We start from the raw sequence: 57,301 nt of genomic DNA on the forward strand, positions 1-57,301 counted from the left end.
TCCGCTGTTGGTGAGGGAGGCGCTGCCGCTGTCAGCCACAAAGCGTGCGGCGGTGGTGGCGGTGCTGCTGCCGAGGGTGGCGGTGACGGTGCTGGTCCCGGCCGTGGTGCTGGTCAGGGTCACCGTCACGCTGCCGTCCGCCCCGGTGGTGCCGGTGGCGGCGATGGTGGCGCCGTTGTCCGCGCTGAAGCCGACACTGACGCCGGCCACCGGGTTGCCGTGGGCGTCGGTCACGACGGCCTTCACGCTGTCGGTGGCGGTGCCATTGGCCACGGCGTCATCGGTCAGTGTGCTCAGCCCGGCTCCGCTGTTGGTGAGGGAGGCGCTGCCGCTGTCAGCCGTCAGTGTCAGATCGGCATTCAACCCCGCCATGGCACTGCCGTCAAGGGTTACCCCCAGGGTTACTGTCCCCGGTTGAGTACCATTAACCTGCGCAGTATAGTCCCCGGATCCCACAGGCGATTCTGTTGCTGCGCTGACAGCGACCCTAACCCCAATCCCTGGGAAGTTCAGTTGCGCCGCCTTTCCTGTCACTGGGTTACCTGCCGCGTCCCTGGCCTGCAGGTACAGCGTTGCCACGGCACTGCCGTTCGCCAGAATGGATGGTGGAGTGATAGTTAGCACAGAGTGGGATGCATCAATGTCCGTTGCTATAAAATGTACCTGCGTGCTCTTCGAGGCTGTTCCTGCCGTCACCACCACCGTTGCCGTGCCGGCAACACGTGAGGTTATGTCCACGCTAGCCCGACCCTCCGCATTAGTTACGGCAGTCTGTATGTTTGTGCTGCCGTCTGCATATGTAGTGGTGAACGTCATCGGCTGGTTTTTTACTGCATGCCCGTTACTGTCACCGATGAGTGCCGTTACCGTTATTGTTGTCTTGTTGTTTGCCGGTGCGTTGTCGTTACTCACCTGTAGTGCGCCATCTATGCTCAGCACTGGTGGTAGCACTGTCACTGTCACCGTTTTTGACGGGGACAGGTTCCCCTTCTCATCTTCTGCTACCACTGTTAATGTATACGTGTTCAAATTGTTCGCCGCCGCCCCTCCATCTGGATTCTGTTGCGCCATCCGGTACTCTGGTAGTGTCAGGCTGAAGTGTGTTTTGTCCTGAGGGGTCACTGTCCCGCCTGCTGCTGTAAAACTGGTAGCGTTCAGTATTACTGTACGTACCCCGTACTTTGATTGCACAGCAGTGTTCAGGGGCCATGTGGTACCGGCGGCACCGGTAATGTTACTCGTGTTCAGCGCTAGCTGAATCAGTTCCTGCTTACGATAATCCAGCACAATGTTGTTGTTGCGATCCACCAGATCATACCGGCTATGCTCCACCAGACGGGAGGCTGATACGCCGTCGGACGACAACTGCGAGGACAGGGAGTCATCTGGTCGCCAGGTCAGTTGCAGGTTAACACTGGTTTCGTTTTGTCCACTTTTTCCCATACGCTCATCCACACCCAGTGTCAGCAGGGGGAATGGTGTCCAGTTCAGGCCGACGGTGACCGCATACGGGTTACGCTGGCGGTTATCCTTGCCAAACAAGGCAACTTCATTACCGTAGTACTGCTCATACATCAGTTTGCCGCCGAGTTGTGGGTATGCTGGTAGCCATCCATCCATACGCGCATCAAAGCCATTCGCTGGCCGCTCGTCATAGTCAGAAAAATCTCTGGACTGATGCCAATTGTTAAGGCGAAAGTACGTATTACCAGCGAACTGAAGATAATCGGTCCGGGCCTCAGCACCGAATCCAATCCGGCGGTTGTTGCCGGTGATATCATCATCAAAGAAATTGTTGAAGCCGAACATCCAGCGCGAAGAAAACCAGCGCATCCCCAAGCCGAGGTTAAGGGTGTTGCGACCATCCTTATTGCGTGCACCTATCTGGCTGAAAAACATGTTCTTCGGGCTGTCATAAACCGGAATAAGCCAGTCAACACTGCTGTTTGCGAGGGAGTTTTTCTCATTAAGACTCAATTGTGCTTGCGCAGTGCCAAACTGCCCCAGCCACTGTTGGACGGCGTCGTTTGCCGCTCCGGTGGCCATTGAACGGGCCATGCCGGCGGCAGCGCCCCCGTTGCGTGAACTATCTAGCATGCCTCCCATGGTTTGTACGTTCTGGGCTATCAGGGCGGCTCTCGTCTCCCCATCATTCTGGCGGCGTATGTTATTCGGTGTCTGTCTGACCATTTGTGACTGTATCGTATTTATGGCCGCGGAAGTGGGGACATCAATTTCATCGCCAGTGCCGAGTTGTGCAAAAGGAACCCGAAAGGTACGGAACCGGTTAACAGTCTCTAGTTGAGCTAGTGAGAGACCAAAAGTGGCGGCCACGGAGGCTGGAGTTTCGTCCTGTCGCAGGAAATAGGGTTGTACCGGCAGGCTAGCAAGTTCAGACGGCGTCATTGTTGAAGCTGTACTGCGGACCACTGTTGAGGCCAGTGTGAGGGGGGCAACTATAGAGGTGGTGGCGGAGAATGCCTGCAAAAACAGACACAGCCAAGCAGTGGATTTTAGCTGTCTGGGTGAGCGAGAGAATGCTGGAGATATTATCATACGTTAATTTGATTCCAGTGGTTAAATACAATGTTGTTCATTCAGACTCTTCCCTTCTGGCGGTAAATACAGAATGTAATATGACGCGGCACAAAAGGATTTGCGGAAATAATATCCCCTGGTGTGGTTGTATTTCTCCGAAAAAAGAAAAAACGGAATTATTCAGCAATGTAAAATAATTCAAATTAAATAAGTCAGAAGTGAGTATTGTTTAAATTTTGGATTCACTGTGGGGTGTTGATTTTAAATTATCACCTTAACTCAGTTAATTGCGCATGCCCTCTGATAGTTCCGATGTATGTCGACCAGAAAAATCATATTTATAGCCAGGAAATGTCCTAAGGAAAATTAAAAATCGCTAATAACATGCTCAGCGGAAAGGAATGTTTACTTCACATATTTTCATTTCCATCAATGCGATAGGGCGCTTTTTGATGTAAGTCAAATTTATGTGGTATTGGTTAAATAGTGGTGGGTATGCCGTTGGTGTTTTGTTTAATATGTGAAGTTGATGTAAGAATAATATTGATAATATATGCCACAGGTGTTCTCAATCTGTATGTATTACTTGAGAAATTAAAAGCGTTATGAATTTATGGATAGTCAGTGTATTGCATGGGGCGGAGTTTTTGCCATTTGCGGTTCTCAAGTATCGGAAAAAATCACACATACGTAGTTAATCAACCCATTTGGAGCAATAATATTGAATTGCAAGATAATTCTGTTTATGGTTTACATCCTCTTTATTGTAGTATCAATTGCTGCAATTTTAATTTGTGTGCAGAATTATACAGTTAAGGAACTGTTAATCATTTTTTTATTTTACAATATCCTTGTTGTTGTGCCTGTAAGTCTTATTTTTCTTGCCCTTGCAAAGAAACTAAAGTAATGAAAGATGGCACTGCCGCAAAATTCGCGATGAGGTAGCCTTTGTCTTATTAAAGGCCTTGTATTTCAAAAACTCTGCTTACCAGACGCATCTTGTCTAGAGGAGCATCATGACAAAATGTAGAGGTCTGACCTTTGCGCAGTGTACGCATCACCTCGATACCTCTGATGGTGGTGTAAGCCGTCTTCATGGATTTTAATCCCGGAGTGGCATGATCACACGTCAATGAAGTTATTCCGGTACTTAATCTGTCGGTGTTCAACATCAGACGGACATCGGCCTTCGCGTTTGAATAGAGCGAGTGTATGGCCATAGATGGGCACTTTATCCCTGTTGATAAATCGCGGGATCTGGCATTTCTTCACGTTGTTGAGGATGTTACCCAGGAACCGGTATGCAGCTTTGCTGTTACAATGTGGGGAGCGATAAAAATCGGCACTGAAACTTTGCAACAGTGCCGTTTTACTTACTTATCACCGCGCTTTTTGCGCATGAGCTTTGTTTTATCAATAAACGCATGCGTGACGGGATCGTAATAGCGCGATGGCCATATTACCCACGGTTCTGTTCCCAGCGCCCTGGCGATAATCAACTCTCCTTTCGGCCAGGAACGGGACAGTGCATTCGCAAGGGTGGACGAGCTTAACCCGTTTTTTCGCGATTCTGCTGCCAGTGATGTCCCTTTTTTACGTAGCCCCGCAATAATATCGGCTTGATGCCAGTCGATGAATTTCGTTTCCATAACATCTCCCTGATAGAGGTTGATACCAATCCTTTTACTATACTCATACATGAGTTTTTGTTCTAAAAAGTTCATGTATATTTCATGTTTTAGGATTTTGACAAGGTAGAAACGTCAAGGTGTTGAAGGGTTTTTTGTTTTTTTTTATGGAAACTTACAGGAGCGACCCCGCGCCAATGCGCGGGAGTCAGGAAGGGTTAATGATCGCGTTGCACGGCGATATGTGCCAGGCCGATCAGCGCCTCTCTCCACGGCGTATCAGGCAGAACCTGTAGAGCAGAAATCGCCTTATCAGCTTCTTCTTCGGCACGACGACGGGTCCACTCCAGGGAGCCGCAAGCTGCCATTGCTTCCAGTACAGGTTCCAGAAGATGCCGACCATTACCTTGCTCAATGGCTTCGCGAATCATCTGTGCTTGTTCCGAAGTACCGTGGTGCATCGCATGCAACAGCGGCAACGTCGGTTTCCCCTCGTTCAGGTCATCACCGGTGTTTTTACCCAATGTCTCGCCATCAGCGCTGTAATCCAGCAAGTCGTCGATCAACTGGAACGCGGTTCCCAGATAACGGCCGTAATCCTGCAACCCTTTTTCCTGTGCTTCGCTGCAGCTAGCCAGCAGACCGGAACATTGCGCCGCTGCTTCAAACAGACGTGCTGTTTTGCTGTAGATGACGCGCATGTAGTTTTCTTCGGTGATGTTCGGGTCGTTGACGTTCATCAATTGCAGCACTTCACCTTCAGCAATGACGTTCACAGCATCTGACATCACTTCCAGCACCTTCAGCGAACCGAGACTGGTCATCATCTGGAAAGCACGAGTATAGATAAAATCCCCGACCAGCACGCTGGCTGCGTTACCAAATGCAGCATTGGCTGTCGCTTTGCCGCGGCGCATGTCTGATTCATCCACAACATCGTCATGCAGAAGTGTCGCAGTGTGAATAAATTCGATCAGCGCTGCGATCGTGATGTGTGAATTGCCTTCATATCCAACGGCGCGCGCCGCCAGTACTGCTATCATTGGGCGGATGCGTTTGCCACCGCCGCTCACGATGTAATAACCCAACTGGTTAATTAGCTGAACATCTGAGTTGAGTTGTTGCAGGATCGTCGCATTCACACCCGCCATATCTTGCGCGGTTAACTCATTGATTTTTTCTAAATTCATCGCAAAAGCCGGGCTTTCAGTCCTGTTTACCACATATCAAAATGGGATAACAAAGGGTTACGGGTTAGAATAGTATTGTTGATTGTACTGTAAAAACGCGCCAGATAAACGTTACCTTACAAGTTGTGTTTTTTTTCTTCGATGAGTGACGATCTCTCTTGTCAAAGCCTCGCGATTTGCGTAATATTCGCGCCCTATTGTGAATATTTGTAGCGCACTCTGATTGATCAGAATATGTGCGCGGAAGCGGAGTTTTATATGTACGCGGTTTTCCAAAGTGGTGGTAAACAACACCGAGTAAGCGAAGGTCAGACCGTTCGCCTGGAAAAGCTGGACATCGCAACTGGCGAATCTGTTGAGTTTGCTGAAGTTCTGATGATCGCAAATGGTGAAGAAGTCAAAATCGGCGTTCCTTTCGTTGATGGCGGCCTAATCAAAGCTGAAGTTGTTGCTCATGGTCGTGGCGAGAAAGTTAAAATCGTTAAGTTTCGTCGTCGTAAACACTACCGTAAGCAGCAGGGCCATCGTCAGTGGTTCACTGATGTGAAAATTACTGGCATCAGCGCCTAAGACCTGAGGAGTAGATTTAAATGGCACATAAAAAGGCTGGCGGCTCAACTCGTAACGGTCGCGATTCAGAAGCTAAACGTCTGGGCGTAAAACGCTTTGGCGGTGAAGCAGTTCTGGCAGGTAGCATTATCGTTCGTCAGCGTGGCACCAAGTTCCATGCTGGCCCTAACGTAGGTTGCGGCCGTGACCATACTCTGTTCGCTTTGACTGACGGTAAAGTTAAGTTCGAAGTTAAAGGCCCGAAAAACCGTAAATTTATCAGCATCGTTGCTGAATAAGTTTTTCGCGTCCCGGTAACGGAAGAAAGCCCCGCAACACGTTGCGGGGCTTTTTACATTAGAAGTCCGGCAAAATTTCTGGCTGGGAATACGGGCATGAAACAGCAGGCAGGCATAGGTATCGCTCTGGCGCTCATCACCGCGATGTGCTGGGGTGCGCTACCTATTGCGATGAAACAGGTGCTGGAAGTGATGGAGCCGCCTACGGTGGTGTTTTATCGCTTTTTAATGGCAGGAGTCGGCCTTGGCTTGATTCTGGGCTACAAGAGGAGACTTCCTCCACTGCAAATGTTTCGTAAGCCGCGTTGGCTAATTTTGTTGGCTATTGCCACTGGTGGGTTGTCCGGGAACTTTATCCTGTTCAGCTCTTCCTTACAGTACGTCAGCCCGACGGCCTCGCAGGTGATAGGTCAGCTTTCTCCCGTAGGTATGATGATTGCCAGCGTTTTTATTCTAAAAGAGAAGATGCGTGGTACCCAGGTAATTGGTGCATTGTTGCTCATCAGTGGCCTTGTGATGTTTTTCAATACCAGCCTGGTGGAGATTTTTACCCGACTGACCGATTACACCTGGGGTGTCATTTTTGGGGTCGGTGCGGCAATGGTGTGGGTGAGTTACGGTGTCGCGCAAAAAATATTATTGCGTCGCCTGGCGTCTCAGCAAATCCTCTTTTTGCTGTACACTTTATGTACTATAGCATTATTGCCGCTGGCAAAGCCCGGCGTACTGTTCCAGTTGAGCAAATGGCAACTCACTTGCCTGATTTTCTGCGGGCTGAATACATTGGTTGGATACGGTGCGCTGGCGGAAGCAATGGCGCGCTGGCAGGCAGCTCAGGTAAGCGCATTGATTACCTTGACGCCGCTGTTTACGTTGTTATTTTCAGATTTGTTATCAATGGCCTGGCCCGATGTTTTCGCCAGACCGATGTTAAACCTGGTCGGTTATCTCGGTGCGTTTGTCGTGGTTGCGGGCGCCATGTTTTCCGCTATTGGCCATCGTCTGCTGGGACGTTGGCGCAGTCGTGAAGTGGTTGTCACTGTGCCCCGCTCAGGCGAATGAGTTACGGAGAGTAAAATGAAGTTTGTTGATGAAGCTACGATCCTTGTCGTGGCGGGTGATGGTGGTAACGGCTGTGTAAGCTTCCGTCGTGAGAAGTATATTCCGAATGGCGGCCCTGACGGTGGCGATGGCGGTGACGGTGGCGATGTCTGGCTGGAAGCGGACGAAAACCTGAACACGCTGATTGACTACCGTTTTGAAAAATCTTTCCGCGCAGAGCGTGGTCAGAACGGTCAGAGCCGGGATTGTACTGGGAAACGCGGTAAAGACATCACTGTGAAGGTGCCGGTTGGTACGCGTGTCATCGATCAGGGTACTGGCGAAACCATGGGTGACATGACCAAACATGGTCAGCGTCTGATGGTTGCCAAAGGCGGCTGGCATGGTCTGGGTAATACCCGTTTTAAATCATCCGTTAACCGTACTCCGCGTCAGAAAACGATGGGTACACCGGGTGATAAACGCGATCTGCAACTGGAACTGATGCTGCTGGCAGACGTGGGAATGCTTGGGATGCCGAATGCGGGTAAATCAACCTTTATTCGTGCTGTGTCTGCTGCTAAGCCGAAAGTGGCGGATTATCCGTTTACTACGCTGGTACCGAGCCTGGGCGTTGTCCGTATGGATAACGAAAAAAGCTTTGTTGTTGCAGATATCCCAGGGCTGATTGAAGGGGCTGCCGATGGTGCAGGTCTTGGGATCCGCTTCCTGAAACATCTGGAACGCTGCCGTGTGTTGCTGCATCTGATCGACATCGATCCGATCGATGGTTCAGATCCGGCTGAAAACGCGCGCGTTATCGTCGGCGAGCTGGAAAAATACAGCGAAAAGCTGGCTTCTAAACCGCGTTGGTTGGTGTTCAACAAGATTGACCTGATGGACAAAGCTGAAGCGGAAGAGAGAGCGAAAGCGATCGTGGAAGCACTGGGCTGGAAAGATAAATTCTACCTGATTTCTGCTGCCAGTCAGCAGGGCGTCAAAGAACTGTGCTGGGATGTGATGACGTTCATCATTGAAAACCCGATCGCGCAAGCTCAGGAAGAGCAGCAGCCTGAGAAAGTTGAGTTTATGTGGGATGATTATCATCGCCAACAGCTCGAAGATGCTGACGCGGCGGCTGAAGATGATGAAGAGTGGGATGACGACTGGGACGAAGGCGACGAAGAAGGCGTCGAGTTCATCTACAAACGTTAATACCTGAAGCGCCCTGATTTCTCGGGGCGCCGTAATCACGGAAATGCCGGGGCAGTGCGGAACTACCCGGCATTTTTATTAGTTATTCTGGTAGATATCTTTGTACAGACGGCTCTCAAAGCGAACTAACGGAATACGACGGTTTCGTTGATCCGCAGGTTCCACCGCATAGCCTGAGAGGTACTGCACAAAGGCCATCCGTTGACCGCTGGCGGTAGTAATAAATCCGGCCAGATTATACACACCCTGCAATGACCCGGTCTTCGCAGAAACCTTACCATCTACGCCAGCTTCATGCAGGCCTGCACGGTATTGCAGCGAACCATCGTATCCAGCCAGCGGCAGCATAGAGATAAAGTTGAGCTCAGTATCATGCTGCGCAATATATTGCAGCACCTGCATCATGGTTGACGGCGCCAGCAAATTATGGCGCGACAGACCTGAACCATCTGCAATAATCGTATTTCCCAAATCAACACTGGCCTGCTGGCGCAGAATCTGACGAACTGCATCTGAGCCCGCTCGCCAGGTACCAGGCACGCCAAAATGAGCATGTCCGATCATGCGAAAGACGGTATCGGCAATCATATTGTCCGATTTCTTTAGCATAATCTTTAGCAGGTCGTGTAATGGTGCTGATTGCTTGCTGGCGATCACCGTACCTGGCTGGTTTTCCTGCGTCTGTCGTAGCAGCGTGCCAGTGTAAGTGATGCCTGCTGTCTTGAGTTCGTCTTTAATAATGGCACCAGCATAGCTTGCGCCGTCCTGGATAGCGAAAGCCAGCGGGAGCGGATCTGCTCGCTGTGGCAGACAGCCAGTCAGTGTGAAGCGGTTTAAATCGCCGGGCACGACGTCGAGTTCACAATATTGTGCTTCTGATGAACCACGCGGCAGAGTGCGAACCTGGCTGAACATATTGACGGGGTAATAAGAGGCGATGCGGACATAGGCCAGATCGCCTGGTTTTTGCGCACTATAAAGTGACACCGAGAAGCAGTTGCGATCGATAATTGCCGCTGCCGGGGGAGCGCTAAAGCACTGCGTCAGATCATTCCAGGGCCAGCCCGGAGCTTTATCGTGGCTGGCAAAGATGGAGGTATCGATCAGTACGTTACCATCGATTTTCTGCACACCTGACTTTTTCAGCGCGTTAATCATATTGCGGATATCCTGGCGTTTTAACGTCGGATCGCCGCCAAATCGTGCAATTAAGTCGCCTTTTAATACTCCATTTTCGACAGAACCTTTGCTTTCCAGCGTGGTTGTAAAGCGAAAGTCCGGCCCAAGCTGCAAAAGTGCCGCCAATGCGGTGATCACCTTTTGCGTACTCGCAGGAAGCGCCATTTGCTTACCGTGGTAATCAATCTCGGGCGCCTGAGCGCCTACTTTTTGAACCATCAGTGCTAAATTCGCGCCGTCCGGAAGTTGATTAATATATTCGTCAACATTCGCAGCCTGAGCAGTCAGGGCTATACTAGTGGTCAATCCAATGATAAAGCTAGAAAATCGCATAATCTCGCGCTAACAACCAGGAAACAAGCCGTCATACTACGGCGCAACGCCCCGGAAAGTAAACGATGACCCATAGTGAACTTCCGGGTAAAATACGTATCAAACTGAAAAATTGTAGCTGACCTGGGGCTTTGTCCTTGGGCCAGTTTTTCTTTTGCTCTTGCCCGGCGAGAAACGCTGTACGCGGAGAGACAGAGCAGACGGGGCGGGCTAACGCTCCTTACAGGAATGTTTAAGAGGTATAACAAATGCAAGCTATTCCGATGACCTTACGTGGTGCCGAAAAACTGCGCGAAGAGCTGGAGTTTCTGAAATCCGTTCGCCGCCCTGAAATCATCGCCGCTATTGCGGAAGCCCGCGAACATGGCGATCTAAAAGAGAATGCTGAATACCATGCTGCGCGTGAACAGCAGGGTTTTTGCGAAGGCCGAATCAAAGACATTGAAGCGAAGCTCTCCAATGCGCAGGTTATCGATATCACGAAAATGCCGAAAAACGGCCGCGTCATTTTTGGCGCAACGGTTACCGTCTTGAATCTTGATAACGACGAAGAACAGACTTACCGCATTGTTGGTGACGACGAGGCTGACTTTAAACAGAACCTTATCTCTGTAAATTCACCGATCGCGCGTGGCCTTGTAGGTAAAGAGCAGGATGATGTTGTGGTGATCCGCACACCGGGTGGCGAAGTTGAATACGAAATCATCAAAGTAGAATACCTGTGATGACACTGCAGGCCACGTTTGTTGATCTATTGTAAAGAAAGGAAAAAGGCCGCATTGCGGCCTTTTATCAATACCAGGAGCGTGGCATTTTGCTCGTCTGTTGGCGGAAAACCCTCGTTTTACACAGCTTTTGTGTTCAATTCAGGATATCCTTAGCGTGGCAGCGAAATTTTACGCTCCGCGGTTGGGCGATAAAGCACCAGCGTTTTACCGATGACCTGTACATTGCAGGCGCCGGTTTCGCGAACGATAGCTTCCACAATCAAGGACTTAGTTTCTCTGTCTTCAGAGGCGATCTTCACCTTGATAAGTTCATGGTGCTCTAACGCTTGTTCAATCTCGGCCAGCACCCCTTCGGTCAAACCATTATTGCCAAGCATAACTACCGGCTTGAGCGGATGTGCCAGACCTTTCAGGTGCTGTTTTTGTTTAGTACTCAGATTCATCGTATATTTTGCTTACGTTGGGATTGAAAACGGGTCATTCTACCGCCATCTCCTGTGTATCGCCAAATTGTGCGTCGAAATTTATCGATGTCGACGATGAACCCAGACGGAAAGTTAAATGACAGGTAAAAAGCGTTCTGCCAGCTCAAGCCGCTGGCTTCAGGAACACTTTAGCGATAAATATGTTCAACAGGCGCAGAAAAAAGGGTTACGTTCCCGTGCCTGGTTTAAACTTGATGAAATACAGCAAAGTGACAACCTTTTTAGGCCGGGGATGACAGTTGTTGATCTCGGTGCAGCGCCTGGTGGGTGGTCGCAATATGCGGTTACTCAGATTGGCGGCAATGGCCGCATTATCGCTTGCGATCTTTTACCGATGGATCCAATCGTTGGTGTGGACTTCCTTCAGGGCGATTTTCGTGATGAATTAGTGCTGAAAGCATTACTGGAACGTGTCGGTGATAGTAAAGTCCAGGTTGTCATGTCTGATATGGCACCGAACATGAGCGGAACACCAGCGGTGGATATTCCTCGCTCGATGTATCTGGTTGAGTTGGCGCTGGATATGTGCCGCGACGTGCTGGCGCCAGGCGGAAGTTTTTTAGTAAAGGTGTTTCAGGGCGAAGGTTTCGATGAATATCTCACGGAAATTCGTTCCATGTTTACGAAGGTAAAAGTGCGTAAACCGGACTCTTCGCGTGCGCGTTCACGCGAAGTGTATATTGTAGCGACCGGGCGAAAATGATACCCCGTTGATTTCGGCCTTTGGTTTGAAAGAAACTGGATATGTTGTATCCTGACGCTGTTTTTAACACAGTTGTAATATGAGGTTAATCCCTTGAGTGACATGGCGAAAAACCTAATACTCTGGCTGGTCATTGCCGTTGTGCTGATGTCAGTATTCCAGAGCTTTGGGCCCAGCGAGTCTAATGGCCGCAAGGTGGATTATTCTACCTTCCTGCAAGAGGTCAACCAGGACCAGGTTCGCGAAGCGCGTATCAACGGACGTGAGATCAACGTTACCAAGAAAGATAGTAACCGTTACACGACTTACATCCCGGTCAGCGATCCGAAACTGCTTGACAACCTGCTGACGAAAAACGTCAAGGTTGTTGGTGAGCCGCCTGAAGAGCCGAGCCTGCTGGCTAATATCTTCATTTCCTGGTTCCCGATGCTGTTGCTGATTGGTGTCTGGATTTTCTTTATGCGACAGATGCAGGGCGGCGGTGGCAAAGGCGCTATGTCGTTCGGTAAAAGTAAAGCGCGCATGCTCACTGAAGATCAGATCAAAACCACTTTTGCTGACGTTGCTGGCTGCGACGAAGCGAAAGAAGAGGTTGCCGAGCTAGTCGAATATCTGCGTGAGCCGAGCCGGTTCCAGAAGCTGGGCGGTAAGATCCCCAAAGGAGTGTTGATGGTCGGCCCTCCGGGTACTGGTAAAACGCTGCTGGCGAAAGCCATTGCGGGTGAGGCGAAGGTTCCATTCTTCACCATTTCCGGTTCTGATTTCGTTGAAATGTTTGTGGGTGTTGGTGCTTCTCGTGTGCGCGACATGTTCGAGCAGGCCAAGAAAGCGGCACCGTGTATTATCTTCATTGATGAAATTGACGCCGTTGGGCGCCAGCGTGGCGCTGGCCTGGGTGGCGGTCACGATGAACGTGAACAAACGTTGAACCAGATGCTGGTTGAGATGGACGGCTTTGAAGGTAACGAAGGTATTATCGTTATCGCTGCAACGAACCGTCCTGACGTACTCGACCCTGCATTGCTGCGTCCTGGCCGTTTTGACCGCCAGGTTGTAGTTGGTTTGCCGGATGTTCGCGGTCGTGAGCAGATCCTGAAAGTTCATATGCGTCGCGTACCACTTTCGCCTGATGTCGATGCCGCGATTATTGCGCGCGGTACGCCGGGCTTCTCCGGTGCCGATCTGGCGAACCTGGTCAACGAAGCTGCACTGTTTGCCGCTCGTGGTAACAAACGCGTGGTTTCGATGGTCGAGTTCGAAAAAGCGAAAGACAAAATCATGATGGGTGCGGAACGCCGCTCCATGGTGATGACGGAAGCGCAGAAAGAGTCCACGGCCTACCACGAAGCAGGTCATGCCATTATTGGCCGTCTGGTGCCGGAACATGATCCGGTGCATAAAGTGACGATCATCCCGCGCGGTCGTGCATTGGGTGTGACCTTCTTCCTGCCGGAAGGTGATGCGATTAGCTCCAGCCGTCAGAAACTGGAAAGCCAGATCTCCACGCTGTACGGTGGTCGCCTGGCGGAAGAGATTATCTACGGTGTCGAGCATGTTTCTACTGGTGCGTCCAACGATATTAAAGTTGCGACCAACCTGGCGCGTAACATGGTTACCCAGTGGGGCTTCTCTGACAAACTCGGTCCGTTGCTCTACGCCGAAGAAGAAGGCGAGGTTTTCCTTGGACGTTCTGTGGCGAAAGCGAAACATATGTCCGATGAGACCGCGCGTATTATCGATCAGGAAGTGAAAGCGTTGATCGAGCGTAATTATGATCGCGCACGTCAGATCCTGAATGATAACATGGATATTCTGCATGCAATGAAGGATGCTCTGATGAAATATGAGACCATTGATGCACCGCAGATTGATGACCTGATGGCGCGCCGTGAGGTACGTCCGCCGGCAGGTTGGGAAGATCCTGGCGCGAACAACTCTGACAACAATGGCACTCCGCGTGCGCCGCGCCCGGTTGATGAACCGGGTACGCCGAACCCAGGAAACACCATGTCTGAGCAACTGAGCGACAAATAAGTTATCTGTTGCTGGACCTGTTCTAACTAAAAAACCCTGGGGCATGCTCCGGGGTTTTCTTTATTGTATTAACCGCAACAACGCAGGGACTTTAAGTCATGAAACTCGACGCCCAGGGCAGCACACTCGATCTTTCCCACCCGCACGTGATGGGGATCCTCAACGTTACGCCGGATTCATTTTCCGATGGTGGCACACACAATACGTTAGTTGAGGCAGTCAAACATGCCAATTTGATGATCAACGCCGGGGCGACAATTGTGGATGTTGGCGGGGAGTCCACAAGGCCTGGCGCGGCGGAAGTCAGCGTGGAAGAGGAACTGGAGCGAGTGATCCCGGTGGTTGAGGCGATAGCCCAGCGTTTTGAGGTCTGGATCTCTGTTGATACGTCGAAGCCTGAGGTCATTCGAGAGTCCGCGCGTGCAGGAGCACATATTATTAATGATATCCGCTCGTTAACGGAGCCGGGTGCGATGGACGCTGCCGCTGCGACCGGTTTACCGGTGTGCCTGATGCATATGCAGGGACAACCAAAAACAATGCAAGAAGCGCCGAAGTATGACGATGTGTTTGCTGACGTAAATCGCTTCTTTGTCGAACATATTGCCCGTTGCGAAAAGGCAGGTATCGCAAAAGAGAAATTGATACTCGACCCGGGATTCGGTTTCGGTAAGAATCTCTCGCACAATTATGCGCTGCTTGCCCGCCTGGCTGAATTTCATCATTTTGGATTGCCGCTACTGGTTGGGATGTCACGTAAATCCATGGTCGGACAGCTGCTCAACGTTGGCCCTTCTGAACGTTTAAGTGGGAGCCTTGCGTGTGCGGTGATTGCGGCAATGCAAGGTGCGCAGATTATTCGTGTTCACGATGTAAAAGAAACAGTAGAAGCTATGCGGGTGGTTGAAGCCACGCTGTCAGCGAAGGAAAACAAACGCTATGAGTAATCGTAAATATTTTGGTACCGATGGCATTCGCGGCCGAGTCGGCGACGCACCGATCACCCCAGATTTTGTTCTCAAGCTGGGTTGGGCCGCCGGAAAAGTACTGGCACGCCACGGTTCACGGAAAATTATTATTGGTAAGGACACCCGTATTTCCGGTTATATGCTGGAATCGGCTCTTGAAGCCGGGCTGGCGGCTGCGGGGTTGTCCGCCTCCTTTACCGGTCCGATGCCGACACCGGCTGTTGCCTATCTGACGCGCACTTTCCGTGCTGAAGCAGGTATTGTTATTTCCGCATCGCATAACCCGTTTTATGACAACGGCATCAAGTTCTTCTCAATTGATGGCACTAAACTGCCTGATGCGGTTGAAGAAGCGATTGAGGCAGAAATGGAGAAAGAACTGACCTGCGTCGATTCCGCTGAGCTGGGTAAAGCAAGCCGCATTGTTGATGCTGCCGGGCGTTATATTGAATTCTGCAAAGCCACATTCCCCAATGAACTGAGCCTGAATGAGCTAAAAATCGTAGTTGACTGCGCTAACGGGGCAACCTACCACATCGCACCGAATGTGTTCCGCGAGTTGGGTGCGAAAGTCATCACCATGGGTTGTGAGCCTGACGGCGTAAATATCAATGAAAAATGCGGTGCCACGGATGTTGGAGCATTGCAGCAACGTGTTCTGGCAGAAAAAGCGGATCTTGGTATCGCTTTTGATGGCGATGGCGATCGCGTCATCATGGTGGATCATGAAGGTAACAAAGTTGATGGCGACCAGATCATGTACATCATTGCGCGTGAAGGTTTGCGTCAAGGACAATTACGTGGCGGAGCTGTTGGCACGCTGATGAGCAATATGGGGCTGGAACTGGCGCTTAAGCAACTGGGCATCCCTTTTGCTCGCGCGAAAGTAGGCGATCGTTATGTCCTCGAAAAAATGCAGGAAAAAGGCTGGCGTATTGGTGCAGAGAACTCTGGTCATGTGATCCTGCTGGATAAAACGACGACCGGAGATGGTATCGTTGCTGGTTTACAGGTTGTGGCGGCAATGGTGCGCAACCATATGTCACTGCACGATTTATGTAGTGGTATGAAGATGTTCCCGCAGGTGCTTGTCAATGTGCGTTTTACGGCTGGCAAGGGCGATCCGCTCGAAGACGAGCATGTAAAAACGACGATGGCTGAGGTAGAAGCTACTCTGGGCAGCTATGGGCGTGTGCTATTGCGTAAGTCGGGAACCGAGCCGTTAATTCGGGTAATGGTGGAAGGCGAAGACGAAGCTCAGGTGACAGCGCTGGCAAATCGCATTGCCGACGCGGTGAAAGCCGTATAACGGCGTGATAAGTGCTTAAAAAGGCGGCTATTGCTGCCTTTTAACGGAACAGAAGTCGTAGTTTTGCTGTTTTTTTCCGCACTTGATAAAATGCACTGAAATTGCCCTTGCGAAGGTCATTCGCTTTGGTTAGTATTCACACCCGCTTCAGTGGGAAAGCAAAAAACGGCCCACTTTTATTGGTTGAAGCATTTGCTGCGGCAATACCGCAAGGAACAGGTTGATTATGTACGAAGCTCTTTTAGTTGTTTTCCTTATTGTAGCTCTGGCACTTGTTGCCATGATTATGCTGCAACAAGGTAAAGGCGCTGATATGGGAGCCTCCTTTGGCGCTGGCGCGTCTGGCACGTTGTTCGGTTCAAGTGGTTCTGGCAACTTCATGACTCGCACGACTGGTATACTGGCAACTCTGTTTTTTATCATCAGCCTTGTGCTGGGTAATGTTAACAGCAATAAAACCAATAAAGGAAGCGAGTGGGAAAATCTGAGCGCACCGGCGAAGAGTGAACAAACTCAGCCTACAGCGCCGGCGCAGCCGCAGCCGACCAGCGATATCCCGCACTAAGTAAGTCGTGCCGAGGTGGTGGAATTGGTAGACACGCTACCTTGAGGTGGTAGTGCCCGATTGGGCTTACGGGTTCAAGTCCCGTCCTCGGTACCAATATTCCAGAAAAAAGACATCGTAAGATGTCTTTTTTTTCGTCCGTAATCCGGAAAAGCAATGACTAGTACTGATATAGGATGGCAGTTTCTTGCTTGTCTAACGCCTGATGACTATCACCAGGCGTTTTGTTAATCCGTTAGCGATTATTTCTTCTCGCTGTTCTCCAGATTTTCTACCTGCGGCAGGCCATTGCCGGAAGTAGTGGAGAGCAAGCCGGTTTGCACGTAATTGAAGAGTTTCTCACGGGTATCAGTGATATCCAGGTTGCGCATAGTCAACTGCCCAATACGGTCATCCGGAGAGAACACCGACTCGCCTTTTTCCATAGTCAGGCGTTCTGCTTTGTAAGTCAGATTGTCGGATATGGTATTGAGGATCGAGTAATCATTACCGCGACGCAGTTCCAGCGTCACTTCACCCGTGATTGCGCTGGCCACCCAACGTTGTAAAGAGTCACGTAGCATCAGCGCCTGCGGATCAAACCAGCGGCCCTGATACAGCAGACGACCCAACTGACGGCCATGTGCGTGATACTGTTCGATGGTATCTTCATTGTGAATACCAGTTAACAGACGTTCATATGCAATATGCAGTAGAGCCATCCCCGGCGCTTCGTAAATACCACGGCTTTTCGCTTCGATGATACGGTTTTCAATCTGGTCGCTCATGCCCAGCCCATGACGTCCACCAATGCGGTTCGCTTCTAGCATCAGTTCAACATCATCGGCAAAGGTTTTGCCATTCAACGCTACCGGATGACCACGTTCAAAACGGACGGTCACTTCTTCGGCCTGAATTTTGACTTTCTCGTCCCAGAATTTAACACCCATGATTGGGTTGACGATTTTAACGCTGGAATTAAGGAATTCGAGATCCTTCGCTTCGTGCGTCGCGCCCAGCATGTTGGAGTCGGTTGAGTACGCTTTTTCTGCTGACATTTTGTAATCAAAACCGGAGGCAGTCATGAATTCAGACATTTCCTGACGACCGCCTAGTTCATCGATAAAATCAGTATCAAGCCATGGCTTGTAGATTTTCAGCTCTGCGTTGGTTAGCAGCCCGTAGCGATAGAAACGCTCAATATCGTTCCCTTTGTAGGTACTGCCATCACCCCAAATATTCACGCCATCTTCTTTCATTGCTGCAACCAGCATGGTGCCGGTAACCGCACGGCCGAGCGGGGTGGTGTTAAAATAGGTTAAACCGCCCGTGGTATTGTGGAACGCGCCGCACTGAATGGCTGCGATGCCTTCGGCGACCAGTTGCTTGCGGCAGTCGATCAGGCGGGCATTTTCCGCACCATATTCCTTCGCGCGACGGGGAATCGCGTCATAGTCATCCTCATCCGGTTGCCCCAGGTTTGCGGTGTATGCATATGGAACCGCGCCTTTCTGGCGCATCCACAGCAGCGCCGCACTGGTGTCCAGGCCGCCGGAGAAAGCGATACCAATACGTTGACCTGTAGGAAGATGCTTGAGAATCGTCGTCATAAAAAAATCCCTGCTTGATAGACAGATGGTGAGAGACTTAACAGCCACGCCATACTATTTGCCACTCATTTTGAAAATCTTAGTGAATGGTTATGCAAAATAAATGAGTTTTCATTTAATCATCTTTTGGCGATAACCGGAAGAGAAGAGAGCAATTTTCATCATAATTATTGGCATGAAACATCTTTTATGTAGGCATAATTTGCCGCGATAAAATGCATAGTCGACAGTTTGTCAGATGTACATAACATGCAGTTGACAGATAGTCATGTTTATCAATATAATGCAGGCCGATTTTACGTCCCGTCTTCGGTACCAAATCCCAGCATTATTTGCAGATTCACGCTCAATCGGGTAGAATTTGCCACGTTTCAGGCGCGGGGTGGAGCAGCCTGGTAGCTCGTCGGGCTCATAACCCGAAGGTCGTCGGTTCAAATCCGGCCCCCGCAACCACTTTCCCTAAGTGTTTTTTTTCAAATATACTATGAAGACTTAATGCCTTCGTAGCTGGATTTGAAAAAAATACTCACGGAAGGTTCTCCAGGCCGCAGTTGCGGCTATAGGGTTCAGTTATTTAAAGCCCCGATTTATCGGGGTTTTTTGTTATCTGAGTACGAAATAACTGGGCTATACGCCCTTTTTTTATGTCTTGGGGGTGGACTTGTCCACATTAGAGCAAAAATTAACAGAGATGATTACGGCACCGGTTGAAGCACTGGGCTATGAACTGGTCGGTATCGAGTTTGTGCGTGGTCGCACATCTACGCTGCGCATCTATATTGATAGTGAAGATGGCATCAATGTTGAAGATTGCGCTGATGTCAGCCACCAGGTCAGTGCGGTACTGGATGTTGAAGATCCGATTACCGTTGCTTACAACCTGGAAGTTTCCTCACCAGGTCTTGAGCGTCCTTTGTTTACGGCTGAGCATTATGCGCGCTTTAAGGGCGACGAAGTCTCGCTGGTGCTGCGTATGGCGGTGCAGAACCGCCGTAAATGGCAGGGCATCATTAAGGATGTAGATGGCGAGATGATCACCGTTACGGTCGAAGGTAAAGATGAAGTGTTCGCGTTGAGTAATATTCAGAAAGCGAACCTGGTCCCCCACTTTTAACAGTCTGGATTGAGGTGAAAGGCCCCCAATGAACAAAGAAATTTTGGCTGTTGTTGAAGCTGTTTCTAACGAAAAATCGCTTCCGCGTGAAAAAATCTTTGAAGCGCTGGAAAGTGCTTTAGCTACAGCAACCAAGAAAAAATATGAACAAGAGATTGATGTACGCGTAAGCATCGATCGTAAAAGTGGTGATTTCGATACTTTTCGTCGCTGGGTTATTGTCGAAGAAGTAACGCAACCGACGCGTGAAATCACGCTTGAAGCGGCGCGCTACGAAGACGAAAGCCTGAATGTCGGCGACTACGTCGAGGATCAGATCGAATCTGTGACCTTTGACCGTATCACCACGCAAACTGCGAAGCAGGTTATCGTACAGAAAGTGCGTGAAGCGGAGCGCGCGATGGTGGTTGATCAGTTCCGTGAACACGAAGGTGAAATCATCACTGGTGTGGTGAAAAAAGTTAACCGCGATAACATCACTCTTGATCTCGGTAACAATGCTGAAGCAGTGATCCTGCGTGAAGACATGTTGCCGCGTGAAAACTTCCGTCCGGGCGACCGCATCCGTGGCGTACTGTATGCTGTGCGCCCTGAAGCGCGCGGTGCTCAACTGTTCGTCACGCGTTCCAAACCGGAAATGCTGATCGAATTGTTCCGCATCGAAGTGCCGGAAATTGGCGAGGAAGTGATTGAGATTAAAGCCGCAGCCCGCGACCCGGGTTCACGCGCCAAAATCGCTGTGAAGACCAATGATAAGCGTATCGACCCGGTCGGTGCTTGCGTTGGTATGCGTGGCGCGCGTGTTCAGGCGGTTTCAACCGAGTTGGGTGGTGAGCGTATTGATATCGTGCTGTGGGACGACAATCCGGCTCAGTTCGTGATCAACGCGATGGCGCCAGCAGATGTCGCTTCTATCGTTGTGGATGAAGACAAGCACACCATGGATATCGCCGTTGAGGCGGGTAACCTGGCGCAAGCTATCGGCCGTAACGGTCAGAACGTGCGTCTTGCGTCTCAGCTGAGTGGCTGGGAACTCAACGTTATGACCGTTGAAGACCTGCAGTCCAAGCATCAGGCTGAAGCGCATGCGGCAATTGATACCTTCACCCGTTACCTGGGCATTGACGAAGATTTCGCTACCGTCCTGGTCGAAGAAGGTTTCTCTACGCTGGAAGAACTGGCCTATGTGCCAATTAAAGAGCTGCTGGAAATTGACGGTCTGGATGAAGACACCGTTGAAGCCCTGCGCGATCGTGCGAAAAATGCCCTGACCACTCTGGCATTGGCGCAGGAAGAGAGTCGCGGCAATAAAGAGCCGGCTGATGACCTGCTTAATCTGGAAGGTCTGGATCGTGCATTGGCTTTCAAACTGGCTGCTCGTGGTGTTTGTACGCTTGAAGACCTCGCCGAGCAAGGCGTGGATGACCTGAGTGATATCGAAGGGTTAACCGACGAGAAAGCAGGTGAGCTCATCATGGCCGCACGTAATATTTGCTGGTTCGGTGACGAAGCGTAATAAACTGTAGCAGGAAGGAACAGCATGACAGATGTAACCGTAAAAACGCTGGCCGCTGAGATTCAGACCTCCGTGGACCGCCTGGTACAGCAATTTGCTGATGCAGGGATCCGCAAGTCCGCTGAAGACTCAGTGACGGCACAAGAAAAGCAGACGCTCCTGGCGCACCTGAACCGTGAACACGGTTCGTCGCCGGATAAGCTGACGCTGCAGCGCAAAACGCGCAGCACATTAAGTATCCAGGGCACCGGTGGTAAAAGTAAATCGGTGCAGATCGAAGTCCGTAAAAAACGCACCTTTGTAAAACGCGATCCACAAGAGGCTGAACGTCTCGCTGCGGAAGAAGAGGCGACGCGTGAAGCGGAAGAGAAGGCTCGTCGTGAAGCAGAGGAAGCCGCTGAGCGCGAAGCCGAGGAAAAAGCGAAGCGTGAGGCCGAAAGTCGTCTGAAACGTGAAGCTGAAGAAAAAGCTAAACGCGAACATGCTGAAAATGCAAAACGCGAGGCTGCGGAAAATAGCAAAGTGAGCAACCAACAATCTGACGAAATGACCAGGGCAGCCCAGACGGAGAAATCCCGTCGCGAAGCTGAAGCGCAAGAACTCAAGCGCAAAGCGGAAGAAGAGGCTCGCCGTAAACTGGAAGAAAATGCGCGCCGCGTAGCGGAAGAAGCTCGTCGTATGGCGGAACAAAATGAAAATGGCTGGGTAGCCAGCAGCGATGAAGAAGAGACTACCGGCGATTATCATGTAACCACTTCGCAGCATGCGCGACAGGCGGAAGATGACAACGACCGTGAAGTTGAAGGTGGTCGTGGTCGTACCCGCACTGCTAAAGCGCCGCGTCCGAAGAAAGGTAACAAGCACGCTGAAAGCAAAGCTGATCGTGAAGAAGCGCGTGCAGCGGTTCGCGGTGGCAAAGGTGGCCGTCAGCGTAAAGGTTCTGCTTTGCAGCAGGGCTTCCAGAAGCCAGCGCAGGTGGTTAACCGTGACGTGGTAATCGGTGAAACCCTCACCGTTGGTGAACTGGCGAACAAGATGGCCGTTAAAGGTTCTCAGGTCATCAAAGCCATGATGAAATTGGGTGCGATGGCAACCATCAACCAGGTTATCGACCAGGAAACTGCGCAGCTCGTTGCTGAAGAAATGGGCCACAAAGTGATCCTGCGTCGTGAAAACGAGCTGGAAGAAGCGGTAATGAGCGACCGTGATACTGGGGCTGCGGCTGAACCGCGCGCGCCGGTTGTGACCATCATGGGTCACGTTGACCACGGTAAAACCTCTCTGCTGGACTACATCCGTTCGACGAAAGTGGCCTCCGGCGAAGCGGGCGGCATTACTCAGCACATTGGTGCATACCACGTTGAAACCGACAACGGTATGATCACCTTCCTGGATACCCCCGGCCACGCCGCGTTTACTGCAATGCGTGCTCGCGGTGCTCAGGCGACGGACATCGTTGTTCTGGTCGTTGCTGCCGACGACGGCGTCATGCCGCAAACCATCGAAGCTATCCAGCATGCGAAAGCAGCGCAGGTGCCGGTGGTGGTTGCAGTGAACAAGATTGATAAACCTGAAGCTGATCCGGATCGCGTTAAAAACGAACTGGCTCAGTACGGTATCATCCCGGAAGAGTGGGGTGGAGAAAGCCAGTTCGTACACGTTTCTGCGAAAGCTGGTACAGGTATCGACGACCTGCTGGATGCAATCCTGCTGCAGGCCGAAGTGCTGGAATTGAAAGCTGTCCGTAAAGGTATGGCGAGCGGTGTCGTTATCGAATCCTTCCTGGATAAAGGTCGTGGTCCGATTGCTTCCGTTCTGGTTCGTGAAGGTACGCTGCATAAAGGCGATATCGTTCTGTGCGGCTTCGAATACGGCCGTGTGCGTGCGATGCGTGACGAGCTTGGCCGTGAAGTCACTGAAGCGGGTCCGTCTATTCCGGTGGAAATCCTCGGTCTTTCCGGCGTTCCTGCTGCGGGCGATGAAGCAACCGTGGTGCGTGACGAGAAGAAAGCGCGTGAAGTTGCGCTGTATCGTCAGGGTAAATTCCGCGAAGTTAAACTGGCGCGTCAGCAGAAATCCAAACTGGAAAACATGTTTGCCAACATGACTGAAGGCGAAGTTCACGAAGTGAATATCGTACTGAAGGCTGACGTTCAGGGCTCTGTCGAAGCAATCTCCGATTCTCTGCTGAAACTCTCTACTGAAGAAGTGAAAGTGAAGATCGTGGGTTCCGGTGTCGGTGGTATCACCGAAACCGACGCGACTCTGGCTGCTGCGTCCAACGCTATTCTGGTTGGCTTTAACGTTCGTGCTGATGCCTCTGCACGTCGCGTTATCGAATCTGAAGGTCTGGATCTGCGTTACTACTCGGTCATCTATAACCTGATCGACGAAGTGAAAGCAGCGATGAGCGGTATGCTCTCTCCAGAACTGAAACAGCAGATCATCGGTCTGGCGGAAGTTCGTGATGTGTTCAAATCACCGAAATTCGGCGCGATCGCAGGCTGTATGGTTACTGAAGGCGTGGTTAAACGTCACAACCCGATCCGCGTCCTGCGCGACAACGTGGTTATCTATGAAGGCGAGCTGGAATCTCTGCGTCGCTTCAAAGATGACGTGAACGAAGTCCGTAACGGCATGGAATGTGGTATTGGCGTGAAGAACTACAACGATGTGCGCACTGGCGATATGATCGAAGTGTTCGAAATTATCGAAATTCAGCGCACAATCGAGTAATCCGCATCGCCTTTCGGGCTGCGGCGTTGGTGGCATGTGCACACCCCAGTTACAGAGTTATCTGTGCTGCTGGGGTATGAATTTGTCGTCCTGCTGTAACCCGCAATTCATAGTGGATACAAATATTGTTGGCCGGGTAAGCGAAGCGCCACCCGGCAGAATATCAAAAGGGGCTACGGCCCCTTTTTAGTCTGGAGAATTATTATGGCGAAAGAATTTGGTCGCCCGCAGCGCGTAGCCCAGGAACTGCAAAAAGAAATTGCGATTATCCTGCAGCGTGAAATCAAAGATCCGCGACTGGGGATGATGACCACCGTATCCGGTGTTGAAGTTTCCCGCGATCTGGCTTATGCCAAAGTGTTTGTCACCTTCCTTAACGACAAAGATGAAGCTTCTGTTAAAGCGGGCATCAAAGCGTTACAGGACGCTTCTGGTTTTATTCGTACCCTGCTGGGTAAAGCGATGCGCCTGCGTATCGTGCCGGAACTGACCTTCTTCTACGACAATTCGCTGGTGGAAGGGATGCGTATGTCCAACCTGGTGACCAGCGTGGTGAAGCATGATGATGAACGTCGTGTGAATCCGGATGACAGCAAGGAGGACTGATGAGTCGTCCTCGTCGTCGTGGTCGCGACGTGCATGGCGTGTTGCTGCTTGATAAACAGCAAGGCGCATCAAGCAATGATGTGCTGCAAAAGGTCAAACGCCTTTACAATGCTAATCGTGCCGGGCATACCGGGGCGCTGGATCCACTGGCGACCGGTATGTTGCCAGTTTGCCTGGGTGAAGCGACAAAGTTTTCCCAGTATCTGCTGGATTCTGATAAACGCTATCGGGTCATTGCACGGTTGGGCCAGCGAACTGACACTTCTGATGCAGATGGGCAAATTGTCGAAGAGCGTCCGGTAACCTTTACTGACGAGCAATTGGCTGCGGCGCTGGAAAGCTTCCGTGGCGATACGCAGCAAGTGCCATCAATGTATTCCGCACTGAAGTATCAGGGAAAGAAACTCTACGAGTATGCGCGTCAGGGGCTTGAAGTGCCGCGTGAACCCCGGCCTATTACCGTTTATGAGTTGCTATTTATTCGTCATGAAGGTAATGAGCTGGAGCTGGAAATCCACTGTTCTAAAGGGACTTACATCCGCACCATTATTGACGATCTGGGCGAGAAGCTGGGTTGTGGCGCGCATGTTATCTACCTGCGTCGACTGGCGGTGAGCAAATACCCGGTTGAGCGGATGGTCACCCTGGAACACCTGCATGAGCTGGTGACTCAGGCTGAGCAACAGAATATTCCAGCGGCGCAGCTACTGGATCCGCTGTTGATGCCGATGGACAGCCCGGCATCCGATTTTCCTGTCGTCAATATTCCTTCTGTCGTGGCCGCGTATTTTAAAAACGGTCAGCCGGTACGCGCATCTGCCGCGCCAAAAGAGGGGCTGGTACGCGTGACGGAAGGTGATGAAGGTAAATTTATCGGTATGGGTGAGATGGATGATGATGGTCGCGTGGCGCCGCGTCGTCTGGTTGTTGAGTATCCTGCTGTATAACGGCTTACCTTGCGAGAACCTGTCACTACGAGTAGAATATTGCCGCTTAACGTTGGGCTATGTATTTAACATTGCCCGGCGTTAAACCCTGGAGCGCTGAATTAGAGATCGGCGCCCTTTCATTTATAAATACTTTGGAGTTTTAAAATGTCTCTAAGTACTGAAGCTACAGCTAAAATCGTTTCTGAGTTTGGTCGTGATGCAAACGACACCGGTTCTACCGATGTTCAGGTTGCTCTGTTGACTGCACAGATCAACCACCTGCAGGGCCACTTTGCAGAGCACAAAAAAGATCACCACAGCCGTCGTGGTCTGCTGCGTATGGTTTCTCAGCGTCGTAAACTGCTCGACTACCTGAAACGCAAAGATGTTGCGCGCTACACCTCGCTGATCGAGCGTCTGGGTCTGCGTCGCTAATTCTGGCGAGTTTCAAGAAGGGGCCTTTATGGCCCCTTTTTTCAACCAGGCGGCAGCAATTGGCAGTAAACTAATGTATTGTTGCCATGTATGTCTTCACTGCAGAGGTTCGCGCGGCTAATGAGAGGCTTTATCCGCAATGGGGCGGGTTAGGGTTGTCATTAGTCGCGAGGATGCATGAAGATTCGGTTTAATTGTCAGCATGCCTTTGGTGCGCTGACATTCATTAAGAAAGGACAGAATTTTGCTGAATCCGATCGTTCGTAAATTCCAGTACGGTCAACATACCGTTACGCTGGAAACCGGCATGATGGCTCGTCAGGCCACCGCTGCCGTAATGGTAAGCATGGATGACACTGCGGTATTTGTAACCGTTGTTGGCCAGAAAAAAGCGAAACCAGGTCAGGACTTTTTCCCGTTGACTGTTAACTATCAGGAGCGTACCTACGCTGCTGGTAAAATCCCAGGTGGTTTTTTCCGTCGTGAAGGCCGTCCGAGCGAAGGTGAAACCCTGATTGCGCGTCTGATTGACCGTCCGGTTCGCCCGCTGTTCCCGGAAGGCTTCGTCAACGAAGTTCAGGTTATTGCGACCGTTGTTTCCGTGAACCCGCAGGTTAACCCGGATATCGTTTCTATGATTGGTGCTTCTGCAGCCCTGTCTCTGTCCGGTATTCCGTTCAATGGTCCGATCGGCGCCGCTCGCGTGGGCTACATCAACGACCAGTACGTGTTGAACCCGACCCAGGAAGAGCTGAAAGCGAGCAAGCTGGATCTGGTTGTTGCCGGTACTGAAGCGGCTGTTCTGATGGTGGAATCTGAAGCAGAACTGCTGAGCGAAGATCAAATGCTGGGCGCTGTGGTATTTGGCCACGAACAGCAGCAAGTTGTTATCCAGAACATCAACGAGCTGGTGAAAGAAGCTGGCAAACCGCGTTGGGACTGGCAGCCGGAAGCTGTGAACGAAGCGCTGAACGCGCGCGTTGCTGCTCTGGCAGGATCTCGTCTGAGCGATGCATACCGCATCACCGACAAGCAGGAACGTTACACTCAGGTTGATGCAATCAAATCTGAAACTATTGCGGCTCTGACTGCCGAAGACGAAACGCTGGATGCTAACGAGCTGGGCGAAATACTGCACGCTATCGAGAAAAATGTTGTGCGTAGCCGCGTACTGGCTGGTGAACCGCGCATCGATGGCCGCGAAAAAGATATGATCCGTGGTCTGGACGTTCGTACTGGTGTTCTGCCGCGTACTCATGGCTCTGCACTGTTCACCCGTGGTGAAACTCAGGCGCTGGTAACGGCAACACTGGGCACTGCACGTGATGCGCAGATCATCGACGAGCTGATGGGCGAGCGTACTGACTCTTTCCTGTTCCACTATAACTTCCCTCCGTACTCCGTAGGGGAAACCGGGATGGTCGGTTCGCCGAAGCGTCGTGAAATCGGTCACGGTCGTCTGGCAAAACGCGGCGTGTTGGCCGTGATGCCGGATGCAGACAAATTCCCGTACACCGTTCGTGTGGTTTCTGAAATCACCGAATCCAACGGTTCTTCTTCTATGGCTTCCGTGTGCGGCGCTTCTCTGGCGCTGATGGATGCGGGCGTGCCGGTGAAAGCAGCCGTTGCAGGTATCGCAATGGGTCTGGTGAAAGAAGGCGACAACTTTGTTGTTCTGTCTGACATCCTTGGCGATGAAGATCACCTGGGCGATATGGACTTTAAAGTAGCGGGTTCCCGCGACGGTATCTCTGCGCTGCAGATGGATATCAAAATTGAGGGTATCACCAAAGAGATCATGCAGGTCGCGCTGAACCAGGCGAAAGGTGCACGTCTGCATATCCTGGGCGTGATGGAGCAGGCGATCAACGCGCCGCGTGGCGATATCTCTGAGTTCGCACCGCGTATCCACACCATCAAGATCAACCCGGACAAAATCAAAGACGTTATCGGTAAAGGCGGTTCTGTTATCCGTGCATTGACCGAAGAAACGGGCACCACTATTGAAATCGAAGATGACGGTACCGTGAAAATAGCGGCGACCGATGGTGAAAAAGCGAAATTTGCTATTCGCCGTATCGAAGAAATCACCGCCGAGATCGAAGTGGGCCGTATCTACAATGGTAAAGTGACCCGTATCGTTGACTTTGGCGCGTTTGTTGCCATCGGCGGCGGTAAAGAAGGTCTGGTACATATCTCCCAGATCGCCGATAAGCGCGTTGAGAAAGTGACCGATTATCTGCAGATGGGCCAGGAAGTGCCGGTGAAAGTTCTGGAGGTTGATCGCCAGGGCCGTATTCGTCTGAGCATCAAAGAAGCAACTGAACAAACTCAGCCTGCTGAAGCGTTAGAAGCGCCGCAAGCAGAGCAGGGCGAGTAAGGTTGCCTTTGCCCTCCGCCATCAGGTGGAGGGCTTATTAGCAGGCAGGACGCCATGTTTGCAGCCGGGGGACAGGACGTTCATCCAATTGTTGTCTTCGGGAGTGGGAAATGAAGCCTTTTTTGCGCTGGTGTTTCGTTGCGACAGCTTTAACGCTGGCAGGATGCAGCAACTCTGCCTGGCGTAAGAGCGAAGTCCTCGCGGTGCCATTGCAACCGACTTTGCAGCAAGAAGTGATTCTGGCACGCATGGAACAAATTCTTGCCAGTCGGGCTTTAACCGATGACGAACGCGCACAGCTTTTATATGAGCGCGGAGTGTTGTATGATAGCCTCGGTCTGAGAGCTTTAGCGCGGAATGATTTTTCACAAGCGCTGGCAATTCGACCGGATATGGCCGAAGCATTCAACTACTTAGGCATTTATTTAACGCAGGCAGGCAATTTTGATGCTGCCTATGAAGCGTTTGATTCTGTACTTGAGCTTGATCCAACTTACAACTACGCGCGCTTGAATCGCGGGATCGCATTGTATTACGGCGGTCGCGATAAGTTAGCGCAAGATGATCTGCTGGCGTTTTATCAAGACGATCCTAATGATCCTTTCCGTAGCCTGTGGCTTTACATCGTTGAGCGAAAGCTTGATGAGAAAAAGGCGAAAGAAGCACTGAAACAGCGCTTCGAGAAATCGGACAAGGGACAATGGGGATGGAATATTGTCGAGTTCTACCTCGGTGACATTAGCGAAGCAACGCTGATGGATCGCCTGAAGGCAGACGCAACGGATAACACCTCGCTCGCTGAGCATCTCAGTGAAACCAACTTCTATTTAGGTAAGTATTACCTAAGTCTGGGGGATAAGGACAGCGCCACGGCACTGTTCAAACTAGCGGTTGCCAACAACGTCCATAATTTTGTTGAGCACCGTTACGCATTGTTGGAATTAGCGCTCTTGGGCCAGGAGCATGACGACCTGGCAGAATCGGACCAGCAATAGCTGACGAACGTATCAGCCCTTAATCTCTTTTGATTGTCATCATCTTCACGGGTGAGGGCTTTATTGTTCGTTAATTAATCTACTTTGAGCCGGTTCACACTTTTCAATGAAAATTGCTAATCATTTTCACGATGAGTTATGTAGACTGGCCGCCAATGACATAGAGGCACTTGTACTACATGGCTGAATTCGAAACCACTTTTGCAGATCTGGGGCTGAAGGCTCCTATCCTTGAAGCCCTGAACGATCTCGGTTACGAAAAACCATCTCCGATCCAGGCTGAGTGCATTCCGCACCTGCTGTCTGGTCGTGACGTACTGGGCATGGCCCAGACTGGTAGCGGTAAAACCGCAGCGTTTTCTCTTCCGTTGCTTCACAACATCGATTCGGGCCTGCGTGCACCGCAGATCCTCGTACTTGCTCCGACCCGCGAACTGGCGGTTCAGGTAGCTGAAGCAATGACCGATTTTTCTAAACATATGCATGGCGTAAACGTGGTCGCTCTGTACGGCGGCCAGCGTTATGACGTGCAATTACGCGCCCTGCGCCAGGGGCCGCAAATCGTTGTCGGTACTCCGGGGCGTCTGCTGGATCACCTGAAACGCGGCACGCTGGATCTCTCTAAACTGAGCGGTCTGGTTCTGGATGAAGCCGACGAAATGCTGCGCATGGGCTTTATCGAAGACGTTGAAACAATTATGGCGCAGATCCCGGAAGGTCATCAGACCGCTCTGTTCTCTGCAACCATGCCGGAAGCTATCCGTCGCATTACCCGCCGCTTTATGAAAGAGCCGCAGGAAGTGCGTATTCAGTCCAGCGTAACCACTCGCCCGGACATCAGCCAGAGCTACTGGACTGTGTACGGCATGCGCAAAAACGAAGCGCTGGTTCGTTTCCTCGAAGCGGAAGATTTTGATGCGGCGATCATCTTCGTTCGTACCAAAAACGCGACACTGGAAGTGGCTGAAGCCCTGGAGCACAACGGCTATAACAGCGCCGCGCTGAACGGCGACATGAACCAGGCGCTGCGTGAGCAGACTCTGGAACGCCTGAAAGATGGTCGTCTTGATATCCTGATCGCCACTGATGTTGCAGCGCGTGGTCTGGATGTTGAGCGTATCAGCCTGGTTGTTAACTACGACATTCCGATGGATTCTGAATCCTATGTTCACCGTATCGGCCGTACCGGTCGTGCGGGTCGCGCTGGCCGTGCGCTGCTGTTCGTTGAGAACCGCGAACGTCGTCTGCTGCGTAACATCGAACGTACAATGAAGCTGACCATTCCGGAAGTCGAGCTGCCGAACGCAGAACTGCTGGGCAAACGCCGTCTGGAAAAATTTGCCGCCAAAGTACAGCAGCAGCTGGAAAGCAGCGATTTGGATCAATACCGCGCGCTGCTGGCGAAAATCCAGCCTTCTTCTGAAGAAGAGATGGACATTGAAACGCTGGCTGCTGCACTGCTGAAAATGGCACAGGGCGAACGCCCGCTGATTCTGCCGCCGGATGCGCCGATGCGCCCGCGTCGCGAATTCCGCGAACGCGATGACCGTTTCGAACGCCGTGGTGATCGTAACGACCGCAGCCCGCGCGGCGAGCGTTACGAGCGTGGTGGTGAAGATCGTCCGCGTCGTGAACGTCGTGACGTTGGCGAAATGGAACTGTACCGCATTGAAGTGGGTCGTGATGACGGTGTTGAAGTTCGTCATATCGTCGGCGCGATTGCTAATGAAGGCGATATCAGCAGCCGTTACATCGGTAACATTAAGCTGTTTGGTTCGCACTCCACCATTGAGCTGCCGAAGGGTATGCCGGGTGAAGTTCTGCAGCACTTCACGCGTACGCGTATTCTCAATAAACCGATGAATATGCAATTGCTGGGCGATGCACAACCGCGCGAGCGTAACGAACGTCGCGGTGGCGGTGAGCGCCGTGCTGGTGTTGGTGGTGAACGTCGTGAAGGCGGTCGTGGCGAAGGCCGTCGTTTCAGCGGTGAGCGTCAGGAAGGCCGTAGTTTTGGCGGCGAACGTCGTGCTCCGCGCCGCGATCGTGACGAAAGCACCAGCCGTCGCCGCAACGACGCATAATTTTCCTTACGATCTGTAAAGAAAAAGGTACAGCCCCGGTCAAAACGATCGGGGCTTTTTTTATTCGGAGTGTACTCATGTACTGGTACAATGCGGCAGCCTGAATCCAGGCTTTGAATCCACAGGAGAAGATTTCAGATGTCGACACTGACAACCACACAGGCTTCCCCTTCGCTGTTCGGCGGGGTGGTAATTATCGGCGGCACCATCATTGGCGCAGGCATGTTCTCGTTGCCCGTAGTGATGTCCGGCGCGTGGTTCTGCTGGTCACTGGTGGCATTGCTGTTTACATGGTTCTGTATGCTGCACTCGGGTCTGATGATACTTGAGGCTAACCTTAACTATCGCAGCGGGGCAAGTTTCGACACCATCACCAAAGATCTACTGGGAAAAGGCTGGAATCTGGTGAATGGCGTCTCGATTGCCTTCGTGCTCTATATTCTGACTTACGCTTATATTTCGGCGAGCAGCTCCATTCTGCATCATACCTTTGGCGAAATGTCGCTGAATGTGTCGCCGCGTCTGGCGGGATTGTGCTTTGCATTGGGCGTTGCTTTTATCGTTTGGCTCTCCACGCACGCAGTCAGCCGTATGACGGCGATTGTTCTGGGGGCTAAAGTGATCACTTTTTTCCTCACATTTGGCAGCCTGCTCGGGCACGTGCAGCCCGCGACGTTATTTAATGTGGCGCAAAGCAACGCATCCTATACCCCCTATTTGTTGATGACGCTGCCGTTTTGCCTTGCCTCATTTGGCTATCACGGCAACGTCCCAAGCCTGATGAAATACTACGGCAAAGATCCGCGCACCATCACCCGTTGCCTGGTCTACGGCACGCTACTGGCGCTGGGGCTGTATGTTGTCTGGCTACTGGTGACGATGGGCAATATCCCGCGTCCGGCATTTATTGAGATCGCAGCGAAGGGCGGCAACATTGATGTACTGGTACAGGCGCTCAGCGGCGTGTTGAACAGCCGTAGTCTGGATCTGCTGTTAGTGATTTTCTCAAACTTTGCGGTTGCCAGCTCATTCCTGGGCGTGACTTTGGGGCTGTTTGATTATCTGGCGGATCTATTTGGCTTTGATGATTCGCCGACTGGACGTTTCAAAACGGCTTTGCTGACGTTTGTGCCGCCGATTGTCGGTGGTTTACTGTGGCCGAATGGTTTTCTGTATGCCATTGGTTATGCGGGGTTGGCGGCAACGATTTGGGCGGCGATTGTTCCTGCGCTGCTGGCGAATGCGTCACGTAAACGCTTTGGCAGCCCGGCGTTTCGCGTCTGGGGCGGCAAGCCAATGATTATCCTGATTCTGCTGTTTGGCATCGGTAACGCCGTAGTACACTTGCTTTCCAGTTTTAATCTGCTGCCGGTTTATCAGTAATTTGCAAGCCGGGTGGCGCTCACCCGGCCCGTAAACCCATCCGGTACAGACAAAAGTTATCCGGACAATGCTTCTTTTACCTGCATAGCAAGCTCAAAAGAGTAGAGCCGTGCCTGGTGATCGAAAATTTGCCCATTAACCATAATCTCGTCCGCGTCCGTTTCCCTCAGGATAGACTCAAGCCCGTGGCGCACCTTCGCTTTATCCCCGACCAGCGACATGCTCAGCGCCTGCTGTACGCCATATTGTTCCGACGGTGACCAGAACTGATCCATATTGGCGATCGGCGGTGGCAATTGCGCCGTTTCACCTCGCCGCAGTTTCACAAACGCTTGCTGCATGGAGGTAAAGAGGAATTCCGCATCGCGGTTGCTGTCGGCGACAACAATGTTGATGCACACCATCGCATAGGGTTTCTCCAGCCGTGCTGACGGTTTGAAATTCGTACGATAGAGATGCAGCGCCTGGAACAACATATCTGGCGCAAAGTGCGAGGCAAAAGCAAACGGCAGGCCGAGTTGTGCGGCTAGTTGTGCGCTGTACAGGCTGGAACCCAGCAACCAGACCGGGATCTGCTCACCGTAGCCCGGCACTGGACGGACATGCGGATTTGGATCGCGGGCGTCAAACCAGTCCACCAGTTCGGCAACATCGCGCGGGAAGTTATCGATATCGCCGCTCATATGGCGACGTAACGCCATCATGGTGCGCTGATCGCTGCCCGGCGCGCGGCCGAGACCCAAATCGATGCGACCCGGATAAAGTGTATTCAGCGTGCCGAACTGCTCGGCAATCACCAGCGGCGAGTGGTTCGGCAGCATCACTCCGCCGGAACCCAGGTGCAGGGTCTGCGTATTGGCGGCAAGGTAGTCAATCAGCACCGACGTCGCTGCGCTGGCGATACCCGTCATATTGTGGTGTTCGGCCAGCCAGTAACGGTGATAACCACGTTTCTCGGCCAATCTCGCCAGATCCAGCGAATGGGTAAACGCCTCGCGGGCAGAAGAACCTTGTGGGATCGGTGCGAGATCCAGCACCGAAAAGGGAATTGTTTTCTCAGACATAGAAACTCACTTTGCTACAGCATCGTCATCATATTGAAGGTCTTCTTCCAGCCTGGCCCAGAGTGGCGGGACAGGCCAGAAAAGCTGCAACTTTTATAGTGCATTAACCTTTGCTGAAAGCTGTTAACAAAGTGAGCTTTATTAAAGTGCTAACTGTAAACCGGGCAGCCTGCGCCAGTAGCCATTACAGTCGCTGTGAGCAGCAAGTTGCAGCGGCGCGTTGCCTGTTTCATTAGCTTTGAACGCGTCCAGCATGGCGAACGTTTCCGGTCCCATCGGCGACAGACGCACGATATCGACAACCTCTTTCATCGAAACCAGCTCATTGCCGAGGTTATAGACATAGCCGCTCATCGTCTGAATGCCATTAAGAACAAATACCTGCTGGTTCTCCTGCGACACCATGCTGCGCCCGTTCGGGTATTTAATGCAGCAGGTTTCACACTCATCCTTCGGCCTGTCTTCTGAGCGAGCGGTAAAGCAGCGGGCGGAATACGCCAGCGGCAGGTGGCCGTAGCTCAACACTTCTACTTCAAACTGCCGACGAATACCCAGTGTTTCGCACTGTTCGAGCAAATTGACCAGCCAGTCACGGGAAAGCTCGACCGGCATACACCAGCGCACCATGCCTTGTTTTAGCAGCAGACGCAGCGTCACGGCGTTATAGCAGTTAAGAGCATGGCCGGCAACGAAAGGCAACTTGCGGTCAGCGCACATGTTCACTACGCCCAAATCGCTGGCTTCCAGCAGAAATTCGCCGTTATCAACATAGCGCTTCAGTTCATTTAATTCTGAAGAGGCTTGCACCAGCGCCAGCGTAGAGAGTACAACCTGTTTGCCGCCAGCAGCGAGCGCTTTTGCCATATCCAGCCAGTCGCCCACTTTGGTCGCGCGACGCTTGCTGCACACTGCCTCGCCAAGATAAATCACATCAGCGCTGCTGCTGGCAGCCTGGCGGTAAAAACTTTCCAGCGTCTCTTTTGGCCAGTAATAAAGAACCGGCCCTAATGAATATTTCATTGTCTACCTACTGCCATTTACGGTGATATGCACCGAGCGTGGTTTGTGTGCCTTCTGACATGGCCCCTAATGTCTCCATCCATACGGATTGCGGGACAAAGTCCTGCGGCGCAGCCATGCAGCGATCGATAGCCTGACGCCATACCTTCGCTACCTGGCTGACATACGCCGGGCTGCGCTGACGACCTTCTATTTTTACTGAGGCGATATTTGCTGCCAACAATTCCGGTAGCAGTTCCAGCGTATTCAGGCTGGTAGGCTCTTCCAGCGCATGATAACGCTCGCCATCTACCAGATAACGCCCTTTACACAGCGTGGGATAACCCGCGTTTTCCCCCTCCTGATAGCGGTCGATCAGCACGTCATTCAGACGGGATTCCAGCCCCTGCGGCGTTTGTTGCCAGCGGACAAAACGCGCGGGTGAACAGGCGCCTACGGTATTGGGCGATTCGCCGGTGAGATAGGAGGAGAGGTAGCAACGGCCTTCGGCCATAATGCACAGGCTACCGAAAGCGAAGACTTCCAGAGGAACAGGCGTCGTGCGCGCGAGTTGTTTCACCTGATGAATGGATAAAACTCGCGGCAGAACCACACGTGCGACATCAAAGTGGCGGTGGTAAAAGCGGATTGCTTCTTCGTTGGTGGCGGAGGCCTGTACGGAAACATGACGCTCAATATGTGGATAACGCTCGGCGGCGTATTCCAGCATCGCCAGATCGGCGAGGATCAGCGCATCGGCACCAATCTGCGCGGCCATATCCACGGCCCGCTCCCAACGCTGGTAACCATCCGGATGCGCAAAAGTATTAATGGCGATATGCAGTTTGCGGCGGTGCTGATGAACAAAACTCACCGCCTCCTGGAGTTTTTTCTCCGTAAAGTTGAGTCCGGCGAAATGGCGGGCGTTCGTATCATCTTTCAGGCCGATATAAACCGCATCGGCACCGTTTTCGATAGCCGCCTTCAATGCCGGAAGGTTTCCGGCAGGGCAGAGCAACTCCATAGTTTATCCTGCAATCAGGGGCCAGAAGGCCCGGACGTACCCCGTAGGGCCGTCAAAATTGTTAACGAGCTGGGATTTTAGTTAACCTGCTGGCGACAATTTTTGATTTGAGGCAGTTAAATGCGTATTGATAGAGCCATAACTGCCGTCTATTTATTGCCTGATTGTTGATTTGTGCCGCTATGCCATTACGGGAATGTGGCAAAATAGTCGCAATTATCATTTCTGGGAGTTAAGCCCGTGTTGGATTCATTGCGCTCACGTCTTGTTCACTTCGGCCCGGCATTATTAAGCGTTCCGGTTAAGCTAACACCTTTCGCCATTAAGCGTCAGGTGCTGGAGCAGGTGCTGCGATGGCAATTCCAGCAGGCGCTGGCGGACGGAGAGCTTGAGTTTCTCGAAGGCCGCTGGTTAAGTATTCAGGTACGGGATATTGGCCTGACGTGGTATACCTCTGTTGAGAATAGTCAGTTGATTGTACGTGAGTCAGCTGATGCTGATGTTAGCTTCAGCGCGGACGCCAGCGATTTGCTGATGATTGCCGCGCGCAAACAGGATCCGGATACACTCTTTTTCCAGCGTCGGCTGGTAATTGAAGGCGATACTGAGCTTGGACTGTACGTAAAAAATCTGATGGACGCCATTGAACTGGAGCAGATGCCAAAACCCCTGCGGGTGATACTGCTACAACTGGCGGAATTTGTTGAGGCCGGCCTGCAAGCGCCGCCTGCAACGACACAACCTTCTGTAGGTGAGCCATGCTGATTAGAGTTGAAATTCCCATTGATGCGCCCGGTATCGACACGTTATTGCGTCGTAGTTTTGGTGGTGAAGGCGAAGCTACGCTGGTGCACAATCTGCGTGAGGAGGGTTTGATCACGCTGGGATTTGTCGCAACTGATGATGAAGGCCAGGTTGTGGGCTATGTGGCCTTTAGCCCTGTCACGGTTGCTGGTGAAGAGTTGCAATGGGTCGGGCTTGCGCCGCTGGCGGTCGATGAGCAATATCGCGGCCAGGGCATTGCGCGCCAGCTTGTCTATGAAGGGCTGGATTCGCTGAATGAATTTGGCTATGCCGCAGTGGTTACGTTGGGCGATCCGGCGTTCTATAGCCGTCTGGGGTTTGAAAAAGCCTCGCAGTACGATCTGCACTGCCGCTGGCCGCAAACGAATGAGGCGTTTTTAGTTCACCCTCTTGCGGAAGATGCGTTAAATGGCGTCGGTGGGATGGTGGAATACAGCGATCACTTCAAGCGTCTTTAGCGACTGTTGCTTGCAGGCTTTCCCGTAGCGCCTCGAACGTGCCATCTCCGGCGACGAGGCGCTCTTTCTGGCGTTTGGTTAACTGCTTGATGCGGTACTCCAGCCGTAATGCCAGCGATCTTTCTCCTACCTGTGCTGAAAAAACCAGCGCCAGCGCGCCTTTTCCCCGTAGCGCCTTTGCCCCTTTCCCGTTCTGATGCTGGGTAAAGCGACGCGCCACATCGGTGGTAATGCCGGTATACAGCATGTTGTCGGCGGTGCGGATAAGATAAAGAAACCAGGGCGTCATGGCATGATTCATTGTGTTAATGTGAACGGGAAAATAACACGAGGAAGAGAAAAAATGGAGACGCTTGTAGCCATTAACCGCTGGCTGGCGAAACAGCACGTTGTCAGTTGGTGCGTGGCGAACCGGGGCGAATTGTGGTGTGCTAATGCGTTTTACTTTTACGATGCGCAAAGAGTGGCGTTTTACATCCTTAGTGAAGATCACACACGCCACTCGCAGATGACCGGGCTTCAGGCGAAGGTGGCGGGAACCGTCAACGGCCAGCCGAAAACCGTGGCGCTGATTCGCGGTGTGCAATTTACCGGCGAGATCCGTCGTCTGGAAGAGGGGGAAAGCGAGGCACCGCGTGCGCAGTACAACCGTCGCTTTCCTGTTGCGCGCATGTTGTCAGCCCCTATGTGGGAGATTCGCCTTCACGAATTGAAATTCACTGACAACACAATGGGTTTTGGTAAAAAATTACACTGGCTCCGCGACTCAGGCGCCCAGTAAACGCAATGCCTCGCGGTTAAACGCGGGCAAATCTTCGGGGGTGCGGCTGGTCACCAGTTGATCTTTATCGATCACCACTTCCTGGTCATAGAACTCGCCACCGGCGTTTTTGACATCAACGACGATAGGCTTCACCGCAGTGAGCTTGCGTCCGCGTATGGCGTCCGCACTGATCAGTAACTGTGGGCCGTGACAAATGGCGAAGACGGGTTTACCGCTACTGATAAAATCACGGGTGAAGGTGACAAAACGGTCGTCGCCGCGCAAATAATCGGGGGAATGGCCGCCCGGTAGCAGCAGGGCGTCAAAATCCGCTGGCCGCACCTCATCAATGGCCTTATCAATCACTACTTCAGCTTCGCCTTGCTTGCCGTGGATGGTTTTCCCCGCTTGCTTCTCTATGGTGATTACCTCATGGCCGGCCTGACGAAATTCCTGTACCGGAGAGGTAAATTCTGAATCTTCAAACTCGTCGGTGATCAAGACTGCGATTTTCTTGCTCATAATTCCTCCGTTGTTTTGGCTTCAGCGTTCATTGTTATCCATACTGATAACCCATCAGATTATTAAGCCTGGTTTAGCTGGCAGGTATTGCAAGGCAGATTCATCTGCAAAAGGAGAGTAAATGCCACGCGTGATGATCACTGGCGCAACGGGCCTGGTTGGCGGACATTTGCTGCGATTACTGAGCAACGATGCGCGAGTCGGCACGATCGTAGCGCCAACGCGCCGCCCATTGTCGGGCTTTCCCGATGTCGAAAATCCATATGATCCGCAGTTAAGCGATGCGCTGGCGCAGGTGAATGGTGCGGTGGATACGGTTTTTTGCTGCCTTGGTACCACGCGCCGCGAAGCGGGGAGCGAAGAGGTTTTCGTGCATGTGGACTATACGCTAGTAATCGATACGGCATTAACCGGGCTGAGGCTTGGTGCCAGGCAGATGCTGGTGGTCAGCTCGCTGGGCGCAAATTCGCGTTCACCGTTTTTCTATAACCGGGTAAAAGGCGAGATGGAAAAAGCACTCATCGCGCAGGAGTGGCCCCGGCTGGTTATTGCCCGTCCCTCAATGCTGCTGGGGGATCGTGAAAAGCAGCGCATCAATGAATCACTGCTCGCACCGCTGTTTCGTCTGCTGCCGGGTAACTGGCAGTCGATCCGCGCTCAGGATGTCGCCCATGCGCTGCTGACATTGTCCTTCACTCCAGCGGAAGATCGCGTTGAGGTCATCGCCTCCGCGCAGTTACGCGCGATTGCGGTACGCTCGCAATTGGCAAAATAGTTTTCCCGGCGTACTATTCCCCGGCTTATTATCTATTCCCCGGGGAATGTTATGACTGGTCAGTCTTCACCTCAGGCGGCAACACCCATTCAGTGGTGGAAACCCGCTCTGTTCTTTCTTGTGGTTATCGTCGGTCTTTGGTACGTGAAATGGCAGCCTTATTACGGTAAAGCATTCACTGCTGCCGAGACGCACAGCATTGGTAAATCTATACTTGCACAGGCTGATTCCAGCCCGATTCTGGCGGCGTGGGATTATGCGTTAGTCTATTTTCTTGCCGTCTGGAAAGCGGCCGTGCTGGGCGTATTGCTGGGCTCGCTGATTCAGGTATTGATCCCGCGCGACTGGCTGCTGCGCACGCTGGGGCAAAAACGCTTTAGCGGCACGCTGTTTGGTACGCTGTTCGCTCTGCCTGGCATGATGTGCACCTGTTGTGCCGCACCGGTGGCTGCAGGTATGCGCCGTCAGCGCGTCTCAATGGGCGGTGCGCTGGCATTCTGGATGGGCAACCCGCTGCTTAACCCGGCCACGCTTGTATTTATGGGTTTTGTTCTTGGCTGGCACTTTGCCGCCATCCGTCTGGTTGCGGGTTTGGTGACAGTGCTGGGCGTTGCGATGGTGGTACAGGCGCTGGTCAAAGAGAACCCACAGCAGGCTGAAGTGGTGGATATTACGCTTACGGAGCCGCAGGGCAGCTTTATGGCGCGCTGGGGAAAAGCCTTATGGCAACTCTTCTGGAGCACCATTCCGGTCTATATTCTCGCTGTTTTGGTGCTGGGCGCGGCGCGTGTCTGGTTATTCCCGCATGCGGATGGTGCGATCGATAACACTTTGTTGTGGGTGATTGCCATGGCGATTGTCGGCTGCTTGTTTGTGATCCCGACGGCTGCTGAGATCCCTATTGTGCAGACCATGATGCTGGCGGGTATGGGAATGGCGCCTGCGATGGCGCTGTTGATTACGCTGCCGGCGGTAAGCCTGCCATCGCTGATCATGCTGCGTAAATCGTTTCCGTTAAAAGCGTTGTGGCTGACCGGCGGGCTGGTGGCACTGTGCGGGACGATCACTGGCGCTATTGCGTTGTTCTGAAGCTTGACAGAGCAAAAACAGCCCGGCGAATTTGCCGGGCTGTTTTATTATTTCAGCAAGGTAAATGCTGTTGTCACGTGTTTTACACCGCTGACGCGGCTGGCAATATCTGCCGCTGCCTGGCCTTCACGCTGGGTAACCAGACCCATCAGGAACACTTCGCCATTTTCGGTAGTCACTTTCACGTTTGAGGATTTCACCTGATCGCTGCCTAACAGCTGCGAGCGGACTTTGGTGGTGATCCAGGTGTCTGAAGACGCCGTACCGAGGCCGATCGGCTGACCCTGGCGAATTTCGTTGAATACTTCGGTCGCGCCCTCAACGCCAACGGCAATCTGTTTCGCTCTGGAAGAGAGCGCGGTATTCGGAGCTTGCCCGGTCAGCAGAACTTTCCCTTGATACGCGGTGACGTTGATACGCGCTTCTTTTTTAATCTGCTCATCTTTGGACAACGCGCTGTTGACGCGCAGTTCCAGCGTGCTGTCATCCACCTGGGTGCCAACGGTTCTCGGATCCGTCGCGGCCTTAGTGCCAACGGCGGCAGAACCGACCACGACTGCGCCAACACAACCTTGTAACAGCAGCGCGGAAATAAGGACTGCGAGGGGCGTAAATGCCTTCATGTATACTCCTTAATCATCCTGGTGAGGAAAAAGCGTGTTATCAATCAGATCGCATAAGCAATTCACCGTCAGCATGTGCATTTCCTGGATGCGCGCGCTGCGATGAGAAGGAATACGGATTTCGACATCCTGCGGCCCCAGCAGACCCGCCAACTCGCCACCGTCGTAGCCGGTCAGTGCTACGATGGACATATCACGCGTTACCGCCGCTTCCACGGCTTTAACGATATCGCGGCTATTGCCGCGCGTGGAGATGGCAAGCAGAATATCCCCGCTGTGACCGAGCGCGCGAACCTGCTTGGCGTAAATCTCATCATGCAGACGATCATTTGCTATCGCGGTTAAGACCACATTATCGGTATTAAGTGCAATGGCAGGTAAACTGGGTCGTTCTGTTTCAAAACGGTTGATCATGCTGGCAGCAAAATGCTGTGCATTGGCGGCAGAAGTGCCGTTGCCACAACAGAGGATTTTGTTGCCGTTAAGCAGGGAGTGAACCATCGTCATGGCTGCGCGGGAAATAGCATCAGGCAACGCTTCCGCCGCTGCAATTTGGGTTTGAATGCTTTCCGTAAAGCAGGCTTTAATTCGTTCGAGCACGGTAATCCCTATCATTTTGTAATTATGAGTGGTCGTTAAAGGCGTTTTGTATCCACTCAACGTCATTCTCGGTGCAGGCTACCACATCAAACCGGCAATCCACAGTATCAAAGCTTCCATTGTGCCGGGCGAGCCACAAACGGGCGGTTTGCAGGAGCCTGACTTGTTTCGCGCGTGTGATACTGCTCGCAGCGCCGCCAAAACGAGACGATCTGCGATAGCGCACTTCAATAAAGACGGTGGTAGTTTTGTGCCGCATTATCAGATCGATCTCGCCGCCGCGCTCGCGCACATTGGCGGCTAAAAAACGCAGCCCTTTGCTTTCCAGCCAGCGACGCGCTTTGGCTTCCCACGCGTCGCCGGTTTGTTTACGGGTTAACTGGCCGGGACGATTTGTCCCTGCTGGTATTTGAGCCATGACAACTTCCTGTTGATCACGCAATCCTGGGTGGCAGTTAAATCACCGGTATTTCCGTTAAGTTCAAAACCCGGAACCTGACGCATCTGCGAGAAGTTGTTCGCCAGCGACCAGGCATCTGCGCCCATGGCATAGAGGCGCGCCAGTGAGTAATCATTGTTAACGCTTTTCAGCGCCTGCTGCATTAGCAATGGGTTCGCGCCTGCCAGCATCGGGATTTCGTTAAATTGCAAGCCTTCCATCTCCAGACGGAAATCCGGGCCTGCGCCGCCCTGCGCGCTGCGCGAACTGGCGTACAGCGTCACGTTGCTTTGGCTTCCGGTGCGCAAGGTAATCAGCGGTTTAATCAGAGCGATCTCATCCTGCGTCGCCACGATATAGACTGAATCCACGCTACCGCTGCCGCTGATTTGCGCATCGGTCGGTGGAGCCGGAATGTGCAGACCACCAATAGTCACACCCTGCTGCTGCGGCAGACTAGCAACCACCGGGCTACCGGTCATGGCAATACCAGAACCGCCATTCAGCCCCATCCGCAGCTCAGCGGTAGATCCGAATTTCTGTTCCAGAACCACGCCGCCGCCGAGTTTTTGCCACTCTTCGGCAAAGGCTTTACTGATTCGTTCGCCCAAATTGCTGCGCGGCACCAGCAGCAGCGGCGCATGACGGCCCTGTTCATGGATGTGGCGCGCGGCATCGTGTGCTTCATCTTCTGGCGAGAGCGCGAAGTAGCAGATATTTGTACGGTTTTCGACGCTTTCAGGCTGGTTGAGCGCCAGCACATTCAGCGTGGTGTGGCTGCGCATCAGCTCTTCAACATTGCTTTTCAGCAGCGGGCCGACCACGATACCCGCGCCATCTTGCTGCACCTGATTGAGGATCTGATCCATCGGTTGCGCGCTGGTATCGTAAATTTTCAGTTCAGCGCCAGGGTTTGCTGGCGTACCGGCAACGGCTGGTGCGGCAACCGGCTGCTTTGCATTGGCATCAGCAGGTTGAGGAGGCGTTACCGCTGCGGGATCCTGTTCTGCTGTGGTTTTGGATTGCGCTGTTTCGCTCTGTGCGGCGCTGTCCGGCGTGGCAACGCTGGTTAAATCGTTAACGTTGGTCTGCGATGGGCTAACCACTGCGGCGTTAGCCGCCTGCGCCACCTGCTGCGGAACGGCCGGGCCGGAAACGGTGGAAATACCATTTTTAGCAGCTTCAAAGCCCTGCTGAATCGCCCGACCAAAAACAGCGGCCTGGCCATTTAACGGCAGCAGCAGCGCGATTTTGTTGGTTGATGCCGGTTTGAAGTTTTGCAGATTCGACAGTTGGGTCGGCAGCATTTTCGCCGCCGGGTTTTGCGGGTAGCGGGTCTGCCAGTCAGTAATGCCTGCTTTCAGCATATTGGGATCGTTGCGATTATCAAACCATACGCGTTGCAGATCGAGCCAGCCCTGCAAGGTGACTTCATCCGCGTTGATCACCAGCGCTCTGGCTTGATCCTGCGTCATTGAAGCAAGCGCCTGCCAGGTGGCATCGATATTTTTCTGCTTCTCTTCGGGTTTCGTTAACAGCGGTTCCTGGGCAATTAGCGCGCGCAGCAATGTCAGTGACGGTTTGCCTTGTGCGGCTTCAATCCCTAACTGCCAGTAACGCGCCTGCTGATTTTGCTCCAGATCGGCAGGAGCAATCTTACTCAGCAGCGCCTGTGCACCAGCGAAATCTTTCTGCACCAGTTTCATTTCGGCGGCGAGCAGAGAATATTCTTTACGCTGATTGTCGTTCAGATTCTGCGGTAGCTGGCTGAAAAGTTCGCTTGCCTGCTGGGTTTTACCCTCTTTAAGCAGTGCACGAATGGCGAGTAATTGCCAGTTGGTCTTGCTATCATCTGTGCTTTGCTGCATCTGTTGCAGGTAATAGCCAGAATCAGCCTTCGCCGAGCCTTGCAGATGCGTGGCGCTCTGGTCTGTCGATTGGGTGCCGCAGCCTGCGAATAGCAGGGCGGCTAGCACCACAGGCAGGCTGCGCGTGGCTTTCGAACGTAGAAATCTTGACGGTAGCATACTGTATCCAGTGATAATTTTTACGCAATGCTCAATATTAAATCGGCAATACGGATGAAACAATGAAACAACACGAATCGGCGGAGAATTCTCAAGGTCAGCTCTTTATTGTACCTACTCCTATCGGGAATTTGGCTGATATTACGCAACGCGCACTGACCGTGTTGCAGGCCGTTGATTTAATTGCGGCGGAAGATACCCGCCACACCGGTTTATTGCTTCAACACTTTGCTATTAATGCCCGCCTGTTCGCCCTGCATGATCATAACGAGCAGCAGAAGGCGGAAACGCTGGTGGCAAAGCTGAAAGAGGGGCAGAACATTGCACTCGTCTCGGATGCCGGTACCCCGCTGATTAACGATCCTGGCTATCATTTAGTGCGTACCTGCCGCGAGGCAGGGATCCGCGTGGTGCCTCTACCTGGTCCTTGCGCCGCAATTGCCGCGCTGAGTGCTGCGGGGCTGCCGTCGGATCGTTTTTGTTACGAAGGGTTTCTGCCTGCCAAATCCAAAGGGCGCCGTGATGTGTTAAAAGCCCTGGAAACCGAGAGCCGCACGCTGATCTTCTATGAATCAACCCATCGTTTGTTGGAGAGTCTTGAGGATATGGTCGCGGTATGGGGAGAAAGCCGCTATGTCGTGCTGGCCCGTGAGTTGACCAAGACCTGGGAAACCATTCAGGGCGCACCGGTTGGCGAACTGCTGGCGTGGGTGAAAGAGGATGAAAACCGCCGTAAAGGCGAGATGGTGCTGATTGTTGAAGGTCATAAAGCGCAGGAAGATGGGTTGCCCGCCGATGCACTGCGTACGCTGGCACTGTTGCAGGCTGAACTGCCGCTGAAGAAAGCCGCAGCCCTCGCGGCGGAGATCCATGGCGTGAAGAAAAATGCGCTGTATAAGCACGCGCTGGAGTTGCAGGGGAAGTAAGTTTTTGCGCGGTTATTTTGCCGGGTGGCGGCTGCGCCTTACCCGGCCTACATGATCTGAACACATCTTTTAATTAACAGGCATCGCTTCAAACACCAGCGTTTCCAGCGGTTTTAGGGTAATTTCCACCGCATTTTTATACTGCTCCGGTACGCTGTTGTTACTACCGTATACCGCTTTCAGACTAAACTGCGCCGCGTCTCCTGTCGGGATTTCGAAATCTTTCGACAAATCCAGATAGTAAGTTTGCGGTTTGTCCGACGGGTTGCGCAAACCGAGAATGGCTTTGTCTTTATTCCACGAAGCCCAGCCGTAAATCTCAAGCGCCGTCGGGTCTCCGCCAATCCAATGGGTATCGACCAGCACGCTGGCGTTCTTCCGCGACCATTTTGCTGCCTGCGCCAGAGTATCCCACTTCGCCTTGTCCAGCATTGATGGGGTGATATACAGTTCCTGCAACTGGGTGCCGGTGGCGAAGTAGCTCCAGACTTGGTCGGCAAAATCGCTGTCCGTTTGCACTTTCTCCAGACCGTAATAAGCATTCTCTGCGCTGACGATCCCGTGATACATCAGTGAGTTCAGCGGGAACAGAGGACCTTTACGCACAATGGAACGGTATGTTTCAGCATCGCGGTAGGTCATCCACTGCTGCACTGGCGTGCCGGGGCCATAAAGGTTGATATCATCTCCCTGGCGCCAGATGGAATCGGCGTACAACAGCCAGGATGGGCTGGCGTTCGTACCGGTCGTCAGGTTAATAAACAGATTCGGATTTGCGCTGCGCATGTTATGCAACAGAGCGATAGATGCGTCAAAATCCGAGGCGAACGGACTGCCTTTAATATGCGAATTGGCATTACCCATCCCGTCGAGCTTGAACGAGGTAATGTGCTCATTTTTTATCAGTTTAATGATCTGCTCATTAAAGTTTTTAAAGTAGTTCGAGCCTGACAGCGCCAGCTTCCCGTCCACGGTTTCGAAACCGTACTCTTTTGCATGCGAGACGCGAATATCGCGCGGTTTGTTATATCCGCCCCACGGCGAGAGCCATAGCCCGACGGAGCTGTGCAGGCTGTCAGCTTTCTCCCGTACCTTGCTAAAACCTTTGTTGAATGCAGGGCCAAACAGCCAGCGCCCGGTAAGGTCATCCCAGCCATCGTCAAGCAGGAAAGCATCCAGCGACACGCCGCGCCCGGTAATAAATTCTTTATTCCATTCATCCATCCGTCCCAGTACATCCTGCTCGGAGTATGGGGTAAAGAAGCCTATATCCATCCAGCTGTTGTAGTGTAAATAAGGTTTATACGGACGCGGGCGGACGGCATCAATAAACTGGTTTACGCTACGACGCAACTGGCTGATCTCCGGGAAGGTACCAAAGTACGTGGTGTAGCTGAGCGGAGTTGCTGGCTGAATGGGGGTTTTCAGCTCTACATTGAGGTTTGTCGTCGCTTCATAGGCGTAAGTGTTAACGATGGGTTTATCCGGCAGAATAAAGAACGAGTCTGCGACGATCGGGGAACTGTTAATTGCCCCGTCTACGTAAGGTGCCTGAGCCTGCTTTTTGGTCGGGAAGAAGGTGATTTTAGCCACATCCCGCGGCTGACCAACGGCGGCGATGGTGTAGTCGATGCTGGCGTATTTGCCCTTAATCAGGTTCAGCTTCACCGTCACGTTAAATTCAGGATGGGTAAAGTCGATAATAATCCCGCTGTCCTGTTTTTTTACGTGCTTGATTTTAAAATCCGCTGTGTGGATTTTACTCTCGTCCGGCAGCGTCAGAAAAAACAGCTCCTGTGGCGTGAGCGGATGGTTAGCCCTGGTGTCCTTAACCATTACCGTTGAGTTTGAATTATCAAACGAGAGAGCAATATTGTCGTTATTGAGCGTGTAGTTTGCTGCCACCGCGCTATGGGAAACACACAGGGCAAGCATTGAGTTTGTGAGCATTTTTTTCATCAGGGTAAGCGCCTTCTCCGTTATGCTTCTGCCGGAAGTCGTAATCGGTTCGCCGAGCCGCAAATGGTGATTTTACTTCTGACCACCTCTTTCATGGCATCCATGCCGACCCGCATATAGAAGCGCGGGTCGTTGCCCTGGGGGTTTTCGGCAAACCAGGCTTTGACTGCTTCAGAGAAGGCGATTTTCAGCTCGGTTGCCACATTGACTTTGCAAACACCCAGTTCGATGGTGCGACGAACATCCTCATCCGGCACATCACTCGCACCGTGTAGCACCAGCGGCACCGTCACTACTTCACGGATTTCTGCCAACCGCTGAAAGTCGATTTTTGGGCGTTTGGTATACAGGCCATGTGCAGTGCCGATAGCGACGGCGAGGCTGTCGATGCCGGTCAATTCGACAAAGCGTTTCGCTTCCTGCGGGTCAGTGAGAAACGTGCTTTCGGCGTCTACGCTCATGTCATCTTCCATTCCGCCCAGACGTCCCAGTTCGGCCTCGACGCTACAGTCGTTGAGGTGACAAAAATCGACCACCGATTTTACCAGCTCCACGTTTTGTTCGAACGGATAGTGGCTGCCATCGATCATCGCGCTACGCACGCCAGCGTTGACCTTGCGACGTATATCGTCGAGGGATTCGTGGTGATCGAGATGCAGCGCCAGCGGCATATCGTAAGTGAGGGAGTACGCACTGCACAGGGCGTAGATCTCTTCCAGAGCAATGTGTTTGAAAGTGCCCGGTGTGCCGGCGAGGATCACCGGCGATCGCATTTCGCTACAAACTTCGAGGATCGCCTGGATCGTCTCGGCGTTGTGGATGTTAAACGCTGGCACGGCGTAGCCTTTTGCCTGTGCGTCCTGCAGAAGATATTTTGTTGAAATAATACTCATGTTGCGATCCTCTTAATCCTGCCACGGATGAATAACAACGCCCTGCACCACACGGTTGACCGTGCCGCTGGCAGATGGTGTATCAGGTGTATTGCCCATGTTGAGGGACTGAGACAGTGCAAAGACCTGGGCGTACATCAGGAAGCAGAACGACTGCTCCATATCGATAAACGGACGAGAAGGCGGTAGCAGGATGTGCGGACCCGCTTCAATAACCGGATCGTTTTCAGCGGCGATGGCAACAACGCGCAGAGCCTGACGATCGCGGCGCAGTTCGGCCAGCAGATCGAGATCGTACTGACGTGTATACGGATGGCTAGAGATAAACACCACCACCAACGTTTCTTTATCCACCAGTGATTTAGGCCCGTGACGGAAGCCTGTTGGGGAATCGTAGAAAGCTGCCAGCTTACCTGCCGTCAGTTCCAGCACCTTCAGCGCTGATTCACGCGCCGCACCCTGCAGGCCACCGCTTCCCAGATAGACGATCCTTTTCCACGGCTCATTGCCAAATACGTCGTGGCGGAAATCGCCGAGTGAAGCGAGGATCGCCTGACAGCGATCGGCCACGTCGCGGAAGGTGCGGCTACCGATCGTCTCTGGTGCGAATACCGCCAGGCAGCTCGCCATCATGGTCGTAATACTGCTGGTCATCGCGAAACCACGATCGTGCGTTTCGGCAGGCATCAGAAGGGCATAGGCGTTATCGCTGTCGACGGCATTCTGATACAGGCTGCCCGCCTCGTTACAGGTGATCGACAGGTGGTAGCTCTCAGGCACGAACTGATTGGCCAGCTCTACTGCCGCCACGCTTTCCGGGCTGTTACCGGAACGGGCAAACGAAATCAGCAGCAACGGATGTGCCGGGCTGAAGTAATCCATCGGATTTGTGACCAGATCGGTTGTCGGTATGGCAGAGATGTTTTTCCCGGTGTGGCTCGCAAGCCATGGCGCAATGATATTGCCAATAAAAGCGGACGTGCCCGCGCCAGTCAGCACGATCCGCAGATCGTTCTTGCACAGCAGCGGCGTCAGGAAACTGTCAATCGAGGAACGCAAATTATCGATATTGTTGAGCGAGCGGATCCAGCTGGCAGGCTGCTGGCGGATCTCTTCTTCTGTCCAGGTACCGGTTGTAGCGGCGGAAGGGATTTGTGGCATAACTCAGTCCTTAGTCGTGTGAATTGCACATCAGACGCTGGCGAACGTGTCGCTATCTTTCGTTTCGTTTCACTTGTTAACTTAATTAGTTAAATAAAATCTATAGAAAAGAAATTGAAAGTTCAATGCAATAAAAGAAATAAAACGAAAAGTGTGATCGTGAAAGGAAAGGGAAAATATAAGGAAAGAAAAGAAAGGCCTTACGATTTTATGCCGCAAAGCCAAAAGGAGACACAATGAAAGGGCTAAAGGGGGAGAGGCTGACCCTGAATCCATATCTGCTGAAGATGTAAACCGCCATCCAGCGCAATAACATTGGCGCGTTTCCCCGGCATTAAGGATCCGAGCTGACGATCAATGCCCAGCAGACGGGCAGGATGCAGCGAGGCCATATGGATAGCGTCTTCAGCTGTTACACCCGCGTGCTCCACCATATTTCTGACTGCGGCATCAAGCGACAGCGTGCTTCCCGCCAGCCCGCCAGAGGCGGTTTTCACCACGCCGTGGTGCATTGTGACTTCTTCGCCACAAAGCGCGTACCGCCCATCCGGCATGCCTGCTGCCTGCATGGCATCGGTAATCAACACCACACGATCTTTCGCACAGCAACTGCATAAACGCAGAGTTCCGGGATGGACATGGTGGCCGTCGGCAATGAGCTCCAGCCACGCCCGTTTGTCTGTAAGCCCTGCGCCGACCATGCCAGGTCCTCTGTGATGCAGCCCCGTCATGCCGTTGAAGCAGTGCACCAGCCCATCAGCGCCGGTTTCAAGGGCAGCGAGGGTTTGCTCGTACGTAGCGGCACTGTGGCCCAGCATCACACGTATACCCCGCTGCTTAAGGTGGCGAATCGCCTGTAAGGCACCGGGTTTTTCCGGTGCCAGTGCCACCACCTTCAATGTGTTGTGCGATAACGTAATCAACTCATCCAGCTCGGTAATATTCAGTTCCCGAAACAGCTCCGGTGGATGAGCCCCCTTGTTCTGCGGCGTAAAGTAAGGACCTTCTACATAACTGCCCAGAACCAGCGCGCCAGGGCCGCCTGACTGACAGCGTCGGGCAATTCGCGTGAGGACTCTGTGTATGGCCTCCAGCGGTGCGGTGACGGTAGTGGGCAAAAATGCCCCAACCCCTTCATGTGCTTTATGGATGGCCAAAACATCCAGTGTATCTGGTGCGTTATCCATCACATCTACACCCATGCCACCGTGAACGTGAGTGTCAATGTACGACGGACAAAGTTGTTCGACATCCCGAGCGGCAATGCCCGCCGGGATAGGCTCAATCGCCGTGATAACACCGTCCTGAATACGAAGCTGGTGGTCGTTCAGCCAGCCCTGCTCGGTAAGCACCCGTCGAGCACGCAGCAGCCGAGTCATATCCCTTCCTCTACGGACGCTTCCTCGCGACAGCGACCAAGCTCATCCACCAGGCTCGTCAGGCCGCGGTGCCCGCACTCCAGCGCCTGCAGACGAAACGCTTCGCTGCTTAATCCGTCGCGCTCCAGCACCATCTCCAGCAGGAGTTGCAGGTTGGTGCCGGTTATCACCTCTCTACCCGGTTTTTGTATCGCGAGTGTGGATGCCACGCGAAACGGTGTGCCACCCAGCAAATCGGTGAGAAACACAATATCGTGCTCTGCATTCAGTTCGCTCACCGCCTGTTCAAGCTGAGCGGTCAGGCGTGCAGTGGTAGAAGTCTCGGGAAAATCGATGGCGATAAACTGCGGCTGCTCGCCAAGGATCTGTTTCATCGCCTGTTCAAGCCCGCTGGCAAAACCGCCATGCCCCGTCAAAATAATGCCTAACATCTCTACCTCTTTGTTTTTACAGGAAGTGACAGAATTTACCTACAACGCCCAGCACTACGGTGATCCCAATCAGCCGCAGCGGGCTCCAGCCACGACGCACCAGCCAAAACATGGTCAGGGTATAGACCAGCGGCAGAAACGCGGGCATAAGCTTGTCGATAACGTCAGTTTGCAGTTTGACGACCGCATCCCCGGCTTTGATTTCGAGCGTGGTATTGAGACGTACATAGGTTGCCACCAGCGCGCCGATCACCGTCATCCCTACGATGGAAGCTGCGTGGCCGACCTTTTTAGTGTTGGCCTTAATCAATGGAATTGCGGCAACACCCATCCGGTAAGCATAGTGCGCCAGCCCAAAACGCAGGCCGAGATGTACCACGTTAAACAGCACGATAAAGACCACAGCTCCCAGAATCGAACCTTGCAACGCCAGGCTGGCGCCAATACCGCCGCAGATGGGCAGAAGGGTCAGCCAGAACATAGCATCCCCGATACCACCAAGTGGGGCGCCGACGGCAATTTTGGTACTCTGGATGCTGTTCACATCCTGTTTAGAGCGTTCCATCGCCAGAATGATGCCAATAACAAATGTCACCAGGAACGGGTGGGTATTAAAGAACCCCATATGACCTTTCATAGCGCGCGCCAGGTCCCGCTTGTTGGTGTGAATCTTTTTCAGCGCAGGCAGCAACCCATATAGCCAGCCGGACGCCTGCATACGCTCATAGTTGAATGAGGCCTGTAACAGCATGGAGCGCCAGGCCACGCGGTTAATATCTTTTTTCGTCAGCTCCGCGCCAATGCTCTGATCTTCATAGATATTTTCATTCACGCCGGTGAGCAAGGTTTCTTCAGTTTCCGAAACGCCCGGTAGGGTGGTTTGATTAGATGCCATCTTCGAATTCCTCTTTCCGGGCCACAGGTGCTGTCGGTTCAGGTGCTTTACGCATCAGGTCGATCAGCGCCATCGCCAGAGCGGCGGCCGCAATCGCCAGTACTGGAAGCTTGAGCCAGGCGGCAGCGACAAAACCGATAATGAAGTAAGGGATATAGACATTTTTCATCATGATCTTCAGTAGTACGGCGAAGCCGATGGCTGGCATAATGCCGCCCGAGACGCCGAGGCCGTCTATCAGGCGCTCCGGCAGCACATTAATGGCGGTTTTGGCGTGTTCAGCACCGAAGTAGATGGGCAAAAAAGCGCACAGGAAATAGAAGATGCCGAGCACCAGCAGGGCCAAATAGTTAACCCGTTCAATGCCGCTGGTATCCGCATTGGCTGCCATGCGATCGCAGCGGGACATCACGCCGGACATCACGGAAAAGAGGAAAGTAATCCCCATCTGTACCGCGACAGCAAATGGCACTGCAACCCCAACGGCGACATCCGGTTTCACGCCCGTGGTGATGGCAAACGTGGTCCCTACTATGGTGCCGATAATCACGTTTGGCGGCTGTGCACCCGCCAGCGGCGCCAGTCCCATCCAGACCAGTTCTAACGTACCACCGGTCAAAATACCGGTGTGCAGATCGCCAAGGATCAGGCCAACCAGTGGCCCGAGCACGACCGGGCGATGCATGTGTGTTAACCCGTTAAACATATCCAGGCCTGCGATAAAGGCGAGAAGCCCCAGTGCGAATGCCTGCAATAGACTGATTTCCATTATGAATCCCTCAGAGCAGTTTAAAGAGATCCAAAGCAGTCTCTGTCGGAACGCCCTGAACAAAGCATTCCACCCCGGCCGTTCTCAGGCCGTTGAACGCGGCGATATCGCTCGCGTCGACGGAGACCGTTTTGGCAATTTGTTGTTTGCCACTGGCGTAGTGCATGTTTCCTACGTTGATTCGGGTGACAGGCACTCCGCCCTCAACCAGCTTCAGAAAATCGGCGGGAGATTTACAGACCAGCAGAATTTTCTGGCGGTCAGCGGCGCGATGAATGTTGTCGATCACTTTTTGTATTGACCAGAAACGCACGGCGATCCCTTCCGCGAGCACCATTTCCATCAGATTTTGTTGGACAGGATCCTCAGCCACCTCGTCGTTGGCGACTAGTACCAGATTTGCTCCCGCAAACCCAACCCACTGCACGCCCACCTGACCGTGGATCAGGCGTTCATCAATGCGGCATAAGACAATGTTTGGCATAACGCTTTCCTCTTTTTCATTATGCATTTTGAGTTGTTACGCCTTCGCAGGCGACGTGGTACTGCTGGAGTACGTCCTGAATGTGGTCGAGGATAAGTTCCCGAGGTGTCGACTTGAGAACGCCTTCGCGAACTTTGCTGTACTGCAACGGCAGGTATTGGCTGATCAACGGCAATGGGATTGGTTCGTTTGCCAGGTTGCGTATCAGTCGCCCGAAGGCATCGTCAATCTGGCTGTCTGGCCAGTAATAACGTATGCGGTCAGAGTAGCTGTAGCCGCGCGCCAGGCGACGCGCATTACTGTCACCGTGGTAATGGCTTTGCCAGTGTTCCGGTTGATCGAGCATCACATTTTCCAGCACATTACGCAGGCCAGAACTGGCTTTCGCTGGCAACAGCTCTTCTTCAATAGCGGCCAGTGAGAAGAGGGCTTCGCGTAGGGCAAAGGTTAGTGCCGGGCCGACTTTTAAGATTGCGAAGTGATCTTTTACCAGATGGCGCAGCGCCTGTGGTGTCTGGTAGTCAGTGGAGTGTGCTTCAAAAACCAGCGTATTATATGCTTCAACCATTTCACTCAGGGCGATGGCCTTTTGCGGCTGGTAGTTGCAGACGTGCGCGTGGTCGAATTCCACGCCGGGCTGAACCACCAGGCCAATAATGCGTGGCCAGATGTCGCTTAACCCTTCCTTTTCGAATGCATGACGATGCGCTTCAAGCGTGGCGCGGGCCGCTTCAGGTGTGGTGATCTCAAGTTCGGTGAGCGTTTCGTGCGCGCCACCAGGAACCGGAACCTCCGTGCCGATAACGTAGACCAGATCGGATACACCAAACTGTTCCCGGCAGGTTGCTTCGGCAATTTTCGCCAGACGCGCGGCGCGCCCGGCGACGATCGCGTCGGTCAGGGGAACCGGATCATCCTCGCAGGACATACTGCAGTCGAGGTGGATTTTTTTGAACCCGGCTGCGACATAGCTTTTGATGAGATCGTCAGCATTTTCCATAGCTTCCAGCGCAGGCAGGTTTTGCCAGCGGTTTGGTCCTAAGTGATCGCCGCCGAGGATCAGCTGTGACGCCGGGAATCCAAGAGCTCCAGCCAGCTTACAGACGAGCCCGCGAAAGTCGGCGGGCGTCATACCAGTGTAACCGCCAAACTGATCCACTTGGTTGGAGGTGGCCTCAATCAGCAGCGGTGTCTGTTGCGAATGGGCGTAGCGAATTGCGGCTTCAAGCACCAGCGGATGTGCGGAGCAGACGGCATAAACTCCGTTTGTCTTTCCCCGTTTATGTTGCTCCACCATTTCTGTCAGATGTTTCACTTTCCTCTCCATATAGGATGGTAATGATACTTATCTTTCGTTTTGTTTCATTTAATCCTGCATTATGGTGGTATAAAAATAAAACGAAAGATAATGGTTTTCCGATCTGTTTCACAAAAGAAACATAATGAAAGGTTTCAGCGTAGGCAAGGCAGATGTCTGAAAGCCGTTCAAGGCTTGCATTCCCCCAAAAGAAAGGCGTTAATAGGTAAAAAGAAATAAAACGAAAGTATTTTTACTAAGGAGCTCGTATGAGCAGCACCGATTCGTCCGCAGAAAAGCGCATCACTGGTACTAGTGAAAGGCGGGAGCAGATCATTCAGCGACTGCGGGCGCAGGGAAGTGTGCAGGTTAACGATCTTTCTCATTTATATGGCGTATCGACGGTGACGATCCGCAACGATCTGGCATTCCTTGAAAAACAAGGCATCGCCGTTCGTGCTTACGGTGGAGCGCTGATCTGTGAGAGCAATTCACCGGGCGGAGAGCCTTCAGTGGAAGATAAAAGCTCGCTAAATACGGCAGTGAAGCGCAGTATCGCGCAGGCCGCCGCCGCGCTGGTGAAACCCGGGCACCGTATCATTCTGGATTCCGGCACCACAACGTTTGAAATTGCCCGTATGCTGCGCCAGCACACGGATGTGATTGCCATGACTAATGGGATGAACGTGGCGAACGCTTTGCTGGAAGCGGAAGGCGTGGAACTGCTGATGACTGGCGGGCACTTGCGCCGTCAGTCGCAATCCTTCTATGGCGACCAGGCAGAGCAGTCCTTACAGAATTACCACTTTGACCTGCTGTTCCTGGGCGTCGACGCTATCGACCTCGATCGCGGCGTAAGCACGCATAACGAAGATGAAGCTCGCCTGAACCGTCGGATGTGTGAAGTTGCTGAGCGGATTATTGTCGTGACCGACTCCAGTAAATTTAACCGTTTGAGTTTGCACAAAATTATCGATACACAACGGATTGATATGATTATTACAGATGAAGGTATTCCGGTGGAAAGTCTGCATGGGTTGCAGAAAAGCGGTATCGACGTGCTACTGGTAAAACAGTAAAAAAGCATGGCCGAAGCCATGCTAAAAAGTGAGATCTACACTTTGTTATTAGAATTAAGTCACCGGAGCCGGGTTAAATACCGCCAGTTGGTTATGTAGCCCCCACTGATCGGAGAAGGTTTTCTTACGGCCGCTGGCGACATCAAGGATAAAGTGGAACAGCTTCCAGCCAACATCTTCGATGGTCTCTTCGCCTGTGGCGATCGTCCCGGCATTGATATCCATTAAGTCATACCAGCGATTTGCCAGCTCAGTGCGGGTCGCCATTTTAATTACCGGTACGGCAACCAGACCGTACGGCGTGCCGCGCCCGGTGGTAAACACTTGTACTGTGATCCCGGAAGCTACCTGCTGCGTACCGCAGACGAAGTCGCTCGCCGGTGTTGCGGCATAAATCAGCCCGCGCCTGGTTGGACGTTGTCCCGGAGAGAGCACTTCAGAGATGGCGCTCTTACCGGATTTCGCGATCGAACCCAGCGCTTTTTCCACGACATTCGCCAGACCGCCTTTTTTGTTCCCCGGAGAAGGGTTGGCGCTGCGGTCGGTTTTACCCATATCGAGATAGTTATCGTACCAGGCCATCTCTTCCAGCAGGCGTTTGCCCACTTCTTCGTTGATGGCGCGCGGCGTAAGCAGGTGAATTGCATCGCGTACTTCGGTCACTTCTGAGAACATCACCGTGCCGCCGCAGCGAATAATCAGGTCAGAGGCGTAGCCCACCGCCGGGTTCGCGGTAACGCCGGAGAACGCGTCGCTGCCGCCACACTGCATACCGACCACCAGTTCGGAAGCCGGGCAGGTTTCACGTTTACGCTGGTTCAGCTTGGCCAGATGGCGCTCTGCAACCTGTAAAATATCGTCGACCATGGAGCGGAAGCCCACATGTTGCTCATCCTGCAAACGAACTATACTGGCACTGTCTACCGGGATAGCTTTCACATCCTCGGTTCCTTCCAGCAGACGTTCCGGCTGCAATTTTTCACAGCCCAGGCCAATTACCATCACCTCGCCGCCAAAGTTCGGGTTCAGCGAAATGTTATGAATGGTACGAATAGGGATCACCGCAGCCGGTGCATTAATGGCAACGCCGCAACCATACAGGTGATTCAGGCCGACCACGCCGTCAACGTTCGGGTATTTCGGCAGCAGATCGCGCTCAATGATCTTCACGACATAATCCACTACGCCCGCAACACAGTGTACGCTGGTGGTCAGGCCGAGCAGGTTCTTAGTACCGACGCTTCCATCCGCATTGCGGTAACCTTCAAAGGTATACCCTTCCAGCGGCGGCAGCGGCTCCGGGACTTTCGTCGCCAGCGGCAGTGTATTCAGCGGCGGTGCTTTCGGCAGTTCAACCATGGATTCATCAATCCAGCTCCCGCGGGGGATATCGCGCATGGCGTAGCCTATGATCTCGCCATAGCGTACGATTTCGCCATGATGGGGGATATCTACCAGCGCCACTTTATGGCCTTGCGGAATATGCTCAATTAGCTCGAGACCGTCCGGAAAACGTGTTCCCGCCTTTAAGCCATTGTCATTGACGATGATAGCGACATTATCCGTGTCGTGTACCTTAATATAAAACGCCCCTAGCGGTTGCTGTCTAATTTCAATGTTGGACATTGTCAAGTAATCTCCAGCTAACTTATACGATACATCGCTCTATAAAAGCGGAATCATTATTTATTGTGAAATTAATATCGAGAATAAAAATCTTGTTTGCTGAAATAAGAATGTCAGGAGTTTAAATATTAGAATGTGATCTAAATCACTTATTATCTCGATTCCCCATCTGGCGGGGCTGGATATTGCAAGATCTGTGCATCAGCGCCCAGGCATATGTGCAAATGCTCAAAATAATCTTTCAAGGTAATGTTAAAATTGAGCAACACACTAATGTGCGGCGTCCTGTCGGTGATTATACTGTGGGGTAATAAAATTGAATTGACTATTATCTGATAATAAGTTTCGAGTGCTTAAATAAAATCAGATAAAAACATCAAAATAATTATATTTTAAAGTTAGCAGTGCCCGAGGAAATTAAAGATGACTATCGAACATTCCGCCGTGGAAATAAAAAGGGGTTTTCCTACCCGTTATTTAATTCTGCTGATTATATTTATCGTAACAGCAGTGAATTATGCAGATCGCGCCACATTGTCCATTGCCGGGACAGAAGTGGCGAAAGAGTTGCAACTTGATGCTGTATCAATGGGCTACATTTTTTCGGCTTTCGGTTGGGCTTACCTGCTGATGCAAATCCCGGGCGGCTGGCTGCTTGACCGCTTCGGCTCTAAAAAAGTGTAT

The 57,301-nt window shown here is 52.4% G+C and carries 55 protein-coding genes, 2 tRNA genes and 1 pseudogene (1 of these 58 cut by a window edge); 32 read left to right on the top strand and 26 right to left on the bottom strand.

From position 1 onward, the window contains the following. Positions 1–2,097: inverse autotransporter beta domain-containing protein (locus GA0061070_RS07040; protein WP_208598157.1), on the bottom strand; the 2,097-nt coding region annotated here is incomplete at its 3' end. A 380-nt stretch (positions 2,098–2,477) separates the two neighbouring features. Here GA0061070_RS07040 and GA0061070_RS25125 point away from each other — a divergent pair. Then, positions 2,478–2,735, top strand: coding sequence for a hypothetical protein (locus GA0061070_RS25125; protein WP_167353547.1), 258 nt, complete (start codon positions 2,478–2,480; stop codon positions 2,733–2,735). Between the two features lie 759 nt (positions 2,736–3,494). Here GA0061070_RS25125 and GA0061070_RS07045 read toward each other — a convergent pair. The 3 genes and pseudogenes from GA0061070_RS07045 to ispB all read right to left on the bottom strand — a co-directional run. Further along, positions 3,495–3,885 (bottom strand): annotated as a pseudogene (locus GA0061070_RS07045) (DDE-type integrase/transposase/recombinase); the annotation flags it as partial. A gap of 26 nt (positions 3,886–3,911) precedes the next feature. Further along, positions 3,912–4,187 (bottom strand): DNA-binding transcriptional regulator SfsB, encoded by a 276-nt coding sequence (gene sfsB, locus GA0061070_RS07050; RefSeq protein WP_090134984.1) that lies wholly within the window; start codon positions 4,185–4,187, stop codon positions 3,912–3,914. Positions 4,188–4,384: 197 nt separating this feature from the next. Continuing rightward, positions 4,385–5,356, bottom strand: coding sequence for an octaprenyl diphosphate synthase (gene ispB, locus GA0061070_RS07055; RefSeq protein WP_090134832.1), 972 nt, complete (start codon positions 5,354–5,356; stop codon positions 4,385–4,387). Positions 5,357–5,614: 258 nt separating this feature from the next. Between ispB and rplU the strand changes: the two genes are divergently transcribed. The 4 genes from rplU to cgtA all read left to right on the top strand — a co-directional run bounded on the left by rplU (position 5,615) and on the right by cgtA (position 8,460). Continuing rightward, positions 5,615–5,926: a 50S ribosomal protein L21 gene (gene rplU, locus GA0061070_RS07060; RefSeq protein WP_090134986.1), complete on the top strand. Its 312-nt coding sequence runs from the start codon at positions 5,615–5,617 to the stop codon at positions 5,924–5,926. A gap of 20 nt (positions 5,927–5,946) precedes the next feature. Next, on the top strand, positions 5,947–6,204 hold the full coding sequence (rpmA, locus tag GA0061070_RS07065) for a 50S ribosomal protein L27 (protein WP_035887967.1): 258 nt from the start codon (positions 5,947–5,949) through the stop codon (positions 6,202–6,204). A gap of 96 nt (positions 6,205–6,300) precedes the next feature. Continuing rightward, positions 6,301–7,266, top strand: a complete 966-nt coding sequence (locus GA0061070_RS07070) for a DMT family transporter (protein WP_090134834.1) — start codon at positions 6,301–6,303, stop codon at positions 7,264–7,266. Between the two features lie 15 nt (positions 7,267–7,281). Beyond that, positions 7,282–8,460: an Obg family GTPase CgtA gene (cgtA, locus tag GA0061070_RS07075; RefSeq protein WP_090134835.1), complete on the top strand. Its 1,179-nt coding sequence runs from the start codon at positions 7,282–7,284 to the stop codon at positions 8,458–8,460. 78 nt (positions 8,461–8,538) lie between these two features. On the opposite strand, the gene dacB is transcribed toward cgtA, so the two are convergent. Further along, positions 8,539–9,972: a serine-type D-Ala-D-Ala carboxypeptidase gene (gene dacB / locus GA0061070_RS07080; RefSeq protein WP_090134838.1), complete on the bottom strand. Its 1,434-nt coding sequence runs from the start codon at positions 9,970–9,972 to the stop codon at positions 8,539–8,541. A gap of 248 nt (positions 9,973–10,220) precedes the next feature. Between dacB and greA the strand changes: the two genes are divergently transcribed. Further along, the gene (greA, locus tag GA0061070_RS07085) at positions 10,221–10,697 is read left to right on the top strand and encodes a transcription elongation factor GreA (RefSeq protein ID WP_035887959.1); all 477 of its coding nucleotides are present in this window, start codon (positions 10,221–10,223) and stop codon (positions 10,695–10,697) included. 152 nt (positions 10,698–10,849) lie between these two features. On the opposite strand, the gene yhbY is transcribed toward greA, so the two are convergent. After that, positions 10,850–11,143 carry a ribosome assembly RNA-binding protein YhbY gene (yhbY, locus tag GA0061070_RS07090; protein ID WP_090121608.1) on the bottom strand — a complete coding sequence of 98 codons (294 nt, stop codon included), beginning with the start codon at positions 11,141–11,143 and terminating at the stop codon, positions 10,850–10,852. A 118-nt stretch (positions 11,144–11,261) separates the two neighbouring features. On the opposite strand from yhbY, the gene rlmE reads away from it, so the two are divergent. From rlmE to GA0061070_RS07120, 6 genes are all read left to right on the top strand, one after another. After that, entirely contained in the window at positions 11,262–11,888 is a 627-nt protein-coding gene (gene rlmE, locus GA0061070_RS07095) for a 23S rRNA (uridine(2552)-2'-O)-methyltransferase RlmE (RefSeq protein WP_090134840.1), read from the top strand. A gap of 102 nt (positions 11,889–11,990) precedes the next feature. Then, entirely contained in the window at positions 11,991–13,922 is a 1,932-nt protein-coding gene (gene ftsH, locus GA0061070_RS07100) for an ATP-dependent zinc metalloprotease FtsH (protein ID WP_090134842.1), read from the top strand. A 98-nt stretch (positions 13,923–14,020) separates the two neighbouring features. After that, complete coding sequence (gene folP, locus GA0061070_RS07105) at positions 14,021–14,869, top strand: dihydropteroate synthase (protein ID WP_090134844.1); 849 nt, start codon at positions 14,021–14,023, stop codon at positions 14,867–14,869. Beyond that, positions 14,862–16,199, top strand: coding sequence for a phosphoglucosamine mutase (gene glmM, locus GA0061070_RS07110; RefSeq protein ID WP_090134846.1), 1,338 nt, complete (start codon positions 14,862–14,864; stop codon positions 16,197–16,199). Before folP ends, glmM begins: the two co-directional genes overlap by 8 nt. A gap of 226 nt (positions 16,200–16,425) precedes the next feature. Beyond that, positions 16,426–16,764: a preprotein translocase subunit SecG gene (gene secG, locus GA0061070_RS07115; protein WP_090134848.1), complete on the top strand. Its 339-nt coding sequence runs from the start codon at positions 16,426–16,428 to the stop codon at positions 16,762–16,764. A 9-nt stretch (positions 16,765–16,773) separates the two neighbouring features. Then, positions 16,774–16,860: transfer RNA gene (locus GA0061070_RS07120), tRNA-Leu, on the top strand. 146 nt (positions 16,861–17,006) lie between these two features. Here the strand turns inward: GA0061070_RS07120 and argG are convergent. After that, the gene (gene argG / locus GA0061070_RS07125; protein ID WP_090134850.1) at positions 17,007–18,353 is read right to left on the bottom strand and encodes an argininosuccinate synthase; all 1,347 of its coding nucleotides are present in this window, start codon (positions 18,351–18,353) and stop codon (positions 17,007–17,009) included. 376 nt (positions 18,354–18,729) lie between these two features. Between argG and GA0061070_RS07130 the strand changes: the two genes are divergently transcribed. From GA0061070_RS07130 to mtr, 12 genes are all read left to right on the top strand, one after another. Further along, positions 18,730–18,806, top strand: a tRNA-Met gene (locus GA0061070_RS07130). A 208-nt stretch (positions 18,807–19,014) separates the two neighbouring features. Then, positions 19,015–19,467: a ribosome maturation factor RimP gene (gene rimP / locus GA0061070_RS07135; RefSeq protein WP_139109737.1), complete on the top strand. Its 453-nt coding sequence runs from the start codon at positions 19,015–19,017 to the stop codon at positions 19,465–19,467. 28 nt (positions 19,468–19,495) lie between these two features. Then, positions 19,496–20,983, top strand: a complete 1,488-nt coding sequence (nusA, locus tag GA0061070_RS07140; protein ID WP_090134852.1) for a transcription termination factor NusA — start codon at positions 19,496–19,498, stop codon at positions 20,981–20,983. Between the two features lie 24 nt (positions 20,984–21,007). Then, on the top strand, positions 21,008–23,719 hold the full coding sequence (gene infB, locus GA0061070_RS07145) for a translation initiation factor IF-2 (RefSeq protein ID WP_090134854.1): 2,712 nt from the start codon (positions 21,008–21,010) through the stop codon (positions 23,717–23,719). Positions 23,720–23,923: 204 nt separating this feature from the next. Beyond that, complete coding sequence (gene rbfA, locus GA0061070_RS07150; protein WP_035887947.1) at positions 23,924–24,325, top strand: 30S ribosome-binding factor RbfA; 402 nt, start codon at positions 23,924–23,926, stop codon at positions 24,323–24,325. Further along, positions 24,325–25,272, top strand: coding sequence for a tRNA pseudouridine(55) synthase TruB (gene truB / locus GA0061070_RS07155; RefSeq protein WP_090134856.1), 948 nt, complete (start codon positions 24,325–24,327; stop codon positions 25,270–25,272). The genes rbfA and truB overlap by 1 nt, the downstream gene beginning before the upstream one ends. Before the next feature lie 147 nt (positions 25,273–25,419). Next, positions 25,420–25,689, top strand: a complete 270-nt coding sequence (gene rpsO / locus GA0061070_RS07160) for a 30S ribosomal protein S15 (RefSeq protein WP_007369931.1) — start codon at positions 25,420–25,422, stop codon at positions 25,687–25,689. A gap of 244 nt (positions 25,690–25,933) precedes the next feature. Beyond that, on the top strand, positions 25,934–28,069 hold the full coding sequence (gene pnp, locus GA0061070_RS07165) for a polyribonucleotide nucleotidyltransferase (RefSeq protein ID WP_090134859.1): 2,136 nt from the start codon (positions 25,934–25,936) through the stop codon (positions 28,067–28,069). A 110-nt stretch (positions 28,070–28,179) separates the two neighbouring features. After that, on the top strand, positions 28,180–29,064 hold the full coding sequence (gene nlpI / locus GA0061070_RS07170; RefSeq protein WP_090134861.1) for a lipoprotein NlpI: 885 nt from the start codon (positions 28,180–28,182) through the stop codon (positions 29,062–29,064). 106 nt (positions 29,065–29,170) lie between these two features. Next, positions 29,171–29,251: a protein YrbN gene (gene yrbN, locus GA0061070_RS25940; RefSeq protein WP_107147034.1), complete on the top strand. Its 81-nt coding sequence runs from the start codon at positions 29,171–29,173 to the stop codon at positions 29,249–29,251. After that, positions 29,244–31,148, top strand: coding sequence for a DEAD/DEAH family ATP-dependent RNA helicase (locus GA0061070_RS07175; RefSeq protein ID WP_090134863.1), 1,905 nt, complete (start codon positions 29,244–29,246; stop codon positions 31,146–31,148). The genes yrbN and GA0061070_RS07175 overlap by 8 nt, the downstream gene beginning before the upstream one ends. A gap of 138 nt (positions 31,149–31,286) precedes the next feature. Then, on the top strand, positions 31,287–32,531 hold the full coding sequence (gene mtr / locus GA0061070_RS07180; RefSeq protein WP_090134865.1) for a tryptophan permease: 1,245 nt from the start codon (positions 31,287–31,289) through the stop codon (positions 32,529–32,531). A gap of 56 nt (positions 32,532–32,587) precedes the next feature. On the opposite strand, the gene GA0061070_RS07185 is transcribed toward mtr, so the two are convergent. The 3 genes from GA0061070_RS07185 to ubiU form a co-directional block, all read right to left on the bottom strand. Further along, the gene (locus GA0061070_RS07185; RefSeq protein WP_090134867.1) at positions 32,588–33,595 is read right to left on the bottom strand and encodes a luciferase-like monooxygenase; all 1,008 of its coding nucleotides are present in this window, start codon (positions 33,593–33,595) and stop codon (positions 32,588–32,590) included. 141 nt (positions 33,596–33,736) lie between these two features. Then, complete coding sequence (locus tag GA0061070_RS07190) at positions 33,737–34,615, bottom strand: U32 family peptidase (protein ID WP_090134869.1); 879 nt, start codon at positions 34,613–34,615, stop codon at positions 33,737–33,739. A gap of 7 nt (positions 34,616–34,622) precedes the next feature. After that, the gene (gene ubiU / locus GA0061070_RS07195; RefSeq protein WP_090134871.1) at positions 34,623–35,618 is read right to left on the bottom strand and encodes a ubiquinone anaerobic biosynthesis protein UbiU; all 996 of its coding nucleotides are present in this window, start codon (positions 35,616–35,618) and stop codon (positions 34,623–34,625) included. Positions 35,619–35,858: 240 nt separating this feature from the next. On the opposite strand from ubiU, the gene ubiT reads away from it, so the two are divergent. Further along, positions 35,859–36,383, top strand: a complete 525-nt coding sequence (gene ubiT, locus GA0061070_RS07200) for a ubiquinone anaerobic biosynthesis accessory factor UbiT (protein WP_090134873.1) — start codon at positions 35,859–35,861, stop codon at positions 36,381–36,383. Further along, the gene (locus tag GA0061070_RS07205; protein ID WP_090134875.1) at positions 36,377–36,880 is read left to right on the top strand and encodes a GNAT family N-acetyltransferase; all 504 of its coding nucleotides are present in this window, start codon (positions 36,377–36,379) and stop codon (positions 36,878–36,880) included. The genes ubiT and GA0061070_RS07205 overlap by 7 nt, the downstream gene beginning before the upstream one ends. Here the strand turns inward: GA0061070_RS07205 and GA0061070_RS07210 are convergent. Then, the gene (locus tag GA0061070_RS07210) at positions 36,867–37,169 is read right to left on the bottom strand and encodes a GIY-YIG nuclease family protein (protein ID WP_090134877.1); all 303 of its coding nucleotides are present in this window, start codon (positions 37,167–37,169) and stop codon (positions 36,867–36,869) included. The genes GA0061070_RS07205 and GA0061070_RS07210 overlap by 14 nt on opposite strands. Positions 37,170–37,223: 54 nt before the next feature. On the opposite strand from GA0061070_RS07210, the gene GA0061070_RS07215 reads away from it, so the two are divergent. Next, on the top strand, positions 37,224–37,661 hold the full coding sequence (locus tag GA0061070_RS07215; RefSeq protein ID WP_090134879.1) for a YhbP family protein: 438 nt from the start codon (positions 37,224–37,226) through the stop codon (positions 37,659–37,661). Here the strand turns inward: GA0061070_RS07215 and GA0061070_RS07220 are convergent. Further along, positions 37,647–38,165 carry a type 1 glutamine amidotransferase domain-containing protein gene (locus tag GA0061070_RS07220; RefSeq protein ID WP_090134881.1) on the bottom strand — a complete coding sequence of 173 codons (519 nt, stop codon included), beginning with the start codon at positions 38,163–38,165 and terminating at the stop codon, positions 37,647–37,649. The genes GA0061070_RS07215 and GA0061070_RS07220 overlap by 15 nt on opposite strands. A gap of 121 nt (positions 38,166–38,286) precedes the next feature. Here GA0061070_RS07220 and GA0061070_RS07225 point away from each other — a divergent pair, with 121 nt between their 5' ends. Further along, the gene (locus GA0061070_RS07225) at positions 38,287–38,940 is read left to right on the top strand and encodes a Rossmann-fold NAD(P)-binding domain-containing protein (RefSeq protein ID WP_090134883.1); all 654 of its coding nucleotides are present in this window, start codon (positions 38,287–38,289) and stop codon (positions 38,938–38,940) included. A gap of 51 nt (positions 38,941–38,991) precedes the next feature. Then, on the top strand, positions 38,992–40,029 hold the full coding sequence (locus GA0061070_RS07230; protein WP_090134885.1) for a permease: 1,038 nt from the start codon (positions 38,992–38,994) through the stop codon (positions 40,027–40,029). A 47-nt stretch (positions 40,030–40,076) separates the two neighbouring features. On the opposite strand, the gene dolP is transcribed toward GA0061070_RS07230, so the two are convergent. From dolP to GA0061070_RS07250, 4 genes are read right to left on the bottom strand one after another with little or no spacing between them, the layout of a single operon-like run. Then, positions 40,077–40,652, bottom strand: a complete 576-nt coding sequence (dolP, locus tag GA0061070_RS07235; RefSeq protein WP_090134887.1) for a division/outer membrane stress-associated lipid-binding lipoprotein — start codon at positions 40,650–40,652, stop codon at positions 40,077–40,079. Positions 40,653–40,661: 9 nt separating this feature from the next. Continuing rightward, a complete protein-coding gene (diaA, locus tag GA0061070_RS07240) occupies positions 40,662–41,252 on the bottom strand; it encodes a DnaA initiator-associating protein DiaA (protein WP_090134988.1) in 591 nt (196 codons plus the stop codon). A gap of 22 nt (positions 41,253–41,274) precedes the next feature. Next, positions 41,275–41,670, bottom strand: a complete 396-nt coding sequence (locus GA0061070_RS07245; protein ID WP_090134889.1) for a YraN family protein — start codon at positions 41,668–41,670, stop codon at positions 41,275–41,277. Further along, positions 41,628–43,718 carry a penicillin-binding protein activator gene (locus tag GA0061070_RS07250; RefSeq protein ID WP_090134891.1) on the bottom strand — a complete coding sequence of 697 codons (2,091 nt, stop codon included), beginning with the start codon at positions 43,716–43,718 and terminating at the stop codon, positions 41,628–41,630. The genes GA0061070_RS07245 and GA0061070_RS07250 overlap by 43 nt, the downstream gene beginning before the upstream one ends. Positions 43,719–43,780: 62 nt before the next feature. Here GA0061070_RS07250 and rsmI point away from each other — a divergent pair, with 62 nt between their 5' ends. Beyond that, positions 43,781–44,644: a 16S rRNA (cytidine(1402)-2'-O)-methyltransferase gene (gene rsmI, locus GA0061070_RS07255; protein ID WP_090134893.1), complete on the top strand. Its 864-nt coding sequence runs from the start codon at positions 43,781–43,783 to the stop codon at positions 44,642–44,644. A gap of 69 nt (positions 44,645–44,713) precedes the next feature. On the opposite strand, the gene GA0061070_RS07260 is transcribed toward rsmI, so the two are convergent. The 9 genes from GA0061070_RS07260 to kbaZ form a co-directional block, all read right to left on the bottom strand. Continuing rightward, positions 44,714–46,603, bottom strand: coding sequence for an alpha-amylase family protein (locus GA0061070_RS07260; protein WP_090134894.1), 1,890 nt, complete (start codon positions 46,601–46,603; stop codon positions 44,714–44,716). A 20-nt stretch (positions 46,604–46,623) separates the two neighbouring features. Further along, on the bottom strand, positions 46,624–47,496 hold the full coding sequence (kbaY, locus tag GA0061070_RS07265; protein ID WP_090134896.1) for a tagatose-bisphosphate aldolase subunit KbaY: 873 nt from the start codon (positions 47,494–47,496) through the stop codon (positions 46,624–46,626). 12 nt (positions 47,497–47,508) lie between these two features. Continuing rightward, complete coding sequence (locus GA0061070_RS07270; protein WP_090134897.1) at positions 47,509–48,657, bottom strand: SIS domain-containing protein; 1,149 nt, start codon at positions 48,655–48,657, stop codon at positions 47,509–47,511. Positions 48,658–48,902: 245 nt separating this feature from the next. Beyond that, on the bottom strand, positions 48,903–50,036 hold the full coding sequence (nagA, locus tag GA0061070_RS07275) for an N-acetylglucosamine-6-phosphate deacetylase (RefSeq protein WP_090134899.1): 1,134 nt from the start codon (positions 50,034–50,036) through the stop codon (positions 48,903–48,905). Further along, positions 50,033–50,467, bottom strand: coding sequence for a PTS galactosamine/N-acetylgalactosamine transporter subunit IIA (agaF, locus tag GA0061070_RS07280; protein ID WP_090134901.1), 435 nt, complete (start codon positions 50,465–50,467; stop codon positions 50,033–50,035). Before agaF ends, nagA begins: the two co-directional genes overlap by 4 nt. A gap of 16 nt (positions 50,468–50,483) precedes the next feature. Further along, positions 50,484–51,362 carry a PTS N-acetylgalactosamine transporter subunit IID gene (gene agaE / locus GA0061070_RS07285; protein WP_090134902.1) on the bottom strand — a complete coding sequence of 293 codons (879 nt, stop codon included), beginning with the start codon at positions 51,360–51,362 and terminating at the stop codon, positions 50,484–50,486. Next, positions 51,352–52,131 (bottom strand): PTS N-acetylgalactosamine transporter subunit IIC, encoded by a 780-nt coding sequence (gene agaW, locus GA0061070_RS07290; RefSeq protein ID WP_090134904.1) that lies wholly within the window; start codon positions 52,129–52,131, stop codon positions 51,352–51,354. Before agaW ends, agaE begins: the two co-directional genes overlap by 11 nt. A 10-nt stretch (positions 52,132–52,141) precedes the next feature. Beyond that, positions 52,142–52,615 (bottom strand): PTS N-acetylgalactosamine transporter subunit IIB, encoded by a 474-nt coding sequence (gene agaV, locus GA0061070_RS07295; protein ID WP_090134990.1) that lies wholly within the window; start codon positions 52,613–52,615, stop codon positions 52,142–52,144. A 19-nt stretch (positions 52,616–52,634) separates the two neighbouring features. Further along, the gene (gene kbaZ / locus GA0061070_RS07300; RefSeq protein ID WP_090134905.1) at positions 52,635–53,942 is read right to left on the bottom strand and encodes a tagatose-bisphosphate aldolase subunit KbaZ; all 1,308 of its coding nucleotides are present in this window, start codon (positions 53,940–53,942) and stop codon (positions 52,635–52,637) included. A 239-nt stretch (positions 53,943–54,181) separates the two neighbouring features. Here kbaZ and GA0061070_RS07310 point away from each other — a divergent pair, with 239 nt between their 5' ends. Next, complete coding sequence (locus tag GA0061070_RS07310) at positions 54,182–54,991, top strand: DeoR family transcriptional regulator (protein ID WP_090134907.1); 810 nt, start codon at positions 54,182–54,184, stop codon at positions 54,989–54,991. A gap of 54 nt (positions 54,992–55,045) precedes the next feature. Here GA0061070_RS07310 and garD read toward each other — a convergent pair whose 3' ends face one another. Then, complete coding sequence (gene garD / locus GA0061070_RS07315; protein WP_090134909.1) at positions 55,046–56,617, bottom strand: galactarate dehydratase; 1,572 nt, start codon at positions 56,615–56,617, stop codon at positions 55,046–55,048. Between the two features lie 423 nt (positions 56,618–57,040). Between garD and GA0061070_RS07320 the strand changes: the two genes are divergently transcribed. Next, positions 57,041–57,301, top strand: the start of a protein-coding gene (locus tag GA0061070_RS07320; RefSeq protein WP_090134910.1) for an MFS transporter. It continues 1,077 nt past the right edge of the window; 261 of the gene's 1,338 nt are visible here — the first part of the coding sequence; it begins with the start codon at positions 57,041–57,043; its stop codon lies off the right edge, out of view.

Source organism: Kosakonia oryziphila (assembly GCF_900094795.1).
GTDB classification, from domain to species: Bacteria; Pseudomonadota; Gammaproteobacteria; order Enterobacterales; family Enterobacteriaceae; genus Kosakonia; species Kosakonia oryziphila.

Coding starts and splice junctions, on each gene's coding strand:
- GA0061070_RS25125 (WP_167353547.1), top strand. CDS start 2,478: ATGCCTGCAAAAACAGACACAGCCAAGCAGTGGATTTTAGCTGTCTGG.
- sfsB (WP_090134984.1), bottom strand. CDS start 4,187: ATGGAAACGAAATTCATCGACTGGCATCAAGCCGATATTATTGCGGGG.
- ispB (WP_090134832.1), bottom strand. CDS start 5,356: ATGAATTTAGAAAAAATCAATGAGTTAACCGCGCAAGATATGGCGGGT.
- rplU (WP_090134986.1), top strand. CDS start 5,615: ATGTACGCGGTTTTCCAAAGTGGTGGTAAACAACACCGAGTAAGCGAA.
- rpmA (WP_035887967.1), top strand. CDS start 5,947: ATGGCACATAAAAAGGCTGGCGGCTCAACTCGTAACGGTCGCGATTCA.
- GA0061070_RS07070 (WP_090134834.1), top strand. CDS start 6,301: ATGAAACAGCAGGCAGGCATAGGTATCGCTCTGGCGCTCATCACCGCG.
- cgtA (WP_090134835.1), top strand. CDS start 7,282: ATGAAGTTTGTTGATGAAGCTACGATCCTTGTCGTGGCGGGTGATGGT.
- dacB (WP_090134838.1), bottom strand. CDS start 9,972: ATGCGATTTTCTAGCTTTATCATTGGATTGACCACTAGTATAGCCCTG.
- greA (WP_035887959.1), top strand. CDS start 10,221: ATGCAAGCTATTCCGATGACCTTACGTGGTGCCGAAAAACTGCGCGAA.
- yhbY (WP_090121608.1), bottom strand. CDS start 11,143: ATGAATCTGAGTACTAAACAAAAACAGCACCTGAAAGGTCTGGCACAT.
- rlmE (WP_090134840.1), top strand. CDS start 11,262: ATGACAGGTAAAAAGCGTTCTGCCAGCTCAAGCCGCTGGCTTCAGGAA.
- ftsH (WP_090134842.1), top strand. CDS start 11,991: ATGGCGAAAAACCTAATACTCTGGCTGGTCATTGCCGTTGTGCTGATG.
- folP (WP_090134844.1), top strand. CDS start 14,021: ATGAAACTCGACGCCCAGGGCAGCACACTCGATCTTTCCCACCCGCAC.
- glmM (WP_090134846.1), top strand. CDS start 14,862: ATGAGTAATCGTAAATATTTTGGTACCGATGGCATTCGCGGCCGAGTC.
- secG (WP_090134848.1), top strand. CDS start 16,426: ATGTACGAAGCTCTTTTAGTTGTTTTCCTTATTGTAGCTCTGGCACTT.
- argG (WP_090134850.1), bottom strand. CDS start 18,353: ATGACGACGATTCTCAAGCATCTTCCTACAGGTCAACGTATTGGTATC.
- nusA (WP_090134852.1), top strand. CDS start 19,496: ATGAACAAAGAAATTTTGGCTGTTGTTGAAGCTGTTTCTAACGAAAAA.
- infB (WP_090134854.1), top strand. CDS start 21,008: ATGACAGATGTAACCGTAAAAACGCTGGCCGCTGAGATTCAGACCTCC.
- rbfA (WP_035887947.1), top strand. CDS start 23,924: ATGGCGAAAGAATTTGGTCGCCCGCAGCGCGTAGCCCAGGAACTGCAA.
- truB (WP_090134856.1), top strand. CDS start 24,325: ATGAGTCGTCCTCGTCGTCGTGGTCGCGACGTGCATGGCGTGTTGCTG.
- rpsO (WP_007369931.1), top strand. CDS start 25,420: ATGTCTCTAAGTACTGAAGCTACAGCTAAAATCGTTTCTGAGTTTGGT.
- nlpI (WP_090134861.1), top strand. CDS start 28,180: ATGAAGCCTTTTTTGCGCTGGTGTTTCGTTGCGACAGCTTTAACGCTG.
- yrbN (WP_107147034.1), top strand. CDS start 29,171: ATGAAAATTGCTAATCATTTTCACGATGAGTTATGTAGACTGGCCGCC.
- GA0061070_RS07175 (WP_090134863.1), top strand. CDS start 29,244: ATGGCTGAATTCGAAACCACTTTTGCAGATCTGGGGCTGAAGGCTCCT.
- mtr (WP_090134865.1), top strand. CDS start 31,287: ATGTCGACACTGACAACCACACAGGCTTCCCCTTCGCTGTTCGGCGGG.
- GA0061070_RS07185 (WP_090134867.1), bottom strand. CDS start 33,595: ATGTCTGAGAAAACAATTCCCTTTTCGGTGCTGGATCTCGCACCGATC.
- GA0061070_RS07190 (WP_090134869.1), bottom strand. CDS start 34,615: ATGAAATATTCATTAGGGCCGGTTCTTTATTACTGGCCAAAAGAGACG.
- ubiU (WP_090134871.1), bottom strand. CDS start 35,618: ATGGAGTTGCTCTGCCCTGCCGGAAACCTTCCGGCATTGAAGGCGGCT.
- GA0061070_RS07205 (WP_090134875.1), top strand. CDS start 36,377: ATGCTGATTAGAGTTGAAATTCCCATTGATGCGCCCGGTATCGACACG.
- GA0061070_RS07210 (WP_090134877.1), bottom strand. CDS start 37,169: ATGACGCCCTGGTTTCTTTATCTTATCCGCACCGCCGACAACATGCTG.
- GA0061070_RS07215 (WP_090134879.1), top strand. CDS start 37,224: ATGGAGACGCTTGTAGCCATTAACCGCTGGCTGGCGAAACAGCACGTT.
- GA0061070_RS07220 (WP_090134881.1), bottom strand. CDS start 38,165: ATGAGCAAGAAAATCGCAGTCTTGATCACCGACGAGTTTGAAGATTCA.
- GA0061070_RS07225 (WP_090134883.1), top strand. CDS start 38,287: ATGCCACGCGTGATGATCACTGGCGCAACGGGCCTGGTTGGCGGACAT.
- GA0061070_RS07230 (WP_090134885.1), top strand. CDS start 38,992: ATGACTGGTCAGTCTTCACCTCAGGCGGCAACACCCATTCAGTGGTGG.
- dolP (WP_090134887.1), bottom strand. CDS start 40,652: ATGAAGGCATTTACGCCCCTCGCAGTCCTTATTTCCGCGCTGCTGTTA.
- GA0061070_RS07245 (WP_090134889.1), bottom strand. CDS start 41,670: ATGGCTCAAATACCAGCAGGGACAAATCGTCCCGGCCAGTTAACCCGT.
- GA0061070_RS07250 (WP_090134891.1), bottom strand. CDS start 43,718: ATGCTACCGTCAAGATTTCTACGTTCGAAAGCCACGCGCAGCCTGCCT.
- rsmI (WP_090134893.1), top strand. CDS start 43,781: ATGAAACAACACGAATCGGCGGAGAATTCTCAAGGTCAGCTCTTTATT.
- GA0061070_RS07260 (WP_090134894.1), bottom strand. CDS start 46,603: ATGAAAAAAATGCTCACAAACTCAATGCTTGCCCTGTGTGTTTCCCAT.
- kbaY (WP_090134896.1), bottom strand. CDS start 47,496: ATGAGTATTATTTCAACAAAATATCTTCTGCAGGACGCACAGGCAAAA.
- GA0061070_RS07270 (WP_090134897.1), bottom strand. CDS start 48,657: ATGCCACAAATCCCTTCCGCCGCTACAACCGGTACCTGGACAGAAGAA.
- nagA (WP_090134899.1), bottom strand. CDS start 50,036: ATGACTCGGCTGCTGCGTGCTCGACGGGTGCTTACCGAGCAGGGCTGG.
- agaF (WP_090134901.1), bottom strand. CDS start 50,467: ATGTTAGGCATTATTTTGACGGGGCATGGCGGTTTTGCCAGCGGGCTT.
- agaE (WP_090134902.1), bottom strand. CDS start 51,362: ATGGCATCTAATCAAACCACCCTACCGGGCGTTTCGGAAACTGAAGAA.
- agaW (WP_090134904.1), bottom strand. CDS start 52,131: ATGGAAATCAGTCTATTGCAGGCATTCGCACTGGGGCTTCTCGCCTTT.
- agaV (WP_090134990.1), bottom strand. CDS start 52,615: ATGCCAAACATTGTCTTATGCCGCATTGATGAACGCCTGATCCACGGT.
- kbaZ (WP_090134905.1), bottom strand. CDS start 53,942: ATGGAGAGGAAAGTGAAACATCTGACAGAAATGGTGGAGCAACATAAA.
- GA0061070_RS07310 (WP_090134907.1), top strand. CDS start 54,182: ATGAGCAGCACCGATTCGTCCGCAGAAAAGCGCATCACTGGTACTAGT.
- garD (WP_090134909.1), bottom strand. CDS start 56,617: ATGTCCAACATTGAAATTAGACAGCAACCGCTAGGGGCGTTTTATATT.